Raw genomic sequence first — 57450 nt, 5'->3', positions numbered from 1 at the left:
CCAGACCTACGGCCGTTAGAATGGAGTCGAAGGAGAATACGATGTCAATGAGTATGACCTGTATCAGCACCTGCGACATGGTAGCGTATGCCTTGCCGCCGCCATGCGCCTCCTCTTCCTCGCCCTCCAGCTTGTTATGTATTTCGGTCGTGCTTTTAGCCAGCAGGAACAAGCCTCCACAGAACAGGATAATGTCGCGCCAGGAAACCGGGAAGTCCGATTCAGTGAAAGGCAGGTTGATGGTGAACAAAGGCGCGCTGGCTCCCACAATCCAGGAGATGAACATCAGCAGGATAATCCGGAAAACCAAGGCCAGGGACAAGCCGATAGTGCGGCCTTTCGCCTGTTGTTCCTTCGGCAGCCTGCCCACTATGATCGAAATAAAAACGATATTATCTATGCCGAGCACCACCTCCATAAAGGTCAGTGTCAGCAGGCTTATCCAGGCATCCGGATTAGCGAAAATTTCCATATAGGTAATTGTTAATTGTTGATAATTGATTCTTGATTTTTACTCTCCTAAACTACGGTTGATGTGTGCGGCCATCATAAAAGAAACTAATCCTAATCCCTTATTAACAATACAGCCATTTAACAATCAACAATTAAGTTAAGATTTCATGTTGATGTACTGCAACGGCATGCCTATTTCTTCGCTGTTACCACGCATCACAGCAATTACATCCTGCAGGTCATCTATCTTCTTGCCTGTTACGCGAATTTGCTCATCCATTATGGCAGCAGACACTTTTAGCTTGCTGTCTTTAATCAGCTTCATGATTTTCTTGGAAGTCTCTTTGTCGATGCCTGCCTTCACCTTAATATCCTTTTTCACCATAGCCCCCGACTGGTAGGCTTCTTTTGAAAAATCCAGTGCGGTGGCATCCATGCCCTGCTTCACCATTTTACCAAGCAGCACGTCCTCCGTATGTTGCACCCGCATGTCGTTTTCCATGGCGATGTGCACCTCGTTCGCCTTTTTGTCGTACTCGATGCTGCCCTTTGTGTCACGAAAGTCGTAACGGTTCATGATCTCCTTGCGGGCGGTATTGACGGCATTATCCATTGTCTGCGGATCTACCTTGCTCACGATATCAAAAGATGCCATAGTTTTCTGTTTTAGTTTATCTCTAAAATTAGTTTTAGACGCTATAAAGCGGACAAAGTTATTTTATTTTCAGGTACCAGATGCAAGATAAAAGACGTAGAAACTCTTTTATTATTGATGGCCGGGAGGTTAAATTGCTAAATGTTTAAATTGCTGCCCGAGCACACTACTCCTACCCGCCTTTTGAGAACACGACAGAATGAAGGCTTACAATACCGGATGTTTTTCAGCAAGCCATGTATGCAGCCACCAACCGTAACCCAAACTACAACAGTTTAACAATTCAGCCATTCAACAATCAACTCATGGAAGTTATAGAACCTGCCACACCCGAGGAATTTCAGAAGTACTACCGCCTGCGCTACGAAACGCTGCGCCAGCCCTGGGATCAGCCGGAGGGCAGTGAGCGCGTGGAGGACGATGCCACAGCCATACATGCCATGCTGGTGGATGACAACGGTGAAGCTGTGGGCATTTGCCGCCTGCACATGAATACACCACTGGAAGGGCAGTTGCGCTTTATGGGTATCCGGAAAGACAAGCAGGGGCAGCAACTCGGCAACCAGCTAATGGAATACCTAGAAGCGCGTGCTAAAACCTTGGGAGCCATGTCGCTTACGCTGCAGGCCCGTGAGAACGCTGTCAACTTTTACCGCCGGAACGGGTATGAGGTAGTGGAAGAAACATACATCCTGTTTGGCACCATACAGCACTACCGCATGACCAAGCAGCTATAGAACCGACTGAATGAAGAAAAAGACAAAACTGTTGCTTACCGCTGGCGCCTTGCTGGTTGCCACCGCTCTTGTAAGCAGTTGCAGCAGCAGCCATGCCCCACTTGCCACAGTACCCCGCGTTGACCTTGACCGCTACGAAGGCCGCTGGTATGAAATTGCCGCCTTACCGCAACGTTATGAGAAGGGCTGCCACTGCGTATATGCCGAGTACAGGCAGAACCCTGAAGGGTATGTGGATGTTTACAACTTCTGCCGAAAAGGTGGCCCGGAGGGCGAAGGAGAAGCCGCGACAGGCAAAGCTTTCCCGGTGGAGGGGAGCAACAACAGCAAACTGAAAGTACAGTTCTTCTGGCCCTTCAAAGGCGACTACTGGATACTGGAACTGGATTCGGATTATCAATATGTCCTCGTCGGTTCTCCGGACCGCGAAAGCCTCTGGATTTTATCCCGCACTCCCCAATTGGATGAGGAAGTATATGACCGCCTTGTGCAACTGGCCCGGCAGAAGGGCTTTCCGGTGGAAGATTTAAGGCTGATGGACCAGAGCTGCTATTTATAGTTGACCACGTTTAGAAATAGTATATAGCTTTCACTCCGCAGCAACCTGGCAGCCAAGAGGTAGCATGCCTGTAGTTTCCGCGCCTGCCTGCCACCAATATATACCTCCGCTTTAAACCAGAGAAAACTCAGTTAGCGTAAAGTTCGCCCGCTTGCTCAACGCCATCAACTACATCCGACGTACCAGATAAAGGAAGAAGAAACGGAGGAGCTATGAGTTACAAGCATACAATTTACTACCCGGCAGCCTACCATGAGCAGGAAGAAAAAGAGTGGCCGCTGATACTGTTCCTGCATGGTGCGGGCGAACGGGGCGACGACCTGGAGAAAGTAAAGCTGCAGGGACTGCCACAGTACCTGATTGGCAAAGAAGACTTCCCGTTTGTGGTGGCCTATCCGCAATGCCCACGCCAGTCTTACTGGCAAATGCCGCTCTTAAGTGAGTGGTTGAAAGAGGTGCTGGAACAGGTGCGCGCAGATAAAACCCGCATCTACCTGACCGGCATCAGCATGGGTGGCTATGGCACCTGGCATTGGGCGGCGGCCCGCCCGGAGAAGTTTGCCGCTATCCTGCCTGTATGCGGTGGCGGGGAAATCACAAGGGCGCGCCACCTCGCCAAAATGCCAATATGGGCTTTCCATGGAGCCAAAGACGATGTTGTACCTGTAGAGGAAACGCTGAAAATGGCTAAAGCCGTAGAGGCAGCAGGCGGCCATGTGAAGCTCACCATTTATCCCAACCTGAAGCACGACTCCTGGACAGAAACCTACAACAACCCTGAGATATATGATTGGTTCCTGGAGCACCAGAAAGAGGTGAAGGAGCGGCCGTAATTAGCCGCTGTCTCAAACCCGGCCTCTTGTTAAGCGCCCCGCTTTTCCTGCATTTTTTTCACGATGTTGCGTAGGATACTGCGCGGTACAAACCGGGTGAAGAAGACGGTAAGCTTATTATGGATACCTGGAATCACAACTACCTCGCCGGCCATCATTCCCTCGTAGCCTGCTTTGGCCACGCTTCGTGCATCGGCGACAAACTGCTTCGAGAAAATACCGGAGCCTTCCAGGTTGGCTGCGTCTTTAAAGTTTGTTTCTGTAGGTCCGGGGCAAAGTGCTGTCACCGTTACATTGCTGTCTTCCAGTTCTGCAGCCAGCGCCTCCGAAAAAGACTGCACATAGGCTTTACTGGCATAATATACGGCCATAAACGGTCCGGCAGGAGGAAATGCTGCTGTAGAAGACACATTCATAACTCTACCCTGCCGCCCCTCTGGCAGCTGCTCCAGAAACAACTTGCAGAGATGCGTGAGCGATACCATGTTCAGTTGCATCATATCTAGCTCCCGCTGCAAATCTGATCCCCGGAAAGCGCCATAATAGCCGAAGCCGGCATTGTTCACCAGCACATCGACGGTTGTGTTCTCCTGCTTCAGCTGTGCCATCACTTTTTCCGGCGCATCGTGCTCGCTCAGGTCTGACGCAATTACTTTCGTGTATACCTTGTACTTAATCGCAAACTTCAGCGCCATGCTTTGAAGCTTGTCTTCGGAGCGGGCCACCAGCACCAGGTCATGGCCGTGCTGCGCGAAAAGTTCTGCCAGTTCGTAACCAATGCCTGCAGAGGCACCCGTAATCAGGGCTGTATAATTTGTGTGCGGTTGCGTATTCGCCATTATTTCTGCTTTGGATATATTTTAAATTGATTAATTGTTTTCTCCGCGCATTTCCTGCCGGCGCATCGGCATCTGGTCAATCAGGCCGAAAATCTTTTCCAGCGCAACTGTCTCTTTGTTCCGCTGTTTCTCTGTGCCGTCTTTACCAATTAGAATAACAGAGAAAGCTTCCTGCGGCACCTGGAAGCGGCTGCGGAGCTCTTTCCCATGGAATCCTTTCTGCCGGGTGCCGTTTAAGTATACTTCGTCCTGCCCAATCAGTTCTACCACCACCATATCACGGTCAGCTAACGCAGCCCTTTCGTTTTCTATAAGCTCTTTCTGGCGTACATACGCTGCATTTTCTGCGGAAGGTGCGAAGAGCAGCAGTGGGCGCTTCTTCCATTTATACTGATCCAGGATGTTTCCAGAAGACTTGGTTTGCGCATCTGCCCGCAAGCCAAACAGCATGAAGCCAGCCAGGAACAGAGAAAATAGTATCTTTTTCATCCTCTAGCATACGTGTGCAGCCAGCAGCATGGTTTATACTGCCACCTCTTTTATACTCACCCTGTTGCGGTCTTTTTCCCTCTTTTCACTAAGCCCCTATTATTACTAGCTGTAACCGTTGCACAACAGCAGAAAATCCCGTAACTCGGTTAGCAAAACTTAAATCAGATAATGATGCCACACGAAGAATCAGAGCAACTGCGCTACCCCATTGGCAAGTTTGCTATGTCGCAGCCCCTCACTGACGAGCAGATAGAGCAACACATCCTGTCTATTGCCGGACTCCCTGCCAGGCTGCAGGAAGCGGTGGCCAACATGACGCAGGAGCAGTTAGATACCCCCTACCGCGAAGGCGGCTGGACTGTGCGGCAGGTCATCCACCACCTCCCCGATAGCCACCTGAACGGCTATACCCGCCAAAAGCTGGCTTTAACGGAGGACACCCCCACCATCAGGCCCTATAACGAGGGTGAATGGGCTAAGCTACCTGATAGCCTGCAAGGGGCACCGGATATTTCCCTTGCGCTGCTAACCGCCCTGCACCAACGGTGGGTGCTGCTCCTTAAAAGCCTGCAGCCGGAGCAGTTAGAACGAAAGTTTATACATCCAGAAAATGGAGAGCAACGGATTCGGGAGCATATTGAGCTTTACGCATGGCACGGAGAACATCACCTGGCTCATATCACAGAACTAAAAAAGCGCAGGGGCTGGTGACGCTGGCCCAACAGCAAGAATGACAAGCTGATTATCAATATCTTAAACTGTTGCAGGCATAGAAGCAGGCAATAAAAAGAGACAAATATAGATTTAATAGATTAGCACCATTTTCATATAATTATTATTAAATACACGGCAATTACTTAACGATTATATATTTTTAAATTATTTTTTTTGAAAAATTTGCAATTTAAAAAAGCGTGTTCTATATTTGAATCATCAACAACAATGTAGGGTGTTGAAACTGGCAGACAAGCCCTCCTATCTCGGGGGTGGAGGTTCCGGGACAAAGCAACTTTTGATCTATCTACTGGTACAAAGACATTTGCCTAACTACTCCGTGGAGGTTCGATTCCTCCCCCTACAGCTAAAGAGCCTCTCCGGATTGAATTCCGGAGAGGCTCTCTCTTTTTAGGAATAACACGAATAACACTTTTTACCTGGCAGGCATAAAAAATCCTGCGCCGCATGGTTTATGAACATGCAGCGCAGGACTAAAAGAAACAATACGGATGTACTACTGCTGAGCTGTTATGGTAACAGGCACCTCTAGGTTTTCCCAACGGAGCACAATGCCTTGGTCTGTTACATCGTAAGCCAGGCGCTCATTCATAGTAGCAGCTTTGCGTGGCTTGGTTGTTACGCGCAGTGCATCCTGCCCTTCGTCGTACTGCGTGCCCCACTGCTTGGCTGTTTTGTTGAAAATCACGGTCCATTCGTCTTCTCCCGGAATGGTATATAAACTGTAGGTACCGGCTGGCAGTGCTTTCCCTTCCACCATTACATCCTCGTCAACTGTTACAGTAGTGGCCTCGTTGGCTCCTGCGCGCCATACTTCTCCGTAGGGCACTAGGTCACCCCAAATCTGACGGCCTTTTACAGCCGGGCTGCTGTAACTGACAATAATATCTGCTTCTCCTACTTTACCGGTTGCCGTAGCAGGAGGACTTGCCTTTTGCTCATTCTGCGCCCAGGCGACAGTGGACATCAGCATGCAAACAAATAACAGTGCAAGTGAATTTAAAATGCGTGTGTTTTTCATAATCTTTTTGGTTTGGTTAATTCAATTTGGTCAGTTTAAAAAAGATAAACGCAAGGAGTAGCGTCTATAGTATAAGTTATTGTCTATAAGCGGCTAACTCAACACGTGGTATACGCACTTTAAAAATTTTAGCTTAGATTAAACTAATCTTAAATGTTTATTTGGCTAGCTAAGGCTCCCCATTCCTGTAAAAGACCGGGTGTTGACAATACTATACGCTATATTGTTATCTGGTAATAGAGTACCTGTGCTCGTCCCAAATCCGCCCATTTTTGTAGATTGCCTTCCTGAAAACGCCATCTTTTGCATAACCATTCTTCTCCAGCACTCTCATAGAGCCAACATTGTATTCAAATATGCCAGCATAAATTCGAACAAAGCCAGCTTGCCTTAGCCCATAGCCTGTTATCAACCTGACAGCGGTGGTTGCAATGCCTTTGTTCCAGAAGGGTTCGCCAATCCAATAACCTATTTCAGCTGTTTTTCTATAGACATCACTTTGCCCTACTAACCCAATAACGCCACAGAAGTGCCTATTGTACTCAATGGCAAATGTCATGGGTGTCTCTTCCTGCTTTGTTAATGTGATGAAGGCTGCAGCGTCTTTACTAGTATAGGGAAAAGGAAAATAGTCGCGGACATTGTCCCAAATCTTTTTGTTGTTGGCAAGGCTTGCCAATGCTTCCTGATCGCTGCCAGTGAGAGGCCGCAGTGACATATTTCCTTCACTTAGCATCATGGTCTGTTTATTTCATTTGACAGCACAAAACGGTAGCGCAACCAAATCCCCGGCAGGAGCATGCTTAGGCTATAGGTAATTCTTAAAGGTTTGAGTACAGACAATATATCCTTTACGCACAAATAGCCTTGCTTACCGACAAAGCCCCCCTTCTATACGATACCTCATGAATAAAGAACTTGCATAAATCGGCCGTCGCCCCCTTTCAAATTATATCCTTCTATTTAAAATGAAAAATAGCAAACAAATCAAATAATGAGGAATTCAAAAAACTGACACACAATTACAACCTATTAAATCAACTGGCGTATTATCTACCATAGTCGCACATTTAAATTATTTTTATTGAAAAATTTGCAATTTAAAAAAGCGTGTTCTATATTTGAATCATCAACAACAATGTAGGGTGTTGAAACTGGCAGACAAGCCCTCCTATCTCGGGGGTGGAGGTTCCGGGACAAAGCAGCTTTTTGATCTATCTACTGGTACAAAGACATTTGCCTAACTACTCCGTGGAGGTTCGATTCCTCCCCCTACAGCTAAAGAGGCTCTCCGGATTAAATTCCGGAGAGCCTCTTTCTATATCATCCTTTAGCACCTGCTTCTATTTATCTTCAGAAGATATTCACTTCTGAAGATAAATAGCCCTGAACCCGCAGAATTTCATCCACAAAATTTAATTCTAACGCCCCGCCAATTTTCTAGAGGCAAAACACAATAACTGTCATTCTAAATATAGTGAAAGTACTAAAAGCCTTCATTCCCAAGGCACCTGTCCCTCACTTGTAATGCGAAGGCGCAAAGAAAATTTTGCACGCGCTGAAGCTTCAGCAGCAGCAAATCAGCCATTACTTCCTTAGATACGTTACTATAAAAACAACGAAATATACCATAAAGTAAAGCTGCAAGAAGCTTTGTTGATACGATGTATCTAAAAATGAAGAATAGGATGATGAAACATGCATGGCTACTCTGCCTTTTCACAACATTAACTTCAGTAAACACTAATTATGGACAGCGCATCAGCAGAGACTCTGTCATGCAGTTTGTCAAATCAACATCATCCTTTACCATATACAAAGACAACTACATTATTACTGGATCGAAAGCAGGCGTAATACCCGAAACCTCCAACTCTGATCTAAAACAGCAGATCAGCTTTAAGCACCGGCTCTCAAAGCCAACCCCTCCTTTAGGCATCTACCTTTTTATAACCTATACTCAGAAATCGTTCTGGGATATTTATAAATGGTCCAGCCCATTTAAAGAAATAAACTTCAAACCGGGCGCTGGCCTGGGTAAACTTCTCTTTAAAGACGAAAAGCTGATAGGCTCCCTGGCGCTGCAGGTAGAGCATGAGTCGAATGGCTTAGGCGGCAACAGCGAAAATGGATCCAGGGGCTGGAATCTTGTGTCGGCAAGTTATACGATGGTTGCTTCTCCCCGATCGGTGCTACTGCTAAAGGCATGGCTTCCTTTTCAGTATAAGAAAGACAATCCTGACCTGATGGAGTATGTGGGCTACGGACAGGCAGCTTATACCTGGGAAATGAAAAAAGACAAGCTGCTGTTTGAAATCGCGGGTCGGAAAGGCGCTTCGTGGTCCTGGAAAGGAAACGTCCGGACACAGCTGAGTTATAACCCTTTCAAATCCGGAAACACGTTTATTACCCTGCAGTGGTACCAGGGCTATGCCGAGAGTTTGCTCCATTACCGGGAGTCGACCAGCATGCTTCGGCTGGGAATGGCTATAAAGCCTGCTAGCTTGCTGCTATATCTGTACTGAATTGTTTTGCTTTGTGGAGAGCGGTTGGCTGCTCCTTAAAGGCTAAGCACAAGCCCTTGCTTACGGTATCGATGGCTTCTCTTGACTCCTTCAGGAACCTTGGCATCATCAGTACAAAATCATGTATCATACCCGGGTATTCTTTGTGCACCACAGGCACACCCGCCTTCTTTAGCTTTTCAGCATACCGGTTACCCTCGTCCCGCAAGGGGTCGTGCTCCGCCGTGATGACTACGGCAGGCGGCAACCCTGTTAAATCAGCAAAAACAGGAGAGCAGTAGGGGTCTTTTCTGTTTACGCCTGCCGGCAAGTAGGCTTCTCCAAACTGCTTCAGCATGTTTTGGGTAAGCAAGTAATCGGTGTCTTCCTCTCTTCGCGAGGGTGCGGAGCCGCTGCAATCTACCGCTGGATATAGTAAGGTCTGATGCAATATTTTAGGACCGTTTTTGTCACGGGCCATCAGAGAAACCACAGCAGCGAAATTGCCTCCGGCACTTTCGCCCCCAACCGCCAGTTTGCTGCCGTCACCGCCAAAGGTATGCGCGTTCTCTGACACCCAGCATGTGGCTTCATAGCAATCCTGCAGCCCCTCCGGAAACGGATGCTCCGGAGCCAGGCGGTACTGCACAGATACCACCACACAAGAAGCCTGATCTGCTATTCTCTTACAGAAGTTATCCCGCACATCATAACTCCCAATAGTAAACCCTCCCCCATGGAAATATACCCAAACCGGAAGCGGCCAGTTTATATCGGCAGGCTTAAAAATTCTCAGCGCTATCTCATGCCCTGCTTTGGAAGTAAAACTGCTGTTATCAGGTTCCGGAACAGCAGGGGATTTGAGTCCGGCAAAGGAATCCATGAACTTCATAAACCTGTTCGAAGATATGCGCCGTTCATCCAGCGGCAGGGAGGTTCTTTCTGCACCAAGTTTGGTGATACCGATCAGTAGTTGAACTGGCAACGGAATGTTAGACATAGCTATATCATCGTAAGATTATTCACTAAACCTTACGATGGCGCTTCCACAATTGATATGCAGCCGCTACGCCTCAACATAGGACAGTGCAGCGGGCTAAGCTTTCAGACACAGGAAAGAAGTTCAAATCAGGACTTTCTGTTCTATGCTCATAGAATTGCAACTGTGACTTGAATATAGCCTACTAAACCGCCTCTCCTTTATTATTGATAGCCGGAGTAGCAGGTACTACACTAATTTGCCTCTCCAGTTCCTGCTGCATTTGTTTGGCCGTTTTGGTGCTGCCATCCGGGCTCCAGCCTGGCGGGTAGAACACATACTTAAACTTATGCTCCCACGACTTCGCCCTCTTCACGTCTTTCCAGATATCGCTAAACTCATGAAAATTAAGTCTGACCGGATTGTGCGACTGCGGCGGGTGCAGCACCCCGAACTTAGGGGCTATATGATGCTCCCTTGGCTGATACGTTCCGAAGAGTTTGTCCCAGATAATGAAGATGCCCCCGTGGTTGCGGTCCAGGTACTCGACGTTGCAGGCGTGATGCACCTGGTGCACCCAGGGAGTGTTGAAGATCTTGTTCATTCCTTTAATATCGGGCACCAGCGTAGAGTGCAAAAAGAACTGGTAGATTGAATTGAAGGACATGCACAGGGCCAGCATCACCGGGTCGAAGCCCAGTGCAGGCATCCACATCCAGTAGACTGGTTTATAAAAGAAAATGGTCCAGCCGTTCCGGAAGGCCGTGCCGAGGTTAAATTTTTCGGAGGAATGATGCACAATATGCGCCGCCCAGAACAGGCGGACGGTGTGGCAAAAGCGATGGTGCCAATAAAAGTTAAAATCGTCTCCTAGCAAACACAGCACCCACACCCACCAGGCCCATCCAAGGCTCTCGTAGCCCAGGTACTGCTCTCGGAGTGGCTCAAACAACTTATAAATAATGAAAAAGAACCCGATCTGGTACACCTTCGTCAGGGTGTTCAGAATGGCGGCTCCTATACCTACCCAGGTGCTCGCAAAAGAGTCTTTTATATCATATAACTCTTTGTCTTCACGGTAGCTGATATAGACTTCCGCCAGGATGAGAATAGCAAAAATCGGAACGAAGTAAACGAAGGGGTTAGGCAGGTTTTCCAGCAGAATTTCCATGGTAGAACAAGACTGTGTAAAGAGTAACAGAAAGCTCAACGTGCTCTCTCTAATTTGGTCTAAGTTAAACATAAATCCAACTTATTCCTAAACTGTAACAGCGGGTGAAGCAGTACAAACTTCATTTTTACAGTTCATCAATAGCCGGTTTCCTCCAGTGCTCTATCTTCTGGAACGGACATTCCTATGGCAAAACAGTTAGAACCAAGTTATCAATAGTAAAGCGTTACTTCGCCCATGTATAGCAGGCTAAGGCACACCATATTTTAACAGTTTAACAGAAAACTAATCCCAAAGTTCACTTCATGCTTTTTTCGTCTTCTGGCTTCGCCTGTTTTTTCATTCTCTCGGCTACCGTCGCTTTATTCTTTGTGCCAGTGCAGGGGCTGCAAAGTATATTTTTATGCAGGGAGAGCAGCAGATAGCCTACCATGCAAGAGCCTGTTCAGCTTGATTATCTACTGCCTTGCCGGAAGTTTCTACAAGCGGAGAGAGTAACGGCAAAACCCGAAATGATTCTTTTTCTCAGGAAAATGACAATTATCATTTCAACTCGCCGACAAGTGGGCTTACTTGCAGCTTATTAATCAGATATTTAGACTAGAAATGAAAGTATACCCGATAGCTTTTGCCGCTCTACTGGCCCTGGCCGCCTGTGGCTCCGACTCTGCCGATGGCAACTACAACCAGGTAGCTAGTGATGAGTTAATTGATGAGCAGATAGACGCTGGCACCAAAACAGCTATAGACAGTATAGCCAGAGCAACCAATGAAGGGAAGATTTTATATCCGCTGCCTGATACGTTGATAACGCTACTCGAACAGAAACAGCCACAGGCCAGGGTGGCCACAATGACAGACGCAGCAATGTCAAGCGAGCGACTGTTGGTGAAGAATCCGATCTTCCTGCGCGGCAACCTCAACGGGAACAGCTCCATGGACTATGCCGTGCAGGTGCTACAGAACGACTCCATTCAGATTCTGGCCTTCCTGGATTATACAGACCAGGCCCGCGAAGTAGAAATAGCCAGCTACCCGGCCACAAAACTTGATGCGGAGTGGTACAGCACCTATCAGATACGATTAGCGCCCAAGGATTCGCTGGTAATGGACAACCGCAGCCAAAAGCGCATACCACTACCCACCGACGGTGTTTCGGTAGTATCAGAAGACCGTACTATCCTATACCTGATGCAGGATGGCCGCTTTATACCGTTCGACGCCCAGAGGTAAGGCGCCTAATTAGTGCGTATTTCAAAATAGAACTCCTATGACCGCCGTACTAAATAACGCTCACTTAAAACTTTTGCGACTCTCAGGTACGTACACAAATGGTGCGCAGCAACTGCTACGCACCATTTATACGACCATAAAAAACAAGAGCTATGAGTAAACAAGAAAATATAGAGACGCAGAAGCAGTTCGGCGAGGCCATTAATAAAGGTAACCTGGAGAAATTCCACCAATTGATGTCGCCGGATGTAGTAGACCACGACCCGGCACCAGACCAGGGTCCCGGACCGGACGGGTTTATCCAGTTTTTCAGCACCTTCCGCAGTGCCTTCCCGGACCTGGAGGTGAAAGTAGACCACATGGTAGCCGACGATGACAACGTATCCATTGCCTATACCGTAACCGGCACGCACAAAGGGGACTTTATGGGCATACCGGCCACCGGCAAGCAAATGAAAGCGCGGGGTGTACAGATCGCCCGCTTCGAGAACGGCAAAATTGTGGAGCGCTGGGGCAGCTCCGACGAACTCGGCATCCTGAAGCAGATCGGAGCCAGCATCAAAGGCTAAGATTCACCAGCTATCCTATTGCATAGGTTCGGAGCTTTCTTATAAGAGTTAGCTCCGAACCTTTTTTTGTGGGTGTGCCTGTGTGTGGAGAACAGTTTGTCAAGGCAATGCCCGGGTCATCATTTTATACTTGCTGATAGAATATATCTTCCGGCCATTTCTCCGGTTACTTAAAATATAATTCCTGATACGAAACCAGACTTTATCATTCCGGATAATGTGGTCGTGGAAGTCACGCTAAACTTGCGGCATTGAGGTTATTGTTTCAGTATCATTTCTTATATATTGCGATGCAATGGCATATGCTGAAACACTTCCTCCCTCTGTCCTGAAATTATTCAGATGTTTTAATGCCTGCTGTTTATTATTAACTGTGTTGGTGTGCCTGGATATTTTAGCTCTGCCGCGTATTGCTTATAGAGAGAAGATAATCTCAAGAGAGGCCATCTACAGCACAACCCGAAACAGGTTCACTGGCCGTGTTTACAGAACGAAGTTGGATAACATTATTCTGACAACTGAAAATTTTCGTTTCCCATATCATAGAGTTCAGAATTTCAATCCCTCAGAAGCAGATTCAGTCCGTCTTGTTACTACTGTTTTATTTAAAATTGTAGATAGAGGCTATATGAGAAGGTTTGATGAAGAAATGGAGCTGAAGCTCGGTGCTGGCATATCTGGTTCCACAATATTTGTTCCCATTACTTTTGGTTTAACAGCTCTTTTTGGAGTAGCCATGCGGCGTAACAAAGAACAGCTATTAAATGCGGTTGTGGTTAATATCATTCTAATCATCATACAACTCTGGCTAACGGGGTATCTTAGCTTCATTTCCACTTAAGTATTGATGAGCCAGCATAACAAACTCTACACAACTATCAACTGTTCTTCCCTCCCCCGAAACCTTCTCCTCCCTCTCCCAGTTCTGATAAGACATTAAGTTATAGTATCTTTGTAGGGAAGAACGAACAGGAGACGCATACCATTGAAAGTAAAAGATTTTTTAGAACTGTACCGCCTCGACAGCGTGGTGCAAACCATTGCCGAACGGCTGAAGACAGCCCAACCTTACCGCCTCCAGATCAAAGGGCTGGCGGGTAGCCAGGATGCCGTGCTGGCCTCGGCGGTGTATACCCTAAATTACGGGCACCAGCTCTTCGTGATGCACGACAAAGAGGAGGCGGCCTATTTCTATACCGACCTCAAAAACCTGCTCGGCGAAGAAAAGGAAATCCTGCTCTTCCCGACCTCCTACAAGCGCCCTTATAGTTTCGACGACACCGAGAACGCCAACATCCTCATGCGGGCCGAGGTGCTCAACCGCCTCAACCAGAAAACAGGTAAAGGCGAGCTGATCGTGACATACCCGGAGGCGCTGACGGAGAAGGTTATCAACAAAAAGTCGCTGGTGGAGAATACGCTGGGCGCCAAAGTAGGCGAAAAGCTGGACACAACCTTCCTGAGCGAGATGCTGGCCGAGTATGGCTTTGAGCGCACCGAATTTGTGTACGAAGCAGGCCAGTACGCTGTTCGCGGCGGTATTGTGGACGTGTATTCCTACGCCAACGACCTGCCTTACCGCATCGAGCTTTTCGGTGACGAGATAGAAAGTATCCGCACCTTCGACCCTGACACGCAGCTGTCGGTGGAGACAAAGAAGGCGATCTCCATTATACCCAACGTACAGACGAAGTTGCTGCAGGAAACGCGCGAAGCTTTCCTCGACTTTATACCTGCCAATACCACGCTCTGGTTCAAGGATGTGCGCCTGACGCTGGACGTGATTGACGAATACTTTGACAAAGCGGCTCATAACTTCGAGAAGATGATGGCGGGCAGCGGCGGCACGCAAATTGTGTCAGACCCGGAGCAGCTGTTTCAGACGCAGAAGCTGTTCAAGCAGCTGCTGGAAAACTTTAACGTGGTGGAGATAGGCAAGCGCTTTCACTTCCGCAGCACCGAAGTGATACAGCTACAAACCAAGCCGCAGCCCTCGTTCAACAAAGATTTCCAGCGGCTGGTAAAAGACCTGCACGAGCAGCAGGGAGCTGGTTTCGTGAACCTCATTGCCACTGATTCGCCGCGCCAGATCAACCGCCTCACCATGATATTTGATGAGTTGGACCATGACGTGCGTTTCCAGCACCTGCCCATCTCACTGCGTGAAGGCTTCATCGACCAGACTTTAAAAATTACCTGCTATACTGACCACCAGTTGTTCGACAGGTTCTACCAGCATAAGGCCAAAGAAGGGCATTCCAAGTCCAAGTCCATGACGCTGAAAGAGCTGCGCTCGCTGCAGCCCGGCGACTACGTGACCCACATCGACTATGGCATCGGCCGCTTTGCCGGCCTCGAGAAAGTAGAAGTGGGAGGTCGCTTGCAGGAGGCGATCCGGCTTGTTTACCGTGATGATGACTTGCTGTATGTAAGCATCCACGCGCTGCATAAAATCAGCAAGTACAGCGGCAAAGAAGGTGGCCCGCCGAGCATGAGCAAGCTGGGGTCACCGGAGTGGGAGAACAAGAAGAAGAAGGTCAAGAGCAAGGTAAAAGACATTGCCCACGAGCTCATCAGCCTATACGCCAAACGTAAGGCCGCGCCGGGCTACTCCTACTCCCGCGACGGTTTCCTGCAGGCAGAACTGGAATCCTCGTTTATTTACGAGGATACGCCGGACCAGGCGAAATCCACAGAGGACGTGAAAGCCGACATGGAGCAGCCGCACCCGATGGACCGCCTTGTGTGCGGCGATGTGGGCTTCGGTAAAACAGAGATTGCCATTCGTGCCGCCTTTAAAGCCGCCTGCGACGGCAAGCAGGTGGCTGTGCTGGTGCCCACCACCATCCTGGCCATGCAGCACTACCGCACCTTCCGCGACAGGCTGGAGCAGTTCCCGGTTACGGTCGATTATGTAAACCGCTTCAAGACCACCAAGGATACTAAAGAAACCCTGAAGCGCTTGTCGGAGGGTAAAATTGATATCCTGATCGGCACGCACCGCATCGTGAGCAAAGACGTCAAGTTCAAAGACCTCGGCCTGATGATTATTGATGAGGAGCAGAAGTTTGGGGTGAAAACGAAGGAGAAGCTGCGGGAGATGAAAATAAATGTGGATACACTTACGCTCACAGCCACGCCGATTCCGCGCACGCTGCACTTCTCGCTGATGGGAGCTCGCGACCTGTCTGTTATCGCCACGCCGCCACCAAACCGCCAGCCGGTAAAAACAGAGCTGCACGTGTATGATGAGGCGCTGATTCGGGATGCCATTGTGTATGAGATGAAGCGCGGTGGGCAGGTGTTCTTTGTGCACAACCGCATCAAGGATATTGAGGAAATAGCAGGCATGATTCTGCGACACGTACCGGACTGCAAGGTTGCCTACGCTCACGGGCAGATGGAGCCGGAGAAGCTGGAAAAACGCATGATGAAGTTTGTGAACGGCGAGTACGACGTGCTGGTCAGCACCAACATCATCGAGTCGGGCTTGGACATTGAGAATGCCAACACCATCATCATCAACCGCGCCCATATGTTTGGCCTGTCAGACCTGCACCAGATGCGCGGCCGCGTAGGGCGCTCGAACAAGAAAGCTTATTGCTACCTGCTCACACCACCTGTGGCTGGGCTGCCTTCGGATGCCCGCAAGCGCCTGAGCACGCTGGAAGAATTCTCTGACCTGGGCGAAGGCTTTAAGATTGCCATGCGCGACCTGGACATCCGGGGTGCAGGTAACCTGCTGGGCGGAGAGCAAACCGGTTTTATCACGGACCTTGGGTTCGAGATGTACCACCAGGTGCTCGACGATGCCATTAAGGAGCTGAAGGAAACCGAATTCCGCGAACTGTTCCTGGGCGATAACTTGGAGCAGTTTATTGAGCCGGTGCGCGAGTGCAACATCGAGACAGACATGGAGGTGCTGATACCAGACAGTTATGTGAGTAACATCTCCGAGCGCCTTAGCCTTTACAGCAAGCTCGACAGCGTAAAGAGCATGGAGGAACTGGAAAAACTGCGCGACAGCATTGTAGACCGCTTTGGTCCGCTGCCTGAGCAGGTGCAGCAACTCGTGGAAATTGTGAAGCTACGCTGGCAGGCCCAACAGCTCGGTTTTGAGAAGCTCACCATCAAAAAAGAAACAATAAAGGGCTACCTGCCGGCAGAGAACAACGACAAATATTTCCAGTCCGACATATTTGGCAACATTCTCAAGTATGTGCAGCAGCACCCGCGCCGTTCGCGGTTAAAAGAGGCCAAGCACAAACTCATCGTGGTAGTGGAAGACATCCGAAGCATAGCCGACGCCAAAGAGGTTTTCGAAGGCTTAGGTATACAGGAGGCTGTTTCCACGCAAGCTTCATAAATTAGCGCGCAGCACTTTGTTGCAGCCTGCCGCAGATTAAGGAGGCTCCGTCACGATGGTGAGCAGGCTGCAACTTGATAAAAATCAGTTATACCTTACGCAATAGAAAGCGTACCAAGAAGTTGAGAACCTATAGCATGATGAAATCAGTAAATACTATTCTGTTGATCGATGACGACGAGACAACGAATTACCTGAATCACCGCCTGCTTTCGCGCATGGAGGCAGCACCGGATATCCGGGTGGTGACAGACGGAGACGAGGCCCTGAAATATTTAAAAAATGCTTTCGCAGGTGAAGCGAAATACGCCCGTCCTGACCTGATTTTCGTTGACATCAAAATGTCGGGCATGGATGGCTTTGAGTTTTTGGAGGAGTACCAGAAAGTTCCTGCAAAGCAGAAAGAAAACATCGTCATGCTGATGCTTACCTCTTCTGCCAGCTTCTACGACCTTGAAAAGCTGAAGCAGTTCCCCGATGTACGCAAGCATTACTCCAAGCCCTTGGCAGAGGCTGACGTTCGCGAAATCATGGAAACTTACTTTTAGAACAGCCTGATAATGATTGTGGCAGCGGCACTCCTTCTGGAAGGGGTGCCGCTGTTTTTTTCTAAAACAGCCGTTGGTTAACTATAGCCAGTGCAATCCCGTAAATATATAACAAGCCCGCACTTTGTGGGATGAATATATTCTGAAACATCTAAAGCAAAATAATACTATGGCAAACAAACCTATGAACACAAACGGCAGCGAAGGCGAAAACCACGAAATCGGCCGCAAATTATATAACAAAGACAAACAGTATAACCAGCAGAACGATAACCAACGCTATGGCAACAGGCGAGAAGATACCCGCGAGTGGGGAGAAGGCAACTACTTCCATACGGGCCCTAACCCACGTGGCGCACAGGATCCGGACAGAGATCGGAACCGGAACTTCGACCGCAACCGCAACGATGACCGCAGAGGTGGTGCTAGCAACAGTTCCTATAACCAGGGCCAGAATGCACACCTGAACGACCACTACGGCAGCCGTTCTGACAGCAGCTACCGCAACGAGCGCTCCTTCATAAACCACGGAGACCGGAACCAGTACCAGCACGACGAAAGCCACAGCATGCGCAGGCCGCATACATCAGGAGGCTCTTTACAGGGTAACCAGGAAGATGTGAGAGGTCAGCAGAACGATCCGTGGCGTGAAGGACCGGGCAGCGGAAGCCGCTATAAAGAGTCAGACTACCGTTATGGCAGCGGCTCGCATAACTGGTATACTGAAGACCGCTACACCCCGAACGATGACAATAACCGCCGCAACAATCCCCGCCATGACGACCGTGGCTTTATGGACCGAATGAAGGATACCTGGAACGACATCTGGCATTCTGATGACGAGGACTACCAGTCACGCGGCGACCGGTACCAGTCAAACGCTGATCGCCTCGATACCCGTAAGCGCTACGGCTCCGAGCAGTACCGCGACCGTAACTTTGACAAAGGCCTGGAAGGAGGCCCTCGCTGGGCTGATGAAACAGACTCAGGGCAGGATAATTATTTTGATGACCGCGATAATACCAATCGCTATCGCCGATAAAACGTATACATACCAGATTAGGTAGATTTGGTAATAAATTAGTTTTAGTTAGTAAATGGCAAAGCCGGCTCTTGCAGTCGGCTTTGTTTTTTTTACCTTAGTGTTTCGAGTTTGTTTAAACATACTGTGTATCACCTCGTACATCACTAATAAGAGTAAGCTTAAATTCTGTTTTTGATGGCGAAAAGGATATTTTTTTTGAGTTCTGACAAAACTCATTTTAAGGTGCATAGCCGGGGCCATGTGTCGCAGAACAGCGCTATCAGGTTTAAAAATCATTCCTTTGCAGCTCAAAAGATAATATTTAACCAGGCTCCGGAACTAAATAAAATTATTATTTACCTAAAGATATAGCCATGCATCACGACGAAAACAACCCACGGCATTCGCAGCACAACAGGGAAATGCGCCACCGCAGGGAGCAGCATCCTAACCATGAGCGTGAGCGGTATTTTAATGACTTTAAGAGCCGCTGGGGAGAGCCAACTCCACCACTTAACCTGCACCAAAACGAGCGTGATCTACGTGAACTAGGCCGTTTTGAGCGGGAGGGGCGATACCACCAGCAGCGTGAAGAGTGGCTGCCAAACCAGCCACGCAGGCAGCAGCAGCCACGTGATGAAAACCAGCCACGCGATATTTCATGGCGCCAGCGCGATGTGAACTTCGACAGAAACAACCAAAGGGTGGAGGACCGCTGGCAACAGGACGATACCATACCACACCCTAGGGAAAAGCGCCGCCGCAGACAGGGACCAGGCGACGAGTATGGTTATAATGAAAGAGGCCGCAGGTAGGCCTGTTAAATTGTAGAACTGATCTTTTATAAAACAGAAGAAGCCGGATAGATCCGGCTTCTTCTGTTTTATATGCTTTTGCTAAAACCGCTTCCTTATACCCACACCAAAGGAGACGAGTTCCGGAATGCCTGGCACCAGGTTTAGCGACAGGTCTGTATTCTCCTTTAGTTTGTAATTGTACTCCAGCTCACCGGCATACCAGTAAAACTTATACTGCCAGTCGCCTTTGCGTTCAAAATAACCGTCATCCACATAGTCTTTAATGTTGTTCCAATCGCGCCGGTACACAAGCGTGGGGCCGACGCCGCCATTCAGGGAGTGGCGGTTTTTCCGAAAGATTAGACCGCGCCAACCAATATGAGTGAATCCCGCCAGCACAGCGGCACAGTCAGCATACAGCCCTTGCTCTACCCGCACACTTATCACGTCGCGCACCACAAACCTCTCATACCCTGCTATTGCGCCATAATTAAAGGTAATATAGCCTTTGTTGTCGATCCTGTTGGGAAACATCTCCGGGTACGGGCTCTCCTTCAGGTGCACCGACAGCCCAAAGAGTTTAACTGTAAAGGCGTTCTTATAGGCGGGTTGTTCCTGCGCCTGCACACCAAGCGGCAGTTGGTAAAGTAATAAGAGGCAAAGCAAAAGATGAAGGATACGGGGCATAAGTTTCGTATGGTCTGTCAGCTTGCTTTACCCGTTTTTTAGCTGCTGGGTTACTTATACGTGCAGGCAAGGACATACTAAAAGATACTTTGTACCTTTGCAATCTTATGTTGGCACTGGAAGATTTACTAGCGCAGGTCCAGGCCTGCCGCATCTGCGAAGAGCACCTGCCATTGGGTCCACGCCCGGTTTTGCGTGCCAGCACTACAGCTAGGCTGCTGGTGGTAGGGCAGGCACCAGGCACCAAAGTGCATGCCAGTGGCACCCCCTGGGATGATCAGAGCGGAAAGCGCCTGCGCCAGTGGCTGGGCCTTGACGCTGCCACTTTTTATGATGCGTCGCAGATTGCCATTGTTCCGATGGGCTTCTGCTACCCGGGCAAAGGCAAAAGCGGTGACCTGCCGCCCCGCCCTGAGTGCGCTCGGCACTGGCACCAGCAACTACTGGACCTGCTGCCAAACATCGAGCTCACGCTGCTCATCGGGAAGTATGCGCAAGACGGCTTCCTGAAGCATGCCGCCAAGTCAACGCTTACAGAAACGGTGGCCAATTGGCACGAGTACCTGCCGCACTACATGCCACTCCCGCACCCTTCGCCCCGCAACCAGTTTTGGCTCAAACGCCACCCTTGGTTTGAGACTGATGCCGTACCGGCGCTTCAGCAACTCGTAAGCGACCTGGTCAAAAAAACCTAAAGCCTGTATTTTCGTTGCAACATATCTACTCCCTGAACAAGAGATTCACCACCCTATGATCAACTATCCCTCCAGCAAATTACCCGACATAGGCACGAGTATTTTTACCGTCATGTCGGCTCTAGCCAACGAGCAACAGGCGATTAACCTGTCGCAGGGCTTCCCGGATTTTAACTGCCCTGCGCCCCTGATAGACCTCGTGAGCAGATATATGCGCAAAGGCTTCAACCAATACGCTCCCATGGCGGGTGTTCCGAAGTTGCGCGAAAACATCAGCACTAAAACGGAGAAAGTATACGGTTATCGTCCTGATCCTGACACAGAGGTAACAGTGACGTCCGGTGCCACAGAAGCTTTAAATGCAGCTATTACGGCTGTGGTAAAATCAGGAGATGAAGTGGTGATACTGGAGCCCTGCTATGATGCATATGTCCCGGTTATCCGGTTATGCGGAGGAGTTCCTATTTTTGTGTCGCTGGCACTTCCTGATTTCCATGTGGACTGGGACCAGGTGAAACGCCGCATCTCCTCCCGCACCAGCCTCATCATCCTGAACACACCTCACAACCCCACCGGGGCCGTGCTATCGAAGCAGGACATGGACACACTTGCGAACCTAATAGAGGGCACCGATATTCTGGTGATTAGCGACGAAGTGTATGAGCACATGGTGTTTGACGGACAGCAGCATTACAGTGTGCTACAGCACCCGCAACTGCGCAAGCGCAGCTTTGTTATCTCCTCTTTCGGGAAGACATACCACACTACCGGCTGGAAGGTAGGTTACACCGTGGCTCCTGCCGTACTCACTGCTGAGCTGCGCAAAATGCACCAGTTCATTACGTTCTGCACACCAACGCCGTTACAAATGGCTCTCGCAGATTTTATGGAAGAGGAAACGCATTACCGCAACCTGCCGGATTTTTACCAGGCCAAGCGCGACTTCTTTAACGAACAGCTAAAAGGCTCCCGTTTCGAAATAGTGCCTTCTGCCGGCACTTACTTTCAACTGGCAAAGTATGATAAAATCTCAGATGAGTATGACCTGGATTTCGCAAAGCGCCTCACCCGACAGGCCGGTGTAGCCACCATACCTGTCTCAGCTTTCTACCACGACAAATCAGACCATAAGTACCTCCGCTTCTGCTTCGCCAAAAGTGAGGATACGCTGCAAGCCGCCGCTGCAAAGCTGGTGCAGCTATAAATTTAAAATGATGTAAGACGCACGTGCGCAGCACAGATCTGTAGCCCGCCTCTTGCTAACCTTCGAACAACGAGTAACAAACAACGATAAAAAATGGACCTACGCATCACCATCGTTCAGACAGCGCTGCACTGGCAGGATGCGGAGAAAAACCGCACGATGTTCTCGGAAAAGTTAGCTGCCGCTGCCCCTCAAACCGACCTGATTGTGCTGCCCGAGATGTTCACAACCGGCTTTAGTATGGAGGCGGAGGCATTGGCTGAAGAGGCTGCGGGTTCTACTCTGCTATGGATGCAGCAGGAGGCCAAAAAGTACCAGGCGGTGCTAACAGGCAGCGTGATGGTAAAGGAGAATGGGCACTACTATAACCGCTTATATTGGGTACGGCCTGATGGTCCCTATGTGCACTACAATAAGAAGCACCTCTTCCGGATGGCGAAGGAGCACCATACATATTCCACAGGCGGAGAAAAAATAGTAGTGGAACTGAACGGATGGAACATCTGCCCGCTGGTGTGTTACGATCTGCGCTTCCCGGTATGGAGCCGCAACGTTAGCAACAGCTATGACCTGCTGCTGTATGTAGCCAACTGGCCCCAGGCCCGCAGCCTTGCGTGGCGTTCGCTGCTGCAGGCACGCGCCATCGAAAACGTGGCTTACGTGGCCGGTGTGAACCGTGTGGGCACTGACGGCAACAACCACCCCTACTCCGGCGACTCCGCCATTATCCACCCCAAAGGGCATCACCTGCTGCAGACAAGCCAGATAGAAGGTATACATTCCCTCACGTTGAGCAAGCAGGAGCTATTAGAATTCAGACAAGCCTTCCCGGCGCATCTGGATGCAGATGCGTTTCGTTTGGGTTAAGGTTAGGAATTAGCATTATCAGTACTAAGGTGAATGTTTCCAGACAGGACACAGCATCGATAGAAAAAATTACAATCCCGCAAGTTTTCAACTTGTGGTGAACATGAGTCAGTTTTCAACTGGCGTGTCATACCTTCTTTTTACTTACGCCTCTGTTTCCTTTTACCGGGTCAAACCACCCCTGCCCCTCCTGGGGGTGAAGGGGTCCCCTTTAAAGTCCAAGGAGGGGAACTTGAAATTGCATCAGCTATAGAAAACCTCCACTTGAGTGTTTGCTAAACCTTAGCTAGAAACTGCTTTACTTCATTCAAAGCCTCTTCCTCCTCTACCTGTCTGAGCTGCACATGCGGGCGGGCCTGGAACATACGCTGGAGGCGGGAATGCTCTCCCAGCAGCAACACAAGTCTTCCTGCCTTTTCCTCAAACAGCTCTTCGAGTATCGCCATGGCCTTACCCAGGCCAGGCGTGTTTGCATCGGCTTTAATGCAAACCACCGCTTGGTCACTTTCACGGAGCAGGCGCAGGGCGTAGTGCTGTAATAGTTCATCTGAACCCGCATCTATGTCCAGCACAGCCACCTCCGGGAGCTGTCGCTTTACCTGTTCGGGCAGCGGTTTACTATAGGTGGTATGAGTTGTTAGTTCTATATAAAGGAAAGCCTGCATTACCTTACCACAAATTTAAACGATGTGCGTTTCCCGCTTTCGGAGGTGGCCCGAATAATGTAAAGCCCTGCCTTCAGGTTTTGTAGCGGCAACATATGATGGGCGCTATAGCTGCCACGGTTGCGGTACAGAAGCTTTCCGATGGCATCATACACCTGCACCGTTACGGGTTCAGAGGCCTGTACTCTTATGGTCTCCCTCATGCTTCTGTCGGCAGGGTTGGGATATACTGCTACCTGCAGGCCTACTTCAGGAGCCGTAGATTCTGCAGAATTGCCGGCAAATTGCTCCAGCAGGTAAAGGCCGCCACCTTGTGTGCCGATGGTGAGGTACAATTTATTCTCTCCGCCTAAAGGTGCCGCTGCTATACTCAGGCCTTTACCAAGGCGCGTTGCCTGGGCACCTTCCAACAGTTCATTCTCCAGGAGATTTGTTTCTGCGGTCAGCGTATTTCCCTCTAAGGCTGCCGCAAGGTTCCGGTACACGCGCAGTTCTCCGCTTTCATCTGTTGTGAGCAGGTCCGGCGTGCCATCACCATCAACGTCGGTTATAGCGGGGTACAGGAACCGGCGAGAGAAGTCTGCCGCTATGCCCGCGAAGTTCTTTTGTTCCGAGGCATAAACCGGCGAAGCCGCATTTCCGGTATTAAGGTAAAAACTCAGGCTGCCATCGCTCTTGCCGAGCAGCAGGTCCAGGTCGCCATTCCCGTCCACATCTGCAAAAGCAGGAGAAGCATTTGCCTGTACAGCCTGCACCGTTTGCAGATCAGCAAAACTATACAGCGCAGCCTGCCCTCGTGGGGCTTTGTTCGGAATGTATGCGATACGAGTTGAATTTTCCTGCAACCCTTTAAACGTCAGCACAAGGTCTGCTGCTCCATCGCCGTTCATGTCGGCAAAAGTTGGTTTGATGTTGAAGAGCTGCTGGCTTTGCAAGTCGAGGTAGTCGTTTGTCACCAGCTCAAAGGCGGGCGCTGTAGCCGTCCCGGTATTTCGGTAAAAATGAAGTGCGGCACTGTAGTGGCCGTTACGGTAAGCAGTGGCATTTCCGACCAGCATGTCCAGGTCGCCATCCGCATCCATGTCCGCAAAGGCAGGGAAAGCTCCTTCGCCCACATCAATCATCTGCCCCTGCAAAAAATCATCCTGCACAAATGTAAAGTCGGGCTTATTTTCAGCGCCCTGGTTGCGGTAAAGCCAGCTAGAGGTTTCAAAGTTTATATTGTTTAACTCATCTGTTGCCTGCGGTGCCACCAGCAGATCCGGCACACCGTCGAAGGTAACATCCTCGTAGTAAGCAGCCGGAAAAACAGGAAAAGAAGCGGGCCTTGCAGCCGGGAAAGCGGGTGTAAAGCCTGTCATCAGAGCATTCGCAGCCGAGCCTTCGTTCTCCATCAGCACCAGGTTATCACACATCACACCACCCATCACTAATTCTTTATCGCCATCAGCATCCATGTCCAGGAGCAGCAAAGAGGAGCCGTCGTGCCCTGAGTGTTGCGGGGCGGCCACCCGGCAGTGTGCCCCGAAGAGATAGCTGTTGCAGCCATCGCACTCAGTAATGCCACCCCACCAGTTTGTTTGCTGCTCATACGTCAGAGTGCCGCAAGCCAGCCCCTGCTCTGCCCGAATGTTTTGGTATAGCTCCAGGGTATAGCCTCTGGAAAACTCTGCAATCAGTATATCCAAATCCCCGTCATTGTCAATATCCACAATGGCCGGGATGTCGGTACTCTTCATCTGCATGTTTACCTTGCCGTCCCGGTAGAAAAGCGCCTCTCCCGCTAAAGCGAACTTCAGCTGCCCCCCTGTTGGTGCTTCCTGTTTAAAAACCCGTATCCCCAGCGGGCTGCTTGTAAAAATATCTTTCAGCCCATCGCAGTTGTAGTCGCGCAGCAGCACCCAGTATTCCAGGTCAGCAGGAAAAAACACCTCATACGCTGGGGCATACACATACTGCCACTCCCCGTTTTGCTGCACCGCCAGCCAGGTATATACCTTTTTCAACTGCCTGTCGAAGACAAAGAGGTCATCCTGCCCATCCTGGTTCAGGTCAATGGTGGAGAACTGGGGCGTATTAAGGCCTCCGCTCCAGGGAGCAGCCAGTTGCCTGGCCTGCGTGGCGACGGGCACATCGTGGCGGAACCGGAACTGCAGCGGCTCCTGTTGCTGGGCCATGGCAGTTGCCACGGAGCAAAGTATAACCAGAACAAGAGTAAGGTATTTCTTCATGTAGGGTAAGAGATTGCCAAAAGAGCAAGTGCTATATTATTGTGCTGTCGCTTTTAAGGTTTTGAATGTATATTGCCACAGGTAAAGAGCGTTGCTTGCTTAACGAAAACAACAGCCCTTTCAGCATCCTTGTAAGTTAAAATTACGCATTTCATGCAAAACAGCATTGTCTTTCTATACCAAAAGTACCTGGAGTGCCGCCACGTGAGCACAGATTCACGCGCGGAGCAAGACCAGAGTCTATTCTTTGCCCTCAACGGGCCCAATTTCAAAGGTGCCAAATTTGCCCTGCCCGCCTTAGAGAAGGGCGCGAAGTATGCCGTGGTAGACGACCCGGCCATGGCGGCAGACAATGTGTTTGTGGTGGAAGACACGCTGCAAACGCTGCAGGATCTGGCGCACCACCATCGCCGGCAGTTGGGCATTCCTGTTATCGGCATTACAGGCTCCAATGGCAAAACCACTTCCAAAGAACTCATTTATGCCGTGCTGAGCCAGAAGTTTAACACCCTCTACACGCAGGGCAACCTGAACAACCACATTGGGGTGCCGCTCACGCTGCTGCGCATTAAGCCGGAACATGAGATGGCGATTATAGAAATGGGTGCCAACCACATCGGGGAAATCGCACTGCTTAGCAGCATTGCGCTGCCAACACATGGGTTGATTACCAACATAGGCAAGGCCCACCTCGAAGGCTTCGGAAGTCTGGAGGGCGTGGCGCGCGGCAAAAGCGAACTGTATGTGCACCTGTTTAACACCGGCGGCACCGTGTTTGTAAACACAGGCAATGAACTCCTGATGCGCATGAGCCGCCGCATCGAAAACATGATTACGTACCCCGCTCCCGGCGACTACTACCACAGCGAACTGCTGGAGGCCTCGCCTTACGTGGTATACCGCGATGAAGAAGACAACCAGGTACAGACGCAGTTGGTAGGCAGCTACAACTATGAGAACATGGCGGCAGCAGCTTGTATAGGCAAATTCTTTGGTGTGCCCCTGCAGCGGGCCAATGATGCCATCGCAGCTTACAGCCCGGTGAACAACCGTTCGCAGGTACTGCAAAAAGGCAGCAACACCATCATTCTAGATGCTTACAACGCCAACCCTACTTCCATGGCGGCGGCAGTGCGCAATTTTGGGGGCATGAAGGCTCCTTGCAAAGTGGTGATTCTGGGCGATATGTTTGAGATGGGCACTGAGAGCGCTGCCGAGCACCGTGCCTTGGGTGAAGCCGTAGCCGAACAGCATTTTGACACGGTGCTGCTCTGCGGCAAAGACATGAAGTATGCGGCAGAAGTAAAAGCTGATTTCCTGCATTTCGAGACGAAGCTCGAGCTGCAAAAGTGGCTGCAGGAGCACCCCGTTTCTGAAAGCTACGTGCTGGTGAAAGGCTCCCGCGGCATGGGGCTGGAGACGCTGCTGGAGGTGCTGTAAATTTGAAAATCCGCTGAGGAGATTGAGAGATGCTGCTGGTGAAGAAAGCAGCAAGTGCGGTCTATAGTTTGCTCGACAAAGGCTAAGAGCCGGAGCAATTAACGTTGCTCCGCCGGCTCTTAGCCTTTGTCATCTAAATCTTTTGTCTTTCATCCTGTGTCTTTTGTCTACACCTTAAAACGGTGAATCGAAATTTTTCAGCAGGGGCAGCACCTCATCTTTCGGCGACACCAGCGGATCATTGATATCCCAGCCTATGCCTAAAGCAGGGTCATTCCAGAGGATGCCGCCTTCGGAGGGCTGGTTGTAAAAATTGGTGCATTTGTAGATGAAGGCGGTATTGTCTTCCAACGCTACGAAGCCATGGGCAAAGCCTTCCGGTATATAGAACACGTTATGCTGCTCCGCATCCAGCATACACGCTACATGCTGGCCGAATGTTGGTGAATTCTTCCGCAGATCGACCGCCACATCCAGTGCCCTGCCTGTTGTTACCCGCACTAGTTTGCCCTGTGCATAGGGCGGCTTCTGGAAGTGCAGCCCGCGCAGTACTCCTTTCGATGAAACGGATTGGTTGTCCTGCACAAAATCAGGCTGCTTGCCAAAGGGCTCAAACCATTTCATGCTGAAGGTTTCAAAAAAATAACCCCGATCATCTCTGAAAACGCGCGGCAAAAATTCTATCAGGCCCTCGATGTGGAAAGTATTGTGTTCCATATTTCTTGTTCGTTCTGTTTCTCTTGTTGCAGATATCTTTGTTTAAATCATTATCCTCCCGTTACTTCCGTTATCGCGTGCAGGTACTTCTGAATGACAAGGCGATCGTCGAAACGGGAAACGACTAGTCGGCGGCTGGCCTGCCCCATGCTTTCCAGGTCTTCCTCCTTTAGCTGCAGCATCTGCAGCATTTTCTCAGCAAGGTCCTCTGCACTGCGTGCGCGGCAAAGGTAGCCATTCACACCCTGCTGCACCACCTCCCGGCAGCCGGGCACGTTGGTGGCAATAAGTGGTTTGGCCATGGCAGCAGCCTCCAGCAAGGTACGGGGTGTTCCTTCGCGGTAGGACGGCAGCACCACACAGTCGGCCTTGCTTACGACAGCAGCTACATCATCGGTGGTGCCCAGGTATTCAATCACCCCTGTTGCCAGCCACTCCTCCAGTTGCTGCTGCTTTACCGCTGACCTGCTCCTTTCATCAAACTGCCCCAGCAGTTGGCACTTCACCTCCGGGTACTGCTCCTGCACCAACCTGCTTGCCTGCACAAACTCAGCCACTCCTTTGTCGAACAGCACGCGCGCCACCATTAGAAAGACGAACGGCTCGCTGCGTTTAAACTCCACCGCCGGCACGAACTCCTGCAGGTTTATACCCGAACCCGGGAGTACATCAGTTATACCCGCACGCACGAGGTTGTTGCGCAGGAACAACTTGCGGTCGTCTTCATTCTGAAAGAAGACTTTAGCCGGGTAGCGAAAAGAGAATTTATACAAACGGAGGGCAATGCTGGAGATATAGTCTTTGGTGATGAAAACAGTACCCAGACCCGACACATTGTTGATAATGGGTATACCGGCCCAATGTGCTGCGATGGCTCCGTAGATGTTCGGTTTAATGGTATAGTGCAGCACCACGTCCGGCTTTACCTGCTGGTAGGCCCGGTACAGGCGCAAGGTCAGCATCATGTCCGTGAATGGGTTTGTGCCTTTCTCCATCTGCACCGGCACAAAACGGCAACCTGCCGCCATCAGGCGCTCCGAGTAATCATCCTTCGGCGCAATAGCCACCACCTCGTGTCCTTCTGCCAGCAACGCCTTTATCAGGCTTCTGCGGAAGTTGTAGATATTCCAGGAGGTGTTAATGACAAGGGCTATTCGCATAGGGGCAAATCAGCTCAGCAGAATTGGGACCTTTATTGGGACCTTTAGATATAAAAAGCCGTAAGTTAGCCATTTTAGCGGTAGCATCAGAAATTTTAAAGTAAATTGCGGCAAATACCCCTGAACGTTTCATATAATCAATATACACCCTTATGCCACCTGTTGCATTTTTGCACACCCACGTATTGGTCGTTGTTCTGTTCCTGATCTTTTTTGCTGCAAAAGCCGTTCTGCTGCTGCTTAACAAGCGCGAGACCCTAGACAAGGTAAGAAGCAAAACCAAGGTATAGTGGACATGATCCTGGGCACCCTGATCCTGCTAACCGGTGGTTACCTGCTGTTCCTATACAGTGGCGGCATCCCTACTTACCTTATTGTGAAGATTGTACTGGTGCTGTTAGCTATTCCGCTGGGCATTGTGGGCATCAAACGGGAAAACAAGGTACTGACGGTACTGGCACTGTTCATCTTTCTGTACGTTTACGGAGTAGCTGAAACAAACAGCCTGACCATGAACAAAAACGAACCTTCTGTTGCTCCTATCAGCAATACGACAACTGAAACACCTGAGGCAGATGCCGCGGAAACCGCTGCTGCCAGCCCCGGCTTCTCAGACGCTGCACAGCAGGAGATCATAGCCTCTATGAGTGAAACGCAACTGGCGAATGCCAAAGCAATTTACACGCAGGTATGCGCCACCTGCCACGGTGAGGACGGAGCGAAAGGCCTGGGAGGTGCTGCTCTTTTAACTCAAAGTCAGTTGACCTTAAATGACAGAATTAACGTTATTGAGAATGGCCGCGGCCTGATGCCGGGTTTCGGAGACCAGCTAACGCCTCAGGAGGCTGAGGCATTGGCCGCCTATACCATAACGCTAAAAAAATAATTAATGGGTAAAAAGAACTTTTACGAAACCGCCAAACCGCAGGAAACTGCGGTGCTGGTGGCCGTACCAAATTACCGCCAGACCGATGCGCAAACCAACGAGTACCTCGATGAGCTTGCCTTTTTAACGGAGACAGCGGGGGCCACAACATTGAAACGCTTTGTCCAAAAACTGGACAAGCCCGATATCCGCACGTTTGTGGGCAGCGGGAAACTGAACGAAATCAAGGCCTACATAACGGAGAATGAGGTAGACATGGTTATCTTCGACGATGACCTGAGTGCCTCGCAGGTGCGCAATATCGAGCGCGAGCTACAGGTAAAGATTGTTGACCGCAGCTTACTTATACTGGATATTTTCGCGCTGCGGGCTAAGAGTGCCCAGGCTCACGCACAGGTAGAAATGGCCCAGTACCAGTACCTGCTTCCCCGCCTCACTAACCTCTGGACACACCTTTCAAAACAAAAAGGAGGCATCGGCATGAAGGGACCGGGTGAAACGGAAATTGAAACAGACCGCCGTATTGTGCGCGACAAGATAGCTTTGCTGCGGGAGCGCCTGAAAAAGTTTGAGAAACAGAACTTCGAGCAGCGCAAAGCCCGCGCCGGCATAGTGCGAGTAGCCCTGGTAGGTTACACCAACGTGGGCAAGTCCACACTGATGAACCTGCTCTCCAAGTCAGAGGTGTTTGCGGAAAACAAGCTGTTTGCAACTGTAGATGCCACTGTACGGAAGGTAGTGTTTGACAACATTCCTTTCCTGCTTTCTGATACGGTAGGTTTCATCCGCAAGCTCCCGACCAAGCTGATCGAATCTTTTAAATCTACCCTGGATGAGATACGGGAGGCTGACCTGCTGGTGCATGTGGTGGATGTATCCCATCCATCTTTCGAGGACCATATTGCAGTGGTAAACGAGACACTGAAGGACATAAACGCAGCCGAGAAACCGGTGCTGCTGGTGTTTAACAAAGTAGACCAGTACCTGCAACAGCGCGAAGAGGAGTTGGCAGAAGAAGGAGCCGAGGTGCGTCCGTCTATCGAAGACTTAAAGGCCACTTATATGGCAAGAATGCATGCCCCTGCCCTTTTTGTATCAGCTACAAATAAAATAAACATTGATGCGCTGCGCGACGAACTGCAAAGCAGGGTAGCAGAGTTACATTTCCAGCGCTATCCTAACAACGTGTAAGCCCAGTTTGCCGATGGAAGTACAAAATCTGGCGCTTTGAATCAGAGGTGCAGCATAAAAAAGGAAGCCTGAGACAAGACTTCCTTTTTTATGCTTACGCCGTAATCGAATTCAACAGAAGGCATGCGCTTCAGCAACGTCAGTTGTGCCCTTAAACCTGTTCCAGATCTTTAAGCACGTCTGTATGAAGTATATTCCCCTCATTATCTGATATAATTTCATATACAGGGGCTCCAAACCGTGCGACGTACAACTGATTCTTACGGCTGTTTGCCTGGCGTGCATTCGAAAGATACGTTGTATTGCCTGTATAGGACTCTGGCTTTACCTGGAGCGCATAGCGAAGTTTGCCATCTACATAAGCTTCATAATCGATGGCATAGATATGATACACCTCCCCGGGCACTTCCTGAAACACAGTATGCGGGAACATGGCCTGCAGCTTTTTTATGGTGTTTCTTTCCCGCTCAACCACCCTATTCCACGTTTCACACACTACCCTGAAGCGCACACATTCAAAGCACTCTTCTACAGATAAGCCGTATCCTTTGCCCCGGACATAATTATAGAGTGTTTCCCCTTTCAGGTAAAGTCTTTCCCGTGTTCTGCCGAACTGGGTATTCAGGTTTTTGAGATTCCAGCTCAGGCCGTGAACAAAGTCCCGGTCCGTTCTTATAAGCGACTCATTCTGCAACATAGCTTGCGTGGGTGCGTCCCACCTCAAAAGCAGGCGTTCTCTTTCCTCTCCGCTTTGGTAGTAAAAATTTTCCCAGTCCTCCTTCAGTTTAAAAGTTTTCAACTCAATTAGTGTCGTAAGATGTCCTACTGACCAGGGATCTCCCAGCATCAGCTCATTCCAGGCGTCGCTGGTTGACCTGAACTTTGCCGCATCAATTGGTAAAACGAATTCGGTTTCCACGTGTATTTATATTGGGGTGAACTATACTTAAAGAACTTTACTCTTCTTATTATCGCAGAGGATTACCTGAACAAATTTATTCCTGACTTTCGTCACAGGTAGAATGCTCTCAGCTCAGGTCCGCTTACAAAGCTATTCTGCCCTTGCTTTCTTCTCCGGCTATAGCTACACCTGAGCATCAGGCAAACTACACTTCGTTCAGCATGAATTCAGAAGAGCAAACAACAAGCCAAAGCGTACTTTTAACACAGGCCAACTTGCTTCTTTCCTATACGTTTTTCATTCGTTGCAAGTCCTGCTTAATTATTTTGACAGTATAGAGGCACAAATGTTAGCAAGTTAGCAAAATAAGATAACGAGACCATTAAAAAAATAGAGGACCTAATATACTTACATTCCCACAACGCTGCACAACAACCGCTTTAGACTGTGCTACTGCCCCAGGGCGTACAACCATTTACGTATAGTTTCAGTACTTAGCAATGCTGTAGTTGTTGCTTTTCTGGCGCTGCAACGGCAAAAAATAAGGAAATCGATATGAAAACATTATATATTCTGAGGCACGCTAAATCGAGTTGGGAGTTTGAAGAACTCAGCGACCACGACCGCCCCCTGAACAAGCGCGGCCGCAGTGACGCTCCGCTCATGGGGCAGGAACTGGCAGCCCGCGGCATCCAGCCTGACCTGATAATCTCCAGCCCTGCCGTTAGGGCGCTCACCACAGCCACACTTGCAGGAAGGGAAATGGGCTACGACGCTGACGATATTGTGTTGGACGAGCGGGTGTATGGTGCCGGCAAGAAGGACCTGCTGGAGGTGGTGCAGGAAGCGCCCGCCGAAGTAGAACACCTCATGCTGGTGGGCCATAACGAGGCTATTACCGACTTTGCGAACATGCTGACACCGGAGCACGTTGCCAGCCTGCCAACAGCAGGTGTGGTGGCACTGGAATTTAACTGCGAAAGCTGGTACGATATCAGCAAAGACAACGCACAAATGATCTTCTACGATTTCCCTAAGAACTATAAGTAAGCGCAGGTTTTAGCATCATCCTTTGAGCTGAAGATGAGTGCTTTCAGGTTCTGATAAAGCTCGCTTTCAAACACAAACCTTAAACAGGCTCTAACACTTTAATTCCCTTCCATCTGGTACATTAACCCGTAGTAGCTTTACTTACTACAAGCTTAGAGAAGACAACCACCTATATGAAAAAAGAGAAAGAGGAACAGGCTACCCCTGATTACCCCATGATAAACAGAGAACTAAGCTGGCTTGCGTTTAACTACAGAGTTTTGCAGGAGGCCAAAGACAAAAATGTGCCTCTGCTGGAGCGCATCAAGTTTATGGCTATTTTCTCAGCTAATTTAGATGAGTATTTCAAGGTGCGGGTAGCTACGCTCAAGCGCCTCATTAAGCTGAAGGAAAAGACCCGCAAGAAACTGAATACAGATCCCTCTGAAATTTTTGACCAGGTGATAAGAGAGGTTAAGCGCCAGCAGGAGGATTTTGGGGAGGTATTCCGTGAAGGAATATTGGCAGACCTGCGCGCGCACGATATTCACCTGCTCACAGAGCATGAGCTGAACCCGGAGCAGCAGGAATGGGTGAAAAATTATTTCCCGAAGAAAGTGCTGCCATTGCTGCAGCCTATTATACTGGATGAAACAGAAACACATCTCTTTCTGAAAGACCAGACAGTTTACCTGAGCATAAAGATGTGGGAACCGCAGGAAGAGGGCCTCAAGCCAGAGCGCTACGCCATGCTCGAGATACCGACCAAAAAACACGGCAGCCGTTTCGTTAAGCTGCCAACCGTAGACGAGCAACGCTATGTGATGTTCGTGGACGATGTCATCCGGTTCTGTCTGCCTGAAGTCTTTGACAAGTATCAGCAGTTTGATTCTCATGCGGTGAAAGTATCACGGGATGCAGAGCTGGATATTGAAGAGGAAGTATCAGGTAATTTGATGGCGAAGATCCGGAAAAGCCTTAAAAAGCGCGAAATCGGTTACCCGGCACGCCTGCTCTACGACCCGGAGACACCCCAGGACTTGCTGGACATGATGATGGCACATACCGGCGTTACCGAAGATGAGCTGGTGGAAGGCAGCAAGTACCATAACTTCCGCGACTTTTTCCAGTTCCCGGACTTTAACCTGCCCAACCTGAAGTATAAACCACAGCCTACGCTGGTGCACCCTCAGTTGGAGCAGGAGCCAAGCATGCTGGCCGCCATGCAAAAGCAGGACTACCTGGTGCACTATCCTTACCAGTCTTTTGACTACGTGCTGCGCCTGTTCAACGAAGCTGCCGAAGACCCTAAGGTAACTTCTATGAGCGCTACCCTATACCGGGTGGCAGACAAATCTGCCATTGCCAAAGCTCTGGCCAAGGCAGCCAAAAACGGCAAACTGGTAACGGTAGTAGTAGAACTGAAGGCGCGCTTTGATGAGGAGTCCAATATATTCTGGGCCGGGAAATTGCAGAAAGCGGGAGCTAACGTGATAGTGAGTGTACCGGAGCTAAAAGTGCATTCCAAGCTCGGCCTTATTACCAGAAACGAAGGCGGCAAGCTGGTAAACTATGCATACCTGAGCACAGGCAACTACAACGAAGACACCTCTACCATATACGCTGACCATGCTTTGTTTACTTCTGACAAGCGCCTCACCAAAGATGTAGAGCAGGTATTCAACTTTTTTATAGACCGGCACCCGGACAAAAAGTTCGATCACCTGCTCATGGCACCGCTCAACATGCGAGAGCGTTTTGTAAAGCTGATAGACCGGGAGATAAAGTATGCTAAAAAAGGTTTTCCTGCCCGCCTGATCCTGAAGATGAACGCCCTGCAGGATGAGCGCATGATAAAGAAGCTGTATGCTGCCAGCCAGGCCGGCGTAAAAGTCGATTTACTTGTGCGCGGCATCTGCTGCCTGGTGCCAGGGGTGGAAGGCATAAGTGAAAACATACAGGTGCGCAGCATTGTAGACCGCTACCTGGAGCATGCGAGGGTATACATTTTCCATAACAACGGCGATGCAGAATATTATGTCGCTTCTGCCGACTGGATGACCCGCAACCTGAACCGCCGGGTGGAAGTGGCTTTCCCGTTGCTGCAACCGCACCTTGTAAAGCAGGTGCGTGACATCATTGACCTGCAGTTAGCCGACGACACCAAAGCCAGAACCGTAGACAACAGCTATTTACAGGAAGGCGACCAGACAAACATGCGTTCGCAGTATGCCACCTATGACTACCTCCGTGATCTGATACCGGAGGGGATGAACCCGGTTCGGGAACAGGATAAATAAAGAAGCCTGACTATACAAAAAGAGGGAGAAGCTTGTCCGGAGCTTCTCCCTCTTTTTGTATAGTAACCTTAACAGGATTGTTAGTTGTTACGGCCTCTTTTCTACCCATTTTCGTGGAGGCACTGCATAAAGTTCTACCCCAATATAGCCCGTTCCTGCTAAGTCATTATCTATGAGTTCATTTGTAGAACCGATTTCATCAAAAATCCTGTTCCGGTAATACTGCCGGAAACCTGCTTCCACAGAAAACCACAGAAAATCGTATATCTCGCGCTCCATGCGCACCAGCGCTTTTATATCCGTGCGCCGCAACTCCACCTGGCCAAACGGGGAAAGCGGCGGTTCGTTTAAGTACAGGTTATAACTGGCGCCTTCCAGCCTGTATCCCACATACAGGAGTGTTTTTTCATTTGCATTGTGCCGCAGGCGCAGATTAGCTGGAAAGATAGATTCTATGCCCCACTTATCGTTAAAGGTGCGGTTATAAAGCACACCTGGTAATACGCGCCTGCGGCCAAACGTATACCCAAGCTGCGCGCCAACACCCCAGGAAAGGTCAGGGTTTAACTTCCAGCCGTACGCTACGTCTACCGTTGTTTTAAGGTAATCGATGATGCTAATATTATCGTTTGTATAGTCTCCGTTTAGCTCCCCCTTCACGCGGATAAGGTAAAAGCGGCGGTCATCAAGAGAGTGCAGGTAAGCCAGCTGCAGACCAATGCTCTTCAAATTTTTATCTTCCAGATTCTGATAAAGGCTGTAGTTCGCCGGAAGGTTAGAGAAGTTATACTCTTCGAAGTTGTACCCAAAGCCCAATATCAGTTTTGTCTGCGGCCTGTTCAGGATAGGGGCCAGCGCCCTGACATCGAACAGGTTATTCCGCCTGACGCGGTTGCTGCCGTTGCCAACAGTAGGGTCAGTAGAGGTGGACTCTATATCAAACTGCGGCAGGCGCTCATAACCGATCACGATTCCACGGGGCTTACCCATGTTCCTCACACCGGGCGAGGCATATTCAATAATATCTCCTAAGCCTTCCGCTTTCTCGGTTCGTTGCGCCTGCGCCTGTTGCCAGGAACACAGGAAAGCCATCACACACAGAAGTAAATTAGTTTTTATCATCGTTTATTTTTTGAGCTGTGTTCAGCGCGTTGTAAAGTAACAGTAGAAAGGCCGTACTCATCAATTGTTTTTCCCTTATACTCCTTTTCCTCTTTTCTGTTAAAAAAAGAAGCCGTAGTTCAGCATAAAGAGTTTATCGTCTTCCCCTACCGCATACGAGAACGTAAGTACAGTACGGTTAAGAAAATCAACCCAAAGGCCACCACCATACCCCGTATGCATGCTACGGAAAAACGAACCTCTGCTACCGCCATCATAATAGACCCGGCCAGCATCAAACAAACCTAACATGCCCAGTTTGCCGGGAGTCAGGTACAGGTTAAAGTCAAATAGCTGTATGCGTGCCTCGGCATTGGCATACAGGCTGCTGCGGCCAGCGAAGCGCGTGCGGCGGTAACCGCGCAGGTTAGAAGTCCCTCCCAACGTATTCGCCTGGTAAAACCGGAAATCGCCGAAGTTGTGCGCCCCTCCTACTCTTCCTGCCCATGTAAGCTGTAGCGGAAAGTTAGGGCTGATGTAGAACCTGAACTCAGAGCTTACATTGGTAAAGTTCAGTCGTTCTCCGTTGAGTTCGTGCAGGTAACTGATGCGGTTATAGAAGCGCATGCCGATGCGCGGGTTCGCATCTGTACTGCTGCCCGCCCCTATAACGTCCAGGTTAAGGAACGCTGTGGCTCCGGCATAATGCTGCACATTAAAATTTCCTCCCTCCGGATCGTATGTGCCGGATTCAAGCCTGCCTGCACGCGCTTCGCTCAGCAGAAAGTTCTCCCCGTTGTCCGGGGTCACCACCTGAAAGCGATCATACGTAGGACCTATACCTGCTTTCAGGAAAGCAGTGAGGTCTTTGTAAAGGGATGCATTCAAAGCCAGCCGTTTAAAACGGACACGATAATAACTGTCGTCCAGGTCAGACTCCTGCTCTGTCTCATTACCGAAGCCATAAAAGTTCCGCTGGTACTGCGGTCCCTGCAGGGAGCCGTTCAGCGCTAGGCTCCAATTCCCCAGCACCAGCCGTACATCACCGGTATAGCGTATGTTGAAGGACCTGGTTTGGAAGGCGTAGTTAGCCTCTAGCAGATGCTCTGCGGCATAGGGGGATTTCCGGAACTTTTGCGTGCGCCACAGCAAGCCAGGGCCCAGGAAAAGCCCATCGTCTACGTTATACGCTACAGACAGCCTTGGTCCGAGGTACGGCAGCTTAAAGTTATCGCGGTCGTAGCGGGTAACGGCATCAGGGTCCTCCTCTGTTTTGTCTTTGGTCTCCTCGCTAAACACAAACTCATTCCCTGCCTCGGCATCATAAACAACCGTATGCTTCCGGAGGCCGCGCACACTGGACCTATCCACAATTTCGTCTTCGTCGCCTCCCCCAATAATACGCACCAGAATACTTTTATCAACATCGCCTATCACCTCAAACTCATCCTCCCCGTCTCTGCCGTAGATGCGTATCTCTTTTGTTTCGTTTGTGAAGAAAGTGCGGTTATAAATTTGCTCCAGCACTTCGCCCTCCTTCGATATTTTATACCCTGTTACTTCCACCTGCTCATCGTTCAGGCGGTTTACCACGAAGCGCTCATGCTTGTCGCTGCCTGATATATCTACATACTGCACCAGAAAGTCATAGTATGCCTCGGCTGCCTGTGGCAGTTTGTCTCGCCGGGACTTCAGTTTAGCCACCACCTCAGGGCCGGAGAGCGCCCGGATGGTATCGGGCCACTGGTTCACTGCTTCTTCTATTACCTCGTCTGTTACGCTGGCTTTAATGTCCTGTGCCAGCCGGATCCAATCCTGCCGGCTAGGTCGGGAGGTAAAGGTACGGTCGAGGGTGAGTGCGCTCAGGTTAAGGCCTACGATATCGGTATAGTCGTAGCCGAAGTTCTGCACGTTGCGGATACCCCACTGGCGCGTAGCCAGCCAGGGCAGGAAGCCATCGGCCTTAAAAAAAGCCATGTCACGGTCTTCCGGCACTGGGGTATACAAGTTGCCTTTGTCGGGCTTCTCTTCTTCCACCCAGCGCCACTGTCCTTCGTGCCGGTCCCAGTCGCCGATAAGCATGTCGAGCAGGCGGGCACGGACGTATTCCTGCTGGTCTACCTCATTATCGTTGTCGTCTTCCAGTTCGTCCAGCACTTTCTCTGTGCCTACCAGGTTTTCGGCGTAGCCCAGGCTTGCCGTTTCCTCATGGTTTTCATCGGCATCTTCTTCCAGCAAAGCCAGCGTATTCCCGAATTCATCAATGTACTGGCGCAGGTATGGCGTATTGGGGATGTACACCAGTTCCGGGTTTGTATGGTACACGCCTGCGGCATTGGATAGCGGTGCCACAGCCAGTGCCCCATAAGGATGCTGCGCTGATATCTGGTCTTGGAGTAAGCTGCGCGCCGCTGTCTCCTGGAGGTATTCCGGCAGCGCCTTCGTTGGGTTCTTGTCGATAGTGCGTAGCGTGTACTCTTTGGCATCAGGGTTGCGGACCTTCAGCGAGGCAGTCTGCTTGCCTCCGCCTTTCTGGTAAGGCGTCAGGCCGCCGAACTGGTTCTTCATATCCAGCAGGGGCACTTCTACCGGGGCGGCCCATTCTTTGCGGTAGTGCTCGCCCAGCAGGGTCTTGCGCAGCCCGGAGGCGGTGTACTGCCTGTTGGCAGCCACTGTTATGGTACTGTCGGCATAGTTGGTGACATCTTCTACGAGAGGTGCTTCTTTCCGGGACTGCTTGGCATAAAGGGGTGCACGATAGGTGACATGGCCCGTGGCACCGTCACCGTCCGGCGCCCAGTATTCTACCCATACTTCTCCGTTCTCATAGTACAGGGTTTTGGCAAAACCTTTCACTTTTTCCACATACGTTACATTGCCTCCAGGCTTTATATACTGCACTTTGCAGCCGGACCCGCTCACAATAAGAGGCACCTCGTTGTGCTTGAAGTACTCAAGGGCGTGCTCGTGGCCGGCAGCGTAAGTAATGTTATCGTATTTGTCGAAAATATCCAGCAGGCCTTTGATATAAGCCTGGTAACGGGGGTGCGGTATGTCCTGCAGAATGCCGCCGTACTTTCTGGCAAAGGGGTAAATAGAGCCAATGACAGGCAATGGAAGGTACATCCAGTTGCGCAGCATGGTCAGCGGGAAGATGTGGTCCTTCAACGAGAAGAACCCGCCGTGCGCTCCCCTGCTCATCAGGGGGTGGTGGCCCACTACTAAAATGTCGCTGCCGCTGTTCTTTTCTATAATGTCTTCAAGTTGCACCAGGAAGTCCACCTCGGTGGCAGCACCGCAATGCGTGTTGTCGCCATACGGCCTGTCGAAAGGGTGCAGCCACCACTCTGAGTCTATGGCAATCAACACCAGGTCGTCGCTTAGCTTTACTTCATAGGGACCGGGGCAACCGTTGCCGGGCACAAAGAAATCGCCACCCACCACAATGTTTTCGTCTGTGAGGTACTCGTTCACATAGCGCTGCTCCCGCAGGATGTACTCAATGCCCCCGCGGCCACTGTGGTTCCAGTCATGGTTACCCGGAATCATGTACTTTTCCCCGGCATATCCTTTCAGGATGTCCAGTTGTGCGTTCAGGCGGGCCTCGGACAATTCGCGGTCGTAGGCACCGGGCTCCGGCAGTCCGTTGTGGTACACGTTGTCCCCTAGAAAGATGGTGGCACTTTGGGCACCAGCCTCCTCCATCTGCTTTCGCATTAACAGCAGTGAAGGCTCTCCTTCCAGGTCAGGGGCACCCACATCGCCAATCAGAAAAACCGTGTACAGCAACTTATTTTCCGGATCTGGAACAGACTGCTCCCAATCCAGTGCATCGCGGCTATAGTATGCTTTGTTGGAAACACAGGCAGAAAGGGTAAGGCCTAATACGACCTGCCAAAAAAGGCGGAACCGTGGTCCCTGCCACTTTAGTAGATTTTGGATCATAGGTTACTGAGATATAACACGCCCTGCAGGTAAGGCAAATCGCCTGTAGCCTTTACGCCTGGTGGAACTGTTGCCACAGCGCTGGAGACAATATAGCCTTTTATCCTAAAATCCGTGCACCACACGGTTAGCAGGCGCTGTATAAAGGAGGAGGTTGGGTACGGCATAGTAGGTTCTATAGCTGCGGGTCCCTGGCCTCATCCGTCTGTAAATGGGGTACCATTGGGGCAGCAGGACTGACATTTATAAACGAAAGAGGCTGTTTTTGGTTGTTGCTCCCGACCTCCCGCTAACTCCTGTATTAAATGCCCGTTAACTAACCAAAAGCGCTTTTTTACCGTAACCGCAAACAATTGTGCGTTTGAATATGCAGCATGCTCCTAGGGGGCCTGGTTTGATAATGTTCCTTGATTTGCAAGTGCGCGCTTTCAGAACAAAATCAGAACACGCTCATAAAAGCCGTTGGGCTTAGTAACTTGCCTTCCGCAACCATAATGCCCAATACAGAAGCAAAAACTTTTATGGAAGAACCTAAACTCATTAAGCAAGCCAACGAGTTTGTTTTTAACTTATTCAAAGAAAGACTTTCGAAGAAACTGGTATACCACAACTACCGGCATACCCTCGAAGTGGTATCTGTGGCACAGGACCTCGGGCAAAGAAGCAACATAGACACTGCGGACATGCAGGACCTGACATTGGCGGCCTGGTTTCATGACACAGGCTATGTGGAGGAGTACCAGGGCCATGAAGAGGAGAGCGTCCGTTTCGCGAGGGAGTGGCTGACAGAGCACGACTACCCGGAAGATCGCATTAAGCGGATTGAAAGCATGATAATGGCCACCAAACACGACGTGCAGCCGCAGGGCCTGTTGCAGGAGCTGTTAGTAGATGCCGACTTATCGAACATAGGAAAACCTACCTTCGCAGCCACGGCCGAGCTGCTGCGCGTGGAGTGGGAGATTTTCCTGGACAAATTTTTCTCTGACAGGGAGTGGGCACAGTTTCAGATGGATTTCCTGCTCTCGACCAGCCTGCACACTAATGAGGCCCAGCATATGTTTGCAGCGCAGCTCGGCCTGAATATACAGGAGCAGCGTGAGCACCTAAACCAGGAAGACAAGAAAAAGAAGAAAAATGACAAGAAGCAGCGCGATACGCTGGCACAGCCCAAGCGGGGCATCGAGACCATGTTCCGGAGCACCTATCGCACGCATCTCGACCTCAGCGCCATGGCCGATAACAAAGCCAACATGATGATCAGCCTTAACGCCATTATCCTTTCTATTGTCATTACGTACGTCAGCGCCCAGTCTGCTATCATAGGGACAGAGTTTGCCAAGCACCGCACCATCATCATACCTATAAGCCTGCTGCTGCTCACCACCCTGGGGTCTTTGGTTTTTGCCATTATCTCAGCGCAGCCCGAGGTAACCAGCTTTAATATTAAAAGAAGAAAGAAGAAGGTGAACACACGCAACGTCAGCTTACTCTTCTTCGGAAACTTCAGCAAATTACCCCTCGAAGGTTTCCAGGACGGCATGCACGATATTATGCGCGACAAGAAGTCCCTTTATAACAACATGATTACCGACATTTATTTCCTCGGCGACGTGCTGAGCAGAAAGTATCGAATCCTGCGCATCTCCTACACTGTTTTTATGGTGGGGCTCGTGCTGACTGTGATCGGCTTTGGCATTGCCTTTGCCACCTACTAACACCGCACAGCAATATGTTTGAACGCTTTGGGTTTACCTTGCTAAGTACGGGAAACTCTATTTGAAGGAATGACGGTTGTCATCTTTCACTCTTTTCACAAACTGTGACGGATAGGTTTTGCCCCTAAAACAACACGAGCCGCCCTAAGGATAGAGCGGCTCGTGTATTAAGTTAGATTAGTTCCTACGAGGTGACAAGTTCCTCCTCCTTCCCATACCATTTCCGCTTGAACCAGAAAGCCACGTTCACCAGCAGTATCAGCGCAGGTACCTCCACCAGCGGGCCAATCACGCCTGCGAAGGCCTGCCCGGAATTGATGCCGAAGATACCGATGGCAACGGCAATGGCCAGTTCGAAGTTGTTGCCCGTGGCGGTAAAGGAAATAGCCGTGTTCTTGGAGTAATCAGCGCCCAGCACTTTGCCCAGGATGAAGCTGATGACGAACATGATGGTGAAGTACAGCACCAGCGGAATGGCAATCCTCACTACGTCAAACGGGATTTGCACTATCAGCTCCCCTTTCAGGCTAAACATCAGCACGATAGTGAACAGCAGCGCAATGAGCGTGATAGGCGAGATAAAGGGGATATACTTGTTGTTGAACCAGTCCAGCCCCTTCCAGCTTATCAGCCCGTAGCGGCTCAGGACACCCGCGAAGAAAGGGATACCGAGGTATATTAGCACGCTCTCCGCAATCTGGCCTATGGTGATGTTTATCTCGGAACTCACTACGCCAAAGTAGGGCGGCAGCACCGATATGAAAAGGTAGGCATACAGGCTGTAGAAGAAAATCTGAAAGATGCTATTGAGCGCTACCAGCCCTGCTGCATACTCCCGGTTGCCCTCCGCCAGTTCGTTCCACACCATCACCATGGCGATGCAGCGGGCGATGCCGATGAGTATCAGCCCCACCATGTATTCGGGCTGGTCACGGAAGAAGAGTATCGCCAGAAAGAACATCAGCAGCGGACCGATAACCCAGTTGAGCAGCAGTGACATGCTCAGAATCTTGACGTTCCTGAACACCTCCCCCATCTTCTCATAGCGCACCTTCGCCAAAGGCGGGTACATCATCAGGATGAGTCCAATGGCCAATGGAACATTCGTTGTTCCGCTGGACAGGGAGTTGATGAAACTGGAGGACTCAGGCAGGAAGTATCCGATAGCCACGCCCACAAACATGGCGAGGAATATCCAGAGGGTCAGGTAGCGGTCAAAGAACCGCAGCTTCTTCCGCTGGTGTGTAGGGGCACAGTTAGTAGCGCTCATATCTTGTGTTTTTTAGCAGCCTTTTCGCAGGTTCTCGGCATAGTCGTTGGGCAGGATGCTTTCCTCAACGGCTCTGGCCGCCTTCTCGAAGTCATACTTGAAGCGGATGAATTCCACCTGCACGCTATCCCTGTCGAGCACGGAACTGTTGTCGTTTATCGTTAGCATCACGTAGCCCCCCCGGTTGTCCCCGTCCTTGGGCTTGCCCACCGAGCCGATGTTGATCGCATGGCGGAAATAAGGCTGTCCTTCCTCGCCTGCGTCCAATATTCGGTGGTAGGGCCTGTGTGTGTGCCCGAAGCACATGATGTCGGCATCGGCATCCTTCATAATGCGCAGCAGGCTCTTCTCGTCCCTGTCCTCGAAGAGGTACTCGTTTATCTTCCGCGGGCTTCCGTGCACGAGCAGCAGGTTCAGTTTGTCCTCGTTTAGCTGATACTCCACCCGGATGTGGGCGGGCAGCGTTCGGAGGTACTGGCGCTGCTCTGGCTTCATGATTTGGTTGGTGAAGGAGATGGAGACGGAGCCGTTCGACTTCTCCTGATCGGTCTTATAGGCGCAGCCGCATTCGTTGCTCATTCTGCCGATGCCGAAGTCATAGTTACCCGCAATGGTGGGAATGTTACGTTTCCTGATTTCGTCCACCACCTCATTTGGCCAGATGTTGTACCCCACCAGGTCCCCGAGGCAGTAAATGAAATCAGGCTTCCGGGAATCCACATCGGCAAAAAAAGCCTCCAGGGCAGGGAGGTTGGCGTGTATGTCGCTGAACAGTGCTATCTTACTCATCTTGTGTTATATATGTAGTTGATGCCAGTTTATACTTTAGCAGCAGCCGCCACCGGGCGTGCAGGCGTTGCCTATGGCAATTACCTGAAGTTGTTCCAGCGGAATGCCGCACTTGTCTGGCGCAAGGCAGTTGGTTGTCTTGGCCAGCAGCACAAAGCTTTTGCCTTCAAAGCCGAGGTCGTACCTGCCGATGGTCTGGTTCTGGTACTCCACTTCTATTTCCAGGTCCTCCATGCCCAGAGCTTTCTCGGCCAGGGCGATGATGTCCAGCAGCTTCTGCGGCTTCAGCCTATGGTCGAAGTCGTTGGCGTTCCAAAGCTGGAAGTTGGCGACCTTCTCGTTTCGCACAGTACCACCGCAGTCAATGAAGTTTTTGGTAACCACGCCTATCTCCGTGACGTGGAAGTTCTCCGGAACCTTGGTTCCGTTCTCCAATTCGAAACGCACCGTCTCGGCTGTTTGCAGGATGCTCTTAACTTCTGATAGTTTCATGGTATTGATATTTAATGTTTAACAACAGTTTGATTTCTGGCTTTTGACGCCAGAAATTACACCAGAGAAATAAGCAGCTAAGACCTCAAAGGCGCTTTCGTCCAGGCAGTAGCAGACAGCCGCCCCTTCCACGCTCCCCTTAATGATGCCTGCGCTTTTAAGTTCTTTCAGGTGCTGCGAGACAGTTGCCTGCGCCAGGGGCAGTTCGTTCACCAGGTCTCCGCAAATGCAAGTCCTCACTTTGAGCAGGTGCTCGATAATCGCCACCCTTGCCGGGTGCCCCAATGCCTTCAACAGCATGGCTGTCTTGTTCTGGCTCTCTGTAAAAAACTCGGTCTTGGTCAGTCCCATTCTCTCTTATCGTATGATTGCAATATTACGATTAAATTTCATCCAAAAAAAGTTCTCTCTGATTTTTCTGCATCTAACAGGAGAAACTAAAGGAGGCAGCACTTTCCGCACCGCCTCCCTTATCTTGTTTACAAACAGCTGTTTATCCGGTCATACTGAGCAGGTACCATCACACGAAGCTGCGCCAGTAGCTTCCACCACCGGCTCTTTCGCGTCCAGCGCATCGATGCCATCGTTTCCCCACTTCTCCATCACCTCGAGTGCCGGTCTGGTTGCCCGGAACTTTTATCTTTAAACTGTGGTATTTGCTCTTGGTGTACAAAGTTCCCAAAGGATATAAATACTTCCTACGGTGTCTCTTTTCATCTTTACCCGCAGTACTGCTTTGTACGTTGTCCCCATTGTCGTATATTTGCCTCCGAAGCGTTCAATATAGAGATTCAACTGTATTTCAGCAACGAACGGTGTAAAATACTGCGTAAAATATTTTGCTCAAAACGGGTAAAATTGAAGCATAAAAAATCAAACAAACATTTGACACATAAGGCCTTGTAGTTCAACGGATAGAATAGAAGTTTCTATTCTATCCGTTGAACTGTAATCACTTGTTAATCAGCAACATACCACCCTCCTATTTTGCATTGTTAAAACTTGTTAAAACTATTCTGTTCGTTTTAACATGATAAAGCATATATATGTGCTACATGCTTGAGTGGAACATCCTCAACGGTCTTAGCCGATTTACAAGCGTCTTACGTCCACCGAAACCTTTGTCAAGGCACCAGCGAAGGTTTGTTGCTTAGAGCTTTTCAGGAGTATCTACTTTTGAATTACCTCCAACAAGAGATTGAGACTCCCAAATTAGCTCGTCAATCATATATGTTTTTTCATCCAGTTGTTTCGCCTTTTGAAAAAGGAGCAAAGCTTCAGCATACTCGTTCCTGTCAAGATGGTAGATGCCCAAGTTCAGATACCCGTATGAGCTTTCCCCATCCAGCTCAAAGGAGCGCTCTATATCCAACAACCCGTCCGCTTCCATTCCAGACTTAATTTTTGCCAAGCCACGGTTATTGTAAGGGTTTGCGAACAAATTGTCCACCTCAACCGCCCTGTCAAATAGCACAATTGCCTCCTCATACCTTCCAAGCAAGTTGAGAGTATAGCCCATGTTGTTGAGCGTATACTTGTTATGTGGATCAAGCTGAAGTGACTTTTCATAGTATTTTATCCCCTTTTCATACATGCCGAGTTGCGAGTATGATAGCCCTGCACTTCCACTATCATCGGAGTTCATCTCATACATAGTAGCAAACTGCTCAATCAGCCTTGTAGCGGCTTGGTATTCGCCCTGTTGAACGTATGCGGAAATGGCGAGCCTGTACACGCTCTCGTCATATAGCCCCTTTGAAATTAAGCTAACAAAGAGTTCTGCTGCCGTTTTATAATCTTCCCTATTGTACGTATCCACGGCATCGAAATATTCTTTCGGCAAACTTCTGCGATTTAATAGCTGCATCAACTTGTAGCCGTCATTGTAGGTTTTACTTCCATCAGCAAGGGCGATGGGAGTGCTGCTGGGGACAAGATTAACTATTAAGTCAACCAGTGAGCAACCGAGAAACACAATTAGAATGAGCTTTACTGCTCCATGCAGATCAAGCGCAAATGTAAAATAGCAGGCAGTAACTGCGATTACAGAAGAAGCAATAGGTCCTGCAAGTATGTATATGATCTGTTTGTTGACAGACACGTCTTTAGCAGACGGCACACAAAGCCCAAGACGCCATGAAAAGAAGTTATACCTGAACCAGATCTCTAACAGCCCCAGGCTGAGCCTTACACCTCTTCTTGTGTCACCGTAAGAACCGATGTATACTGACACCTTGTGCCCTGTAAGCAAAATGGCTGGTATGGCGTGTCCAAGCTCGTGGAAGAGACTTGTGAGTGGTCTGGTAATCACAACCAGAAACGCCAACACCAGGAATACAACCGATACATCATCCATTTCTCCAAAGTCTTATCATTCCGTTATACTATCGCTAAAATTCGCAGCAAACAAAGAAGATTATTTGTTCAGATGTTCTTTCGAGAACATCCATTACTTGCCTTTAAGATAAAGCGTCACCCACACCAGCAAGTAACTCGCCTATGCCTCCTAATACACCGCCAATAGCCTCCCCGAAATCAAGCCACGATGCGTCTATGTCAAGGTCAGGAATATCTATCCATGATCCACTCTCTGCCATTGACAAACCTCCCAGCATCTCTGATTTCATCCCAACATAGTCGCATGATTCCCCCGCTTCCTGGTGGTGGGCATCAAAATCTTCATGCGAAGAAAAGACACTCATACCCCAGCACGAGAAGTCCATGTAAGACCATTTGCTCTGTCTGTGGGCTTTTTTCACTTCTTCTGGCTTATAGAACCGTTTCTTTCCGTATTCTCTGACCAGAATATTTCCCAGTTCTTTTATGTAGCCTTTTTTGTCGTTTGGCTCGATTTGACAAGATGATTCCATTGTATTCGAATGCTTTAACAGTTGATTTGCGTAGCATTTAGTCTATCTATTTTCACCTTTCAACTGTCGTGAACAGGGCTTCCAGTTCATTCTTTTTCTTGGAGTACCTGTAATAATTCTTCTCCTTCAGAATGGAGCCTAATATTAAGTCTGTCCTGCGTTCCCTGTCTTTCTTCTTTTGGCTCAGGATTGCCAGGTGGGACAACAGTGTGTCATAATATTTGTTGATGTAGTAGGCTTTGTAGCTTCCCACTCCCTTGCCTTCCTCTATTTCCATCTCAAAGTCAGGGAAGCCGAAATCAAGGTACTGGTAGTAAGGCTGCCCGTTGAACCTGGGATACTTTTCTATGTTTTCAAGCGCTGCCTTATGGTTTTGGGGATTCACAACGTTCATGTAGCCCCATATCACCGTACCGCACAGGTTCATCGCTTTGAGGAAGAAGATGCCTTTTTCCGTATCATCCCGAAAGTCGTACTCACTCGTGCTGAAATTGATGCCTGAGAGGTCAAAGGGCTGGTTCTTGTTTCCGATACCGCTGAACAGCATGTCATAGTAGCTGTCGATCAGCTCGTAGCGTGGCACCTCCTTTTCAGTCAGTTCAGAGATAAGCTCCACGTTGTCACGGGGCTTCTCTTCCCGAATATTCCAGTTTATGAGCTTGATGATATAGACATACTTTAGCGTTTCCTCGTCAGGCAATTTCAGGAATTCAGTTTCGGCAAGCCTGTTTTTACTGGTGATGGTTTCTTTGATGAACTTGGCAGAACTGGCAAGCTCTGCTGATTTTATCCCCTTCAGCTGAGCATAGGTGCTTTCTGTCGGACTGTTTCGAAACATGAAGTTTCGGTAGATCTTAGCCAGCTCAACCAAGTCATTGTTCAAGTCATTTGCCTTCACTCCCGAGAGGAAAGCCAGAAGGAATGCTGCGAGTAAAGTAACTCTTTTCATGTTTGTCTGTTTTCTATGCTTTAAAAATAAGTTGCCAAGGATACACCACTACCGCCAGCGTGCCTCCTCTAAATCCTCGTTAAGATACTATATATGTCAAAATATATAAACGGAAAAGATAATTTTCATTTGTGTCTGCTTCACTGCTGCCTTCGAGAGACAGGGTGATGGAGCAGGATGCGAATTCGGGTGTGGCAAGATATGTTAGAGCCAGGATGTTAGATTATTATTGTTTTCCTATATTCGACCATACAAAGTGACTTGAAAACAGGCTAAGGTGAATCGGAAACCACTCTATATCGAAACATTGATCTCTTGCGATCTCGATACCCTATGGTCACACACGCAGGAACCACAGATGCACGAGCAGTGGGATCTGAGGTTTTCCGAGATCAGGTACCATCCAAAAAGGGAGGCGGACGATCCCCAACAGTTCCTCTACTCTACCAGAGTCGGCTTTGGCATCAGCGTCAGCGGTGTCGGGGAAAGCGTAGCGACCAAGACCAAGGACAACGGGGAAAGCACCTCTGTTTTGAAGTTTTCCTCAGAAAGCAGCATCTCCCTGATCAGGAAAGGCTCGGGCTACTGGAAATACAAGCCAGAGACAAACGGGGTAAAATTTTACACAGGATACGACTACGATACCCGATGGGGAAGCTTGGGGAGAGTTGTTGATAAGTTTGTCTTCCGACCGATGATGGTATGGGCAACAGCATGGAGCTTTGACTGCCTCAAAAATTGGATTGAAAGGAGTGTCCACCCTAAGCAGGCTCTCCTATCACAGACAACGGTACTGCTCACCGCCATCGTGCTGTCTGTTATCTGGCTCTATCAGGGCATTGTGCCGAAGCTGCTGTTCACAGACACAGGGGAATTAGAGATCCTGCGGCAATCTGGCTTGTTCTCTGGGATCGAAGAAACTCTGCTAACAGGAATCGGTATAGGCGAAGTGGTATGGGGGCTGGTGCTGCTCTTCTTTCACAGGAGGCTGGTGCATTACCTTAATATCGCAGCCCTGCTCCTTCTTGGATTGGGTGCCTTGTTCAGCAATGCTACTGTCTTTACACAGCCCTTCAATCCATTCTCCCTGAACATCGCCATGATCGGGCTGTCTTTGATAGCCATCGCCAACTTAAAATATATTCCAAGAGCCTCAAACTGTATAACCAAACAGCGGAAATGACATCCATCTACCAGAAAGCATTGGGCAATGACTTCGAGAAGCTCCACCCGCAGATTCAGAAACGCTTCGGGTTCAGCAGTAAGGACAGGATCGCTTCCATCGGCAGGGGTATCATGCAAGAGGTGAGCTACGGCAACCTATACACCCTCCCCTTCCTCTACATCGGCACGTGGCGCAACATCATGTTCCCGCAGAAGGGCAAGAACATCCCTTTCACGATAGAGAACTATGCCTACTTAGACAGGTTCGGAAGGCAAACAGTGACATGGGTGCGGAAGTACCAGTTCCCCGATAAAGTGAGAAGGTTTGATGCCACGATGGTATACAGTGACAAGCGTCAGAAAGTGGTGGACTACCTGGGTACCCACCAGCACCTTGCCGTGGACATAGAGTTCTCTGTCGCTGAGAACGGAGGACTCAGGCTGCGGTCAGGCGAGCAACGGTTCTACGAGGGCATCATCGGCTTCAAGTTTCCGATGCTACTCTCTGGCTACGCAGAGGTTTGTGAATGGTATGACGAAGAGGAGGAACGTTTCAAGATATCGGTGGAGGTCAGAAACAAGACTTGGGGCATGCTCTTTCGGTATAGAGGCGCTTTCGAAGCTGAGTACATTCCCGTGAGGTCAGAAGCAGATATACCCAAAGATGTGAAGCCAGTGCGGGAGGAAGTCCGAGATTAAAATCAACAACAATATACTCATGACCTATTACCAAAAGAAGAACAAGAACAGCATCTCCGTTGAGATCGGGGAAAGCGGCATCGTCTACAAAATCAAGGACGAGACCACCAACAGGACAGAGAAGGTGCCATACGAAAACATCCTCAACGATCAGTACGAGTTCTACGAAAGCAACAAAACCTTCAAGAACAACGCCATCTATACTGGCGTTGTCGGGGCACTGTTCCTGGCAATCAACATCTTCTACGGCACCAAACTGTGGGCTTGGCTGTTCATGCTCGCCTGCCCTATCTTCTACTACCTCTATTACAGGTCTAAGGCTGCTTTTACAGTGATAAAAACGGCTGGTGACATAAACATGTTCATCCTGCAAGATGAGCAGCATGACGAAATCGTGAATGCTATTTATAAGCACAGGAACAATTATCTGCAATACAACTACCTGCCTATTAACTATGACAACAATCCGCAGGCGGAGCTGAGTAAGTTTGCATGGCTGAAGGAGCTTGACGTTATCAATGAACGGGAGTATCAGGTTGTAAGGGAGGAAATACAAAGCAGCATGGCTTAAACGAGATGAAGAGAATTCTAAACGAGAATGCCTATGAAGATGAAAGTGAAAGGCAAGGCTATGGCTTCTGGCTCTGGCTCCTGTTAATCATCATTGTCTTTAACGGTGCCAAGGCAGCACTGGGGTTAGTTCAAAATTTTAAAGCCAATGATTTCCTATATACAGTCTATGCTGCTCTGGCACTTTTTATAGCTCTTTCTGCAACGTTGAGTTTTTTCACCAGAAAAAGATGGACTCCCCTGCTCTTCATCTTTTTCTTGCTGCTGAACTTGCTCCACATGTTGTACTTCACCCTAATCTATACCTTCAACTCGCCCGAGAAGATTGACTACTTCTCTTTGGTAAAAGTTGTAACCATATGTGTGCTTCCTATCCCATATTTAACACGCTCAGTAAGGGTAAAGAAAGTTTTCACAAGTTAGCACAGCCTCATGCCCATCATCTCTATCGAAACCACTGTCAAAGCTCCTTTAGAGGTGTGCTTAGACCTATCCCGCAGCATCGACCTCCATACCATCTCCACTAAGCACACTGGTGAAAGAGCCGTTGCTGGTGTTACTGCTGGTTTAATAGAGTTTGGAGAAACTGTTACATGGAGAGCGAAACACCTGGGCGTGTGGCAGCACCTGACAAGCAAAATCACGGAGTATGACAGACCTCATTTCTTTGTTGACGAAATGGTAAGCGGAGCCTTCAAACGGTTCAGGCATGAACACCATTTTAAGCAAGTTAATGATGGCACACTGATGCTGGATGTTTTTAACTACACCTCCCCTCTCGGGTTAGTGGGAAAGTTGGCTGACAAAGTATTTTTGAAAAGTTATATGACACGCTTATTGGCTGAAAGAGACAGGGTGATAAAGCAGTATGCTGAGTCAGGTCAGTGGAGGAATGTGGTGAAGATTGACAGGATGATTAAAGGTTGATTTCCTGTTGAGTATTTATTGGCAACATTGACAATACTAAAAATATACCTGCTGACAATTTGCCTTTCATGTTAGCTGACTTCAAGTAAGGTGTGTTCAGGTGGTAAAATAATACAAGCTATGATAGTAAGATTAGGTAGCTCTATGCAACGTGGGAATATTTCAGGAAAACGAAAAACCCATTATATATAGTGTAGGCAAATCGGTCTGGTGCAACCACGGCTTCATTGTGGGCACTCCGTACCCAACGAAGCATTAGTTTTTCTTTATTTTTCTAACTATTGCTACAACATCTGCTTTTTCTTCAAATGATTTTTTCTGTAGATAAATACTGATTCCATTTTCAGGTATAAGGATAAGTCCTTTCTCTGTCTCAACAGCATCACTGAAGAAGCTCCATTTCCCATTCGTTTCGGTGAAGGGTCCGATTGTTTGTATTTTATCTTCTTCAAAAATCAGAGTTACTTCAGTGTCCGCCATTTTACTATTCAGCCGTCCTTTAAGCCACTTTGATTTTGAGGAGTAAAAATCATAAACCATTAGAGTTCCGAACACTAAAAGCCCAACTGAAATAAACGTTAGGGATTTGTCAACAAAATAAATAATGAGTGAAGCAATTATGCTTGTAAATCCAATTAGGTTTTCCCATTTCTTAAACTTGCTCCTGAACTCAAGCCATTCAGAGTAATATTCATTGTAATATTCTTTATTCAGCTCTTGAGTTACCTTGATTCTCATTCTTATAAATTTATGCTAACGTACTGGGCTATAATATGTGGGAGGCGAAGCCGAAGCCTAAATTATGCACCTTGTTATGGACTTTAATTCTTTCTCTTCTTGTAGATGTTTCTATCACTTTGGTTGATTGAAGATATAAGAATAAAGCCCAACAGATACGAAACCCATCACTACAACTCCCCAAGCTACTATTTTCATAAACAGATTATCCAGTTTAGACCCGTTTATCTCGTTGTATATTCTATCGTACCGAGAATTAAAAAGAAACAGGAAAAAGAACAGAAGCAGACCTGCAATTACTATGGCAAAGCTTATTCCCACAGACAATCTTGAGTTGTTTATTATGCTGTTGAACAGAGCAAAAACTGCCAAAAAGGACATGGTCAACGAGGAGCCTACTAAACCAAAAGCCGTTAAGTGAGGAATATCATTTGTGTAGTTTCCGTCCTTATAATAGCAATTGTACACGTGATAGAATATCACATTTAATGCTTTCATCCTTTTCTTACGTAATTTTTATTGCCCATAACGGCTTTGCTATGGTGGGTTTATGCACTATAGGTAGTGTTGTGAGACGTAGCTTTTAAAGAACTACTAAGAGTATTATAATATCGCTTCAATTTGTGCTACTATATCCCTCCCGCTACTGGGCCTGTTAGCATCGAAAGAAACAAACCCACCACTTTTATCTATAAGCAAGTATCGTGGATAAGCAGCGGTAACTTTTTCTTGTTGATTTTCTAAAATGGTAGTCCAGACTTGCTCTTCCAACTGCTTGCTCATATACACATGCCAGCCCTGGAGGCTATATTTTTTGATGGTGTTCTTCCAGCGCTGCCTACTGTTCGGATGGCTGGTCTCCCGTGCCAAATACAGATATGCTATATCCTTTCCCTTCAGTTGAGCTTTTAAATTAGCCAGGTGCTGAAACTCTTTGATACAGGGAGCACAGGAACTATACCATAAATCAACATATACTACCTTGTTTCGGAACTGCGGAAGCTGTACAATTTCATTTAGACTACTGTATTGATTGTCTATAAACAATGTCTCCTCGTCTCCTCTATAGCTCAAGTCAATTTGATGTTTGATAAAAAAAGCGGCTCCTGTAATAAAAAGTATTGCGAAAGAGTAAATGGTGATTTTTATTAGTAAGATGAATTTCCGATTGAGGACCAACTGCTTTATAGTGGAGTAGACAAAGCTAAAAAATATAACAAATACTAAGAGTGGTAAATTTTCCTTAAGAACGGTGGGATGTATTAAATGAGATATCAGTAACTCAATGTTATATACATCAGCCATCCAAGAAGCAAATAGAAAAGCCGATATGCAGTAGGTAATTATAAGAAGTGCAAGATTCAGCAGTAAGAAGCTTTTTCTTCGGCCCTTGCGAAAAAGAGAGTAAAAGAAGTACAGATTCCCAAAAAATATGACTCCCATGCTTATAAATAAGCATGAAGTATAAAGCAGCATAAGAAAGGACCTTTCGTCTGTTTTAACAATGATAAAGGCACCCAGCAGCATATATAAAATGCCAAGCACTACCAGTTCTATATTTATTTTCATGGGAGCAAGGGAGTTGATTGTTAAATATGCTTTTTTTTATTTTTAATTGCTTTATGTTTCACAACGTTACTCGTGCAGCCGAAGCCCGAAGCATAGCAAGGGTTAAGGCTGAACTTTGTTAGCAGCTTTTATTCTTTGCTCAGTTTAATTTCCTTTATGATGCTATACCCAAACAACCCTTCTTGTGTGGTAAGAATCACGTAGTTTGCAGCCTTAACTTGTCGTTCTTCATCACTGTCAAACCTGATGTCTTTTGAGTAATCTTTAAATTTAATTTCAGCATACACGGAGCCACTCCTGCTTACATGAGTAACGTCCACGATTGGCTTTTTTGATGCCTCTGTCTGTTCCTCTCCAAAGACGCTGTTAATCAAAAAGAGAAGTCCAGTAATAAACCCGCCAAAGGTCAAGATTGACCAGAACAGATGCCCAGAGTACCTAAACTTTTTACCACTATACTCTTTCAAGTATTTGTTTGTAGGCAGGCTGAAGATAACACCTGATATGACAGCAATAAGTATGGGTATCTTATAGTCGATAAACGTCTTGTTGTATTGATGTCCTGCATATAAAGCCGACATGCCCCCAATCAAATAGCCAAACAGAACAGCCCAAGAAGTTCTTCTCGTGATGCTTTCTCTCTTTTGCTTCTCAAGCTTATTCTGCAAGAGCTTGTTCATTGATTAAAGATTGCTGCTTCGCTATGATGTGGCGTAACTGAGCATAGTTTATGTGCAGGGTTAGCCAAAATTTTACTTTATTCTTAACCTTAAATATGAGAAGTCTTCTTCCTTCGGAATACCGTTGATTTCTGATATCCTATTAATGGGAAGTATTTTGATGATAATTGAATCAACAGACTCCCAGTAGGATTCATAAGGCGACCACTCATCCTGATTTATCTCGAAGTATTTTGCGATTTGCTCACCGCCATTCTCAACTTTGAAAATCTGTATTCCGTTTGGCAAGCCTTCCAATCCGTAAGGTAGAGACAAACTGGCTAATAATTTACTGTCTGGTGAAAGAGATGGACTGGTCCAGGTGGTATCAACTTTCCCTGTTACTTTATCCACTAAATAGCACTCGTAGAACTCCCAGAAGTATCCTTCAACAACATACTTATTGATAGGCTTCAATTGCCCCAAATATTTGTACTCCCTAATTTCTGTATCATCAGATTCAGGTGCATTCAGGGTATCTCTGAAAGATGCAAGTAACTTCCACTCATCCTTTATTTTTAAACTTAAGATTCCGTTCTCTTTTCTGTAATTCGATGTGTCAGCGGTGAATGCTTCTGGATTATTCTTCTTAGCCTTTTCAAAGTCTAATCTTATAGCAGCTTCAAGAGTATAAAGAGAAGCTTTTACATCCTTCTTTTCTTCCTCTATAGTTTCTGTTGATTCTGCTTCTACTTCCATAACAGGTTCAGAAGCTTTACTGGTACAGCCAAAGCTTAAGGCTATCAATAAAGGAAGAAGTGTTCTCATACTTTCAAATTCTGGCTAAGGAACATGTATAGTCGATGTGCGAAGCGAAGCCAAACATACGGGCTGCACTTTGTTACATGCTGTTATTCTTTCTTTATTTTGATGGTTCTAATTGATTTAAGGAATAAATCGTTGTTCACAGGCGCTAAGTCAATGCCTGAAATCTGCAACATGATTTTTCCTAAGCTGCCTTCACCTAAGCTATCGAAGTAAACTCCTGTCAATCCATTTCCAGCGACTTTTGGTTCTACTATTTTAGCCGTAAATCCATCAATCGTATCTTGAACCGCTATTTGCTTTCTATACTTTTCTCTGTCTGACTCTGTTATTGTCTCTTTGTCAAGGAACACCATTCCCGTGGTATCAATTTCCCTTTCCAGGAACCACGGAATCATATTGTTTGGATACATTCTCACACTCTCTTCTTCTAATGAGTTTGAGTAATATCCATAGTCGAAGTAGATGGTATCTCCGTTGCCTGTGACTATTTCCCAGATGTAAGAGTCAATCCCTTGCACTTCATTAACCTTCCATTCAGTTGGCAGGTCAATGGAGAAAGAGCCGAAGTCCGTTGCCTCCATTCTGATGCTCTCTTTCACCACACAGGAACCAAGAAATATTAGAAGGATTGGGAGTTTTTTAATTCTTAGAATTGCATGTAACGGGTTTGTACAGGCTATGGTGAGGCGTAGCCGAAACTGAAGCCTGTGCTGGGTTAGTGGTTTTTGTTTTTCAGTTTTATTAAATACTGATACAAAGTGCTGAACCGTTCAGTACTTACAGAATGTTTGTCTCCAAAAAAGCCTAAATCAAGTGTGATTTCAGCACGTTCCCATTCAGAATCAGCTACTGGTGGTGGCGGAATCCTATAAGGAGCAACGTTAACTGAGTGCTTTAACTTCATATAGCTGGAAGCAATTGCATAAAGAGAATCTAATTCCGCTTTATTCAATTCAGACACTACCGTATCAGGCTTAGCAAGCATTTGTCCTTTCTCTTGGTCTGCATACCTGATATAGTATAGGTTGTTTTCCTTGAAAGCTTCGCTTGAATTTGCTCCGTAGTTTTTAAGGATAAACTTTTCTGAAACACCAAGCGGAGAAAAGTACTTTGTAAGTTCAAAATCAAAGTCATAGAATCTATACTCTTCTTCTATCAGCCCTTCTGAAGCTGTCTGTTCTGGTTTAGGTTGGCAGGAAAGCAACATTAGTAGTACTACGACTTTATATCTTTTCATAATTCACAATTACCACTAACGGAACTGGTACATGAGGTGAGCCAGGCGCAGCCGTAGCTTTACTCATGTGCTGGGTTATGCAATTTTATTTTTCCTTATTAGCTCCGCTACCATTGCCAATTCCTTGTCGTCAGCTCTCTCAAAGTCGTGGGAAGATATATAACCTTCATAAGTATCAAAGAACTTCTTGTTGCTTGAATGTATAGGCTTCCAGCTCTTCATATCACCTGTTCCATGCATAGGGAACAATTTAGTATGAACATGGTCTACACCAAACCCTTCCATTATCATACCTGTCCGACTATAGTACTCCCTGTTTGTAGGACCACCAAGCACTGTTTTTAAGTTGATTTTTCCCTAAGTCCTCTCCCAATCAGGCCGCCTGCTGTTTGTATACCTCCACCGGAATCTGTCTCCCTATCCCCTGATGGTGTTTC

Annotated in this window: 57 protein-coding genes (1 of these 57 only partly in view); 26 read left to right on the top strand and 31 right to left on the bottom strand. The window is 48.5% G+C overall.

Annotated features, from left to right (window positions below):
* Positions 1-472 carry the 5' portion of a TerC family protein gene (locus E1919_RS00965; protein ID WP_162051485.1) on the bottom strand. 314 nt of this gene lie to the left of the window's left edge, so 472 of the gene's 786 nt are visible here — the first part of the coding sequence; it begins with the start codon at positions 470-472; its stop codon lies off the left edge, out of view.
* 138 nt (positions 473-610) lie between these two features.
* Positions 611-1108, bottom strand: coding sequence for a YajQ family cyclic di-GMP-binding protein (locus tag E1919_RS00960; RefSeq protein ID WP_162051484.1), 498 nt, complete (start codon positions 1106-1108; stop codon positions 611-613).
* A 305-nt stretch (positions 1109-1413) separates the two neighbouring features.
* Here E1919_RS00960 and E1919_RS00955 point away from each other — a divergent pair, with 305 nt between their 5' ends.
* The 3 genes from E1919_RS00955 to E1919_RS00945 all read left to right on the top strand — a co-directional run bounded on the left by E1919_RS00955 (position 1414) and on the right by E1919_RS00945 (position 3237).
* On the top strand, positions 1414-1845 hold the full coding sequence (locus E1919_RS00955) for a GNAT family N-acetyltransferase (RefSeq protein WP_162051483.1): 432 nt from the start codon (positions 1414-1416) through the stop codon (positions 1843-1845).
* A gap of 10 nt (positions 1846-1855) precedes the next feature.
* Positions 1856-2404: a lipocalin family protein gene (locus tag E1919_RS00950; protein WP_162051482.1), complete on the top strand. Its 549-nt coding sequence runs from the start codon at positions 1856-1858 to the stop codon at positions 2402-2404.
* Between the two features lie 212 nt (positions 2405-2616).
* Entirely contained in the window at positions 2617-3237 is a 621-nt protein-coding gene (locus E1919_RS00945; protein ID WP_162051481.1) for a carboxylesterase family protein, read from the top strand.
* Positions 3238-3266: 29 nt separating this feature from the next.
* On the opposite strand, the gene E1919_RS00940 is transcribed toward E1919_RS00945, so the two are convergent.
* Both E1919_RS00940 and E1919_RS00935 read right to left on the bottom strand, forming a co-directional pair.
* The gene (locus tag E1919_RS00940) at positions 3267-4076 is read right to left on the bottom strand and encodes an SDR family NAD(P)-dependent oxidoreductase (RefSeq protein ID WP_162051480.1); all 810 of its coding nucleotides are present in this window, start codon (positions 4074-4076) and stop codon (positions 3267-3269) included.
* Positions 4077-4106: 30 nt separating this feature from the next.
* Positions 4107-4565 (bottom strand): DUF4174 domain-containing protein, encoded by a 459-nt coding sequence (locus E1919_RS00935; RefSeq protein WP_162051479.1) that lies wholly within the window; start codon positions 4563-4565, stop codon positions 4107-4109.
* Between the two features lie 171 nt (positions 4566-4736).
* On the opposite strand from E1919_RS00935, the gene E1919_RS00930 reads away from it, so the two are divergent.
* Complete coding sequence (locus E1919_RS00930) at positions 4737-5279, top strand: YfiT family bacillithiol transferase (RefSeq protein ID WP_317168177.1); 543 nt, start codon at positions 4737-4739, stop codon at positions 5277-5279.
* Positions 5280-5799: 520 nt separating this feature from the next.
* On the opposite strand, the gene E1919_RS00925 is transcribed toward E1919_RS00930, so the two are convergent.
* Positions 5800-6324, bottom strand: a complete 525-nt coding sequence (locus tag E1919_RS00925) for a DUF2911 domain-containing protein (protein ID WP_162051478.1) — start codon at positions 6322-6324, stop codon at positions 5800-5802.
* Positions 6325-6550: 226 nt separating this feature from the next.
* Positions 6551-7063, bottom strand: a complete 513-nt coding sequence (locus E1919_RS00920; protein ID WP_237143934.1) for a GNAT family N-acetyltransferase — start codon at positions 7061-7063, stop codon at positions 6551-6553.
* 1039 nt (positions 7064-8102) lie between these two features.
* On the opposite strand from E1919_RS00920, the gene E1919_RS00915 reads away from it, so the two are divergent.
* Positions 8103-8849, top strand: a complete 747-nt coding sequence (locus E1919_RS00915) for a phospholipase A (protein ID WP_162051477.1) — start codon at positions 8103-8105, stop codon at positions 8847-8849.
* On the opposite strand, the gene E1919_RS00910 is transcribed toward E1919_RS00915, so the two are convergent.
* Positions 8824-9828: an alpha/beta hydrolase gene (locus E1919_RS00910; RefSeq protein WP_162051476.1), complete on the bottom strand. Its 1005-nt coding sequence runs from the start codon at positions 9826-9828 to the stop codon at positions 8824-8826. The two genes, E1919_RS00915 and E1919_RS00910, sit on opposite strands and share 26 nt — an antisense overlap.
* 184 nt (positions 9829-10012) lie before the next feature.
* Positions 10013-10978 carry a sterol desaturase family protein gene (locus E1919_RS00905; RefSeq protein ID WP_162051475.1) on the bottom strand — a complete coding sequence of 322 codons (966 nt, stop codon included), beginning with the start codon at positions 10976-10978 and terminating at the stop codon, positions 10013-10015.
* A gap of 606 nt (positions 10979-11584) precedes the next feature.
* On the opposite strand from E1919_RS00905, the gene E1919_RS00900 reads away from it, so the two are divergent.
* The 7 genes from E1919_RS00900 (at position 11585) to E1919_RS00870 (ending at position 19533) form a co-directional block, all read left to right on the top strand.
* Positions 11585-12211, top strand: a complete 627-nt coding sequence (locus tag E1919_RS00900; protein WP_162051474.1) for a hypothetical protein — start codon at positions 11585-11587, stop codon at positions 12209-12211.
* 152 nt (positions 12212-12363) lie between these two features.
* The gene (locus tag E1919_RS00895; protein WP_162051473.1) at positions 12364-12780 is read left to right on the top strand and encodes an ester cyclase; all 417 of its coding nucleotides are present in this window, start codon (positions 12364-12366) and stop codon (positions 12778-12780) included.
* A 295-nt stretch (positions 12781-13075) separates the two neighbouring features.
* Positions 13076-13621, top strand: a complete 546-nt coding sequence (locus tag E1919_RS00890) for a hypothetical protein (RefSeq protein WP_162051472.1) — start codon at positions 13076-13078, stop codon at positions 13619-13621.
* 144 nt (positions 13622-13765) lie between these two features.
* Positions 13766-17146: a transcription-repair coupling factor gene (gene mfd / locus E1919_RS00885; protein ID WP_162051471.1), complete on the top strand. Its 3381-nt coding sequence runs from the start codon at positions 13766-13768 to the stop codon at positions 17144-17146.
* Between the two features lie 137 nt (positions 17147-17283).
* Complete coding sequence (locus E1919_RS00880; protein WP_237143933.1) at positions 17284-17694, top strand: response regulator; 411 nt, start codon at positions 17284-17286, stop codon at positions 17692-17694.
* Positions 17695-17863: 169 nt separating this feature from the next.
* Positions 17864-18736: a hypothetical protein gene (locus tag E1919_RS00875; RefSeq protein WP_162051470.1), complete on the top strand. Its 873-nt coding sequence runs from the start codon at positions 17864-17866 to the stop codon at positions 18734-18736.
* A gap of 356 nt (positions 18737-19092) precedes the next feature.
* Complete coding sequence (locus E1919_RS00870; RefSeq protein WP_162051469.1) at positions 19093-19533, top strand: hypothetical protein; 441 nt, start codon at positions 19093-19095, stop codon at positions 19531-19533.
* An 81-nt stretch (positions 19534-19614) separates the two neighbouring features.
* Here the strand turns inward: E1919_RS00870 and E1919_RS00865 are convergent, their stop codons facing one another.
* On the bottom strand, positions 19615-20202 hold the full coding sequence (locus E1919_RS00865; RefSeq protein ID WP_162051468.1) for a hypothetical protein: 588 nt from the start codon (positions 20200-20202) through the stop codon (positions 19615-19617).
* 107 nt (positions 20203-20309) lie between these two features.
* On the opposite strand from E1919_RS00865, the gene E1919_RS00860 reads away from it, so the two are divergent.
* The 3 genes from E1919_RS00860 to E1919_RS00850 all read left to right on the top strand — a co-directional run bounded on the left by E1919_RS00860 (position 20310) and on the right by E1919_RS00850 (position 22968).
* Positions 20310-20897 (top strand): uracil-DNA glycosylase family protein, encoded by a 588-nt coding sequence (locus tag E1919_RS00860; protein WP_162051467.1) that lies wholly within the window; start codon positions 20310-20312, stop codon positions 20895-20897.
* A gap of 55 nt (positions 20898-20952) precedes the next feature.
* Complete coding sequence (locus E1919_RS00855; RefSeq protein WP_162051466.1) at positions 20953-22101, top strand: methionine aminotransferase; 1149 nt, start codon at positions 20953-20955, stop codon at positions 22099-22101.
* A 93-nt stretch (positions 22102-22194) separates the two neighbouring features.
* Positions 22195-22968, top strand: coding sequence for an amidohydrolase (locus tag E1919_RS00850; protein WP_162051465.1), 774 nt, complete (start codon positions 22195-22197; stop codon positions 22966-22968).
* Between the two features lie 275 nt (positions 22969-23243).
* On the opposite strand, the gene E1919_RS00845 is transcribed toward E1919_RS00850, so the two are convergent.
* The gene (locus E1919_RS00845; protein WP_162051464.1) at positions 23244-23633 is read right to left on the bottom strand and encodes a hypothetical protein; all 390 of its coding nucleotides are present in this window, start codon (positions 23631-23633) and stop codon (positions 23244-23246) included.
* A complete protein-coding gene (locus tag E1919_RS00840; RefSeq protein ID WP_162051463.1) occupies positions 23633-25864 on the bottom strand; it encodes a T9SS type A sorting domain-containing protein in 2232 nt (743 codons plus the stop codon). The genes E1919_RS00845 and E1919_RS00840 overlap by 1 nt, the downstream gene beginning before the upstream one ends.
* 153 nt (positions 25865-26017) lie before the next feature.
* Here E1919_RS00840 and E1919_RS00835 point away from each other — a divergent pair, with 153 nt between their 5' ends.
* Positions 26018-27304 carry a UDP-N-acetylmuramoyl-tripeptide--D-alanyl-D-alanine ligase gene (locus tag E1919_RS00835; protein WP_162051462.1) on the top strand — a complete coding sequence of 429 codons (1287 nt, stop codon included), beginning with the start codon at positions 26018-26020 and terminating at the stop codon, positions 27302-27304.
* 174 nt (positions 27305-27478) lie between these two features.
* On the opposite strand, the gene rfbC is transcribed toward E1919_RS00835, so the two are convergent.
* Both rfbC and E1919_RS00825 read right to left on the bottom strand, forming a co-directional pair.
* Entirely contained in the window at positions 27479-28021 is a 543-nt protein-coding gene (gene rfbC / locus E1919_RS00830; RefSeq protein WP_162051461.1) for a dTDP-4-dehydrorhamnose 3,5-epimerase, read from the bottom strand.
* Positions 28022-28071: 50 nt separating this feature from the next.
* On the bottom strand, positions 28072-29181 hold the full coding sequence (locus E1919_RS00825; RefSeq protein WP_162051460.1) for a glycosyltransferase family 4 protein: 1110 nt from the start codon (positions 29179-29181) through the stop codon (positions 28072-28074).
* A 295-nt stretch (positions 29182-29476) separates the two neighbouring features.
* Between E1919_RS00825 and E1919_RS00820 the strand changes: the two genes are divergently transcribed.
* Positions 29477-30067: a c-type cytochrome gene (locus E1919_RS00820; protein ID WP_237143963.1), complete on the top strand. Its 591-nt coding sequence runs from the start codon at positions 29477-29479 to the stop codon at positions 30065-30067.
* A 3-nt stretch (positions 30068-30070) separates the two neighbouring features.
* Entirely contained in the window at positions 30071-31258 is a 1188-nt protein-coding gene (gene hflX / locus E1919_RS00815) for a GTPase HflX (protein ID WP_162051458.1), read from the top strand.
* A 151-nt stretch (positions 31259-31409) separates the two neighbouring features.
* On the opposite strand, the gene E1919_RS00810 is transcribed toward hflX, so the two are convergent.
* Entirely contained in the window at positions 31410-32177 is a 768-nt protein-coding gene (locus tag E1919_RS00810; RefSeq protein WP_162051457.1) for a hypothetical protein, read from the bottom strand.
* A 537-nt stretch (positions 32178-32714) separates the two neighbouring features.
* Between E1919_RS00810 and E1919_RS00805 the strand changes: the two genes are divergently transcribed.
* Positions 32715-33209 (top strand): SixA phosphatase family protein, encoded by a 495-nt coding sequence (locus E1919_RS00805; protein WP_162051456.1) that lies wholly within the window; start codon positions 32715-32717, stop codon positions 33207-33209.
* Positions 33210-33382: 173 nt separating this feature from the next.
* Positions 33383-35488, top strand: a complete 2106-nt coding sequence (ppk1, locus tag E1919_RS00800) for a polyphosphate kinase 1 (RefSeq protein WP_162051455.1) — start codon at positions 33383-33385, stop codon at positions 35486-35488.
* 87 nt (positions 35489-35575) lie between these two features.
* Here ppk1 and E1919_RS00795 read toward each other — a convergent pair whose 3' ends face one another.
* From E1919_RS00795 to E1919_RS00785, 3 genes are all read right to left on the bottom strand, one after another.
* A complete protein-coding gene (locus E1919_RS00795; protein ID WP_162051454.1) occupies positions 35576-36610 on the bottom strand; it encodes a DUF6268 family outer membrane beta-barrel protein in 1035 nt (344 codons plus the stop codon).
* A 99-nt stretch (positions 36611-36709) separates the two neighbouring features.
* The gene (locus E1919_RS00790; protein ID WP_162051453.1) at positions 36710-40534 is read right to left on the bottom strand and encodes a BamA/TamA family outer membrane protein; all 3825 of its coding nucleotides are present in this window, start codon (positions 40532-40534) and stop codon (positions 36710-36712) included.
* Entirely contained in the window at positions 40531-40701 is a 171-nt protein-coding gene (locus E1919_RS00785; RefSeq protein ID WP_162051452.1) for a hypothetical protein, read from the bottom strand. The genes E1919_RS00790 and E1919_RS00785 overlap by 4 nt, the downstream gene beginning before the upstream one ends.
* A 354-nt stretch (positions 40702-41055) precedes the next feature.
* On the opposite strand from E1919_RS00785, the gene E1919_RS00780 reads away from it, so the two are divergent.
* Positions 41056-42252: a Pycsar system effector family protein gene (locus tag E1919_RS00780; RefSeq protein WP_162051451.1), complete on the top strand. Its 1197-nt coding sequence runs from the start codon at positions 41056-41058 to the stop codon at positions 42250-42252.
* Between the two features lie 184 nt (positions 42253-42436).
* Here the strand turns inward: E1919_RS00780 and arsB are convergent, their stop codons facing one another.
* The 7 genes from arsB to E1919_RS00745 all read right to left on the bottom strand — a co-directional run bounded on the left by arsB (position 42437) and on the right by E1919_RS00745 (position 48622).
* Entirely contained in the window at positions 42437-43522 is a 1086-nt protein-coding gene (arsB, locus tag E1919_RS00775; protein ID WP_162051450.1) for an ACR3 family arsenite efflux transporter, read from the bottom strand.
* A 12-nt stretch (positions 43523-43534) separates the two neighbouring features.
* Entirely contained in the window at positions 43535-44311 is a 777-nt protein-coding gene (locus tag E1919_RS00770) for a metallophosphoesterase family protein (protein WP_162051449.1), read from the bottom strand.
* Positions 44312-44347: 36 nt separating this feature from the next.
* Complete coding sequence (locus E1919_RS00765; RefSeq protein WP_162051448.1) at positions 44348-44803, bottom strand: DUF6428 family protein; 456 nt, start codon at positions 44801-44803, stop codon at positions 44348-44350.
* 18 nt (positions 44804-44821) lie between these two features.
* Complete coding sequence (locus E1919_RS00760) at positions 44822-45154, bottom strand: ArsR/SmtB family transcription factor (protein WP_162051447.1); 333 nt, start codon at positions 45152-45154, stop codon at positions 44822-44824.
* Positions 45155-45953: 799 nt separating this feature from the next.
* Entirely contained in the window at positions 45954-47159 is a 1206-nt protein-coding gene (locus E1919_RS00755; RefSeq protein ID WP_162051446.1) for a tetratricopeptide repeat protein, read from the bottom strand.
* Between the two features lie 103 nt (positions 47160-47262).
* Entirely contained in the window at positions 47263-47673 is a 411-nt protein-coding gene (locus E1919_RS00750; protein ID WP_162051445.1) for a hypothetical protein, read from the bottom strand.
* A gap of 52 nt (positions 47674-47725) precedes the next feature.
* Positions 47726-48622 carry a hypothetical protein gene (locus E1919_RS00745; RefSeq protein ID WP_162051444.1) on the bottom strand — a complete coding sequence of 299 codons (897 nt, stop codon included), beginning with the start codon at positions 48620-48622 and terminating at the stop codon, positions 47726-47728.
* Positions 48623-48899: 277 nt separating this feature from the next.
* Between E1919_RS00745 and E1919_RS00740 the strand changes: the two genes are divergently transcribed.
* Genes E1919_RS00740 through E1919_RS00720 form a run of 5 tightly spaced genes read left to right on the top strand, consistent with a single transcriptional unit; the run spans position 48900 to position 51982 of the window.
* On the top strand, positions 48900-49805 hold the full coding sequence (locus E1919_RS00740; RefSeq protein WP_162051443.1) for a DoxX-like family protein: 906 nt from the start codon (positions 48900-48902) through the stop codon (positions 49803-49805).
* The gene (locus tag E1919_RS00735) at positions 49802-50485 is read left to right on the top strand and encodes a DUF4166 domain-containing protein (protein ID WP_162051442.1); all 684 of its coding nucleotides are present in this window, start codon (positions 49802-49804) and stop codon (positions 50483-50485) included. Before E1919_RS00740 ends, E1919_RS00735 begins: the two co-directional genes overlap by 4 nt.
* Before the next feature lie 19 nt (positions 50486-50504).
* Positions 50505-51056 (top strand): hypothetical protein, encoded by a 552-nt coding sequence (locus tag E1919_RS00730; RefSeq protein WP_162051441.1) that lies wholly within the window; start codon positions 50505-50507, stop codon positions 51054-51056.
* 5 nt (positions 51057-51061) lie between these two features.
* Positions 51062-51478 carry a DUF2569 family protein gene (locus E1919_RS00725; RefSeq protein WP_162051440.1) on the top strand — a complete coding sequence of 139 codons (417 nt, stop codon included), beginning with the start codon at positions 51062-51064 and terminating at the stop codon, positions 51476-51478.
* A 9-nt stretch (positions 51479-51487) separates the two neighbouring features.
* Complete coding sequence (locus E1919_RS00720) at positions 51488-51982, top strand: SRPBCC family protein (protein ID WP_162051439.1); 495 nt, start codon at positions 51488-51490, stop codon at positions 51980-51982.
* 255 nt (positions 51983-52237) lie between these two features.
* Here the strand turns inward: E1919_RS00720 and E1919_RS00715 are convergent, their stop codons facing one another.
* The 7 genes from E1919_RS00715 to E1919_RS00685 all read right to left on the bottom strand — a co-directional run bounded on the left by E1919_RS00715 (position 52238) and on the right by E1919_RS00685 (position 57304).
* Positions 52238-52720: a hypothetical protein gene (locus tag E1919_RS00715; RefSeq protein ID WP_162051438.1), complete on the bottom strand. Its 483-nt coding sequence runs from the start codon at positions 52718-52720 to the stop codon at positions 52238-52240.
* A 603-nt stretch (positions 52721-53323) separates the two neighbouring features.
* Positions 53324-54289, bottom strand: coding sequence for a TlpA family protein disulfide reductase (locus E1919_RS00710; protein ID WP_162051437.1), 966 nt, complete (start codon positions 54287-54289; stop codon positions 53324-53326).
* A gap of 128 nt (positions 54290-54417) precedes the next feature.
* The gene (locus E1919_RS00705; RefSeq protein WP_162051436.1) at positions 54418-54969 is read right to left on the bottom strand and encodes a hypothetical protein; all 552 of its coding nucleotides are present in this window, start codon (positions 54967-54969) and stop codon (positions 54418-54420) included.
* A 72-nt stretch (positions 54970-55041) separates the two neighbouring features.
* Positions 55042-55776, bottom strand: a complete 735-nt coding sequence (locus E1919_RS00700) for a hypothetical protein (RefSeq protein WP_162051435.1) — start codon at positions 55774-55776, stop codon at positions 55042-55044.
* An 83-nt stretch (positions 55777-55859) separates the two neighbouring features.
* Positions 55860-56357, bottom strand: coding sequence for a hypothetical protein (locus tag E1919_RS00695; RefSeq protein ID WP_162051434.1), 498 nt, complete (start codon positions 56355-56357; stop codon positions 55860-55862).
* 134 nt (positions 56358-56491) lie between these two features.
* On the bottom strand, positions 56492-57013 hold the full coding sequence (locus E1919_RS00690; RefSeq protein WP_162051433.1) for a hypothetical protein: 522 nt from the start codon (positions 57011-57013) through the stop codon (positions 56492-56494).
* 75 nt (positions 57014-57088) lie between these two features.
* Complete coding sequence (locus E1919_RS00685; RefSeq protein WP_162051432.1) at positions 57089-57304, bottom strand: histidine triad (HIT) protein; 216 nt, start codon at positions 57302-57304, stop codon at positions 57089-57091.
* Positions 57305-57450 lie beyond the last annotated feature (146 nt).

The sequence above is a fragment of the Pontibacter pamirensis genome (genome assembly GCF_010015475.1).
Lineage (GTDB): Bacteria > Bacteroidota > Bacteroidia > Cytophagales > Hymenobacteraceae > Pontibacter > Pontibacter pamirensis.
Note: the sequence above shows the minus strand (reverse complement) of the source record. Positions and strands in the feature narration are given on the sequence as shown.

Bases quoted from the DNA above. Each gene is read 5' to 3' on its own strand.
- E1919_RS00875 (WP_162051470.1), top strand. From the start codon at position 17,864: ATGGCAAACAAACCTATGAACACAAACGGCAGCGAAGGCGAAAACCAC.
- E1919_RS00890 (WP_162051472.1), top strand. From the start codon at position 13,076: ATGGCATATGCTGAAACACTTCCTCCCTCTGTCCTGAAATTATTCAGA.
- E1919_RS00895 (WP_162051473.1), top strand. From the start codon at position 12,364: ATGAGTAAACAAGAAAATATAGAGACGCAGAAGCAGTTCGGCGAGGCC.
- E1919_RS00940 (WP_162051480.1), bottom strand. From the start codon at position 4,076: ATGGCGAATACGCAACCGCACACAAATTATACAGCCCTGATTACGGGT.
- E1919_RS00755 (WP_162051446.1), bottom strand. From the start codon at position 47,159: ATGGATGATGTATCGGTTGTATTCCTGGTGTTGGCGTTTCTGGTTGTG.
- E1919_RS00825 (WP_162051460.1), bottom strand. From the start codon at position 29,181: ATGCGAATAGCCCTTGTCATTAACACCTCCTGGAATATCTACAACTTC.
- E1919_RS00710 (WP_162051437.1), bottom strand. From the start codon at position 54,289: ATGAAAATAAATATAGAACTGGTAGTGCTTGGCATTTTATATATGCTG.
- E1919_RS00690 (WP_162051433.1), bottom strand. From the start codon at position 57,013: ATGAAAAGATATAAAGTCGTAGTACTACTAATGTTGCTTTCCTGCCAA.
- E1919_RS00955 (WP_162051483.1), top strand. From the start codon at position 1,414: ATGGAAGTTATAGAACCTGCCACACCCGAGGAATTTCAGAAGTACTAC.
- E1919_RS00930 (WP_317168177.1), top strand. From the start codon at position 4,737: ATGATGCCACACGAAGAATCAGAGCAACTGCGCTACCCCATTGGCAAG.
- E1919_RS00845 (WP_162051464.1), bottom strand. From the start codon at position 23,633: ATGCAGGCTTTCCTTTATATAGAACTAACAACTCATACCACCTATAGT.
- E1919_RS00700 (WP_162051435.1), bottom strand. From the start codon at position 55,776: ATGAGAACACTTCTTCCTTTATTGATAGCCTTAAGCTTTGGCTGTACC.
- E1919_RS00720 (WP_162051439.1), top strand. From the start codon at position 51,488: ATGCCCATCATCTCTATCGAAACCACTGTCAAAGCTCCTTTAGAGGTG.
- E1919_RS00915 (WP_162051477.1), top strand. From the start codon at position 8,103: ATGCAGTTTGTCAAATCAACATCATCCTTTACCATATACAAAGACAAC.
- E1919_RS00935 (WP_162051479.1), bottom strand. From the start codon at position 4,565: ATGAAAAAGATACTATTTTCTCTGTTCCTGGCTGGCTTCATGCTGTTT.
- E1919_RS00765 (WP_162051448.1), bottom strand. From the start codon at position 44,803: ATGAAACTATCAGAAGTTAAGAGCATCCTGCAAACAGCCGAGACGGTG.
- E1919_RS00770 (WP_162051449.1), bottom strand. From the start codon at position 44,311: ATGAGTAAGATAGCACTGTTCAGCGACATACACGCCAACCTCCCTGCC.
- E1919_RS00750 (WP_162051445.1), bottom strand. From the start codon at position 47,673: ATGGAATCATCTTGTCAAATCGAGCCAAACGACAAAAAAGGCTACATA.
- E1919_RS00790 (WP_162051453.1), bottom strand. From the start codon at position 40,534: ATGATCCAAAATCTACTAAAGTGGCAGGGACCACGGTTCCGCCTTTTT.
- E1919_RS00960 (WP_162051484.1), bottom strand. From the start codon at position 1,108: ATGGCATCTTTTGATATCGTGAGCAAGGTAGATCCGCAGACAATGGAT.
- E1919_RS00855 (WP_162051466.1), top strand. From the start codon at position 20,953: ATGATCAACTATCCCTCCAGCAAATTACCCGACATAGGCACGAGTATT.
- E1919_RS00725 (WP_162051440.1), top strand. From the start codon at position 51,062: ATGAAGAGAATTCTAAACGAGAATGCCTATGAAGATGAAAGTGAAAGG.
- arsB (WP_162051450.1), bottom strand. From the start codon at position 43,522: ATGAGCGCTACTAACTGTGCCCCTACACACCAGCGGAAGAAGCTGCGG.
- E1919_RS00760 (WP_162051447.1), bottom strand. From the start codon at position 45,154: ATGGGACTGACCAAGACCGAGTTTTTTACAGAGAGCCAGAACAAGACA.
- E1919_RS00685 (WP_162051432.1), bottom strand. From the start codon at position 57,304: ATGATAATGGAAGGGTTTGGTGTAGACCATGTTCATACTAAATTGTTC.
- E1919_RS00715 (WP_162051438.1), bottom strand. From the start codon at position 52,720: ATGAGAATCAAGGTAACTCAAGAGCTGAATAAAGAATATTACAATGAA.
- E1919_RS00910 (WP_162051476.1), bottom strand. From the start codon at position 9,828: ATGTCTAACATTCCGTTGCCAGTTCAACTACTGATCGGTATCACCAAA.
- E1919_RS00780 (WP_162051451.1), top strand. From the start codon at position 41,056: ATGGAAGAACCTAAACTCATTAAGCAAGCCAACGAGTTTGTTTTTAAC.
- E1919_RS00745 (WP_162051444.1), bottom strand. From the start codon at position 48,622: ATGAAAAGAGTTACTTTACTCGCAGCATTCCTTCTGGCTTTCCTCTCG.
- E1919_RS00730 (WP_162051441.1), top strand. From the start codon at position 50,505: ATGACCTATTACCAAAAGAAGAACAAGAACAGCATCTCCGTTGAGATC.
- rfbC (WP_162051461.1), bottom strand. From the start codon at position 28,021: ATGGAACACAATACTTTCCACATCGAGGGCCTGATAGAATTTTTGCCG.
- ppk1 (WP_162051455.1), top strand. From the start codon at position 33,383: ATGAAAAAAGAGAAAGAGGAACAGGCTACCCCTGATTACCCCATGATA.
- E1919_RS00870 (WP_162051469.1), top strand. From the start codon at position 19,093: ATGCATCACGACGAAAACAACCCACGGCATTCGCAGCACAACAGGGAA.
- E1919_RS00820 (WP_237143963.1), top strand. From the start codon at position 29,477: ATGATCCTGGGCACCCTGATCCTGCTAACCGGTGGTTACCTGCTGTTC.
- E1919_RS00805 (WP_162051456.1), top strand. From the start codon at position 32,715: ATGAAAACATTATATATTCTGAGGCACGCTAAATCGAGTTGGGAGTTT.
- E1919_RS00850 (WP_162051465.1), top strand. From the start codon at position 22,195: ATGGACCTACGCATCACCATCGTTCAGACAGCGCTGCACTGGCAGGAT.
- E1919_RS00880 (WP_237143933.1), top strand. From the start codon at position 17,284: ATGATGAAATCAGTAAATACTATTCTGTTGATCGATGACGACGAGACA.
- E1919_RS00835 (WP_162051462.1), top strand. From the start codon at position 26,018: ATGCAAAACAGCATTGTCTTTCTATACCAAAAGTACCTGGAGTGCCGC.
- E1919_RS00900 (WP_162051474.1), top strand. From the start codon at position 11,585: ATGAAAGTATACCCGATAGCTTTTGCCGCTCTACTGGCCCTGGCCGCC.
- E1919_RS00925 (WP_162051478.1), bottom strand. From the start codon at position 6,324: ATGAAAAACACACGCATTTTAAATTCACTTGCACTGTTATTTGTTTGC.
- E1919_RS00795 (WP_162051454.1), bottom strand. From the start codon at position 36,610: ATGATAAAAACTAATTTACTTCTGTGTGTGATGGCTTTCCTGTGTTCC.
- E1919_RS00950 (WP_162051482.1), top strand. From the start codon at position 1,856: ATGAAGAAAAAGACAAAACTGTTGCTTACCGCTGGCGCCTTGCTGGTT.
- E1919_RS00735 (WP_162051442.1), top strand. From the start codon at position 49,802: ATGACATCCATCTACCAGAAAGCATTGGGCAATGACTTCGAGAAGCTC.
- E1919_RS00905 (WP_162051475.1), bottom strand. From the start codon at position 10,978: ATGGAAATTCTGCTGGAAAACCTGCCTAACCCCTTCGTTTACTTCGTT.
- E1919_RS00865 (WP_162051468.1), bottom strand. From the start codon at position 20,202: ATGCCCCGTATCCTTCATCTTTTGCTTTGCCTCTTATTACTTTACCAA.
- E1919_RS00785 (WP_162051452.1), bottom strand. From the start codon at position 40,701: ATGCCGTACCCAACCTCCTCCTTTATACAGCGCCTGCTAACCGTGTGG.
- E1919_RS00840 (WP_162051463.1), bottom strand. From the start codon at position 25,864: ATGAAGAAATACCTTACTCTTGTTCTGGTTATACTTTGCTCCGTGGCA.
- E1919_RS00705 (WP_162051436.1), bottom strand. From the start codon at position 54,969: ATGAACAAGCTCTTGCAGAATAAGCTTGAGAAGCAAAAGAGAGAAAGC.
- E1919_RS00695 (WP_162051434.1), bottom strand. From the start codon at position 56,357: ATGGAGGCAACGGACTTCGGCTCTTTCTCCATTGACCTGCCAACTGAA.
- E1919_RS00860 (WP_162051467.1), top strand. From the start codon at position 20,310: ATGTTGGCACTGGAAGATTTACTAGCGCAGGTCCAGGCCTGCCGCATC.
- E1919_RS00945 (WP_162051481.1), top strand. From the start codon at position 2,617: ATGAGTTACAAGCATACAATTTACTACCCGGCAGCCTACCATGAGCAG.
- E1919_RS00920 (WP_237143934.1), bottom strand. From the start codon at position 7,063: ATGATGCTAAGTGAAGGAAATATGTCACTGCGGCCTCTCACTGGCAGC.
- hflX (WP_162051458.1), top strand. From the start codon at position 30,071: ATGGGTAAAAAGAACTTTTACGAAACCGCCAAACCGCAGGAAACTGCG.